The sequence below is a fragment of the Flavivirga jejuensis genome (assembly GCF_030540765.1).
In the GTDB taxonomy this organism is placed as follows: Bacteria; Bacteroidota; Bacteroidia; order Flavobacteriales; family Flavobacteriaceae; genus Flavivirga; species Flavivirga jejuensis.
Genome location: NZ_JAUOEL010000006.1, coordinates 173,015 through 230,685, shown reverse-complemented (window position 1 = coordinate 230,685; position 57,671 = coordinate 173,015). Strand labels below are relative to the sequence as shown.

39 protein-coding genes (2 of these 39 running past the window's edge) are annotated in these 57,671 nt (G+C 32.4%); 21 read left to right on the top strand and 18 right to left on the bottom strand.

The window, feature by feature from the left end; translation table 11 throughout:
• From Q4Q40_RS17155 to Q4Q40_RS17135, 5 genes are all read left to right on the top strand, one after another.
• Nucleotides 1-1,513: the 3' portion of a TonB-dependent receptor gene (locus tag Q4Q40_RS17155; RefSeq protein ID WP_303303165.1), read on the top strand. 707 nt of this gene lie to the left of the window's left edge; the window shows 1,513 of its 2,220 coding nt (coding positions 708-2,220); its start codon lies beyond the left edge, outside the window; its stop codon occupies nt 1,511-1,513.
• Between the two features lie 169 nt (nt 1,514-1,682).
• A complete protein-coding gene (gene lepB, locus Q4Q40_RS17150) occupies nt 1,683-2,810 on the top strand; it encodes a signal peptidase I (protein WP_367892787.1) in 1,128 nt (375 codons plus the stop codon).
• 110 nt (nt 2,811-2,920) lie between these two features.
• Nucleotides 2,921-6,061, top strand: coding sequence for an efflux RND transporter permease subunit (locus tag Q4Q40_RS17145; RefSeq protein WP_303303164.1), 3,141 nt, complete (start codon nt 2,921-2,923; stop codon nt 6,059-6,061).
• Nucleotides 6,062-6,072: 11 nt separating this feature from the next.
• Nucleotides 6,073-7,983 (top strand): hypothetical protein, encoded by a 1,911-nt coding sequence (locus Q4Q40_RS17140; RefSeq protein ID WP_303303163.1) that lies wholly within the window; start codon nt 6,073-6,075, stop codon nt 7,981-7,983.
• Nucleotides 7,984-8,049: 66 nt separating this feature from the next.
• Nucleotides 8,050-9,960 (top strand): hypothetical protein, encoded by a 1,911-nt coding sequence (locus Q4Q40_RS17135; protein ID WP_303303162.1) that lies wholly within the window; start codon nt 8,050-8,052, stop codon nt 9,958-9,960.
• 133 nt (nt 9,961-10,093) lie between these two features.
• On the opposite strand, the gene Q4Q40_RS17130 is transcribed toward Q4Q40_RS17135, so the two are convergent.
• Together Q4Q40_RS17130 and Q4Q40_RS17125 are read right to left on the bottom strand one after the other, a co-directional pair.
• A complete protein-coding gene (locus Q4Q40_RS17130) occupies nt 10,094-10,975 on the bottom strand; it encodes a polysaccharide lyase family 7 protein (protein WP_303303161.1) in 882 nt (293 codons plus the stop codon).
• A gap of 70 nt (nt 10,976-11,045) precedes the next feature.
• Nucleotides 11,046-13,214 (bottom strand): endonuclease MutS2, encoded by a 2,169-nt coding sequence (locus Q4Q40_RS17125; RefSeq protein WP_303303160.1) that lies wholly within the window; start codon nt 13,212-13,214, stop codon nt 11,046-11,048.
• Nucleotides 13,215-13,417: 203 nt separating this feature from the next.
• Here Q4Q40_RS17125 and Q4Q40_RS17120 point away from each other — a divergent pair, with 203 nt between their 5' ends.
• Nucleotides 13,418-14,509, top strand: a complete 1,092-nt coding sequence (locus Q4Q40_RS17120) for a DUF2911 domain-containing protein (RefSeq protein WP_303303159.1) — start codon at nt 13,418-13,420, stop codon at nt 14,507-14,509.
• A gap of 74 nt (nt 14,510-14,583) precedes the next feature.
• Here Q4Q40_RS17120 and Q4Q40_RS17115 read toward each other — a convergent pair whose 3' ends face one another.
• Together Q4Q40_RS17115 and recG are read right to left on the bottom strand one after the other, a co-directional pair.
• Entirely contained in the window at nt 14,584-15,165 is a 582-nt protein-coding gene (locus tag Q4Q40_RS17115; RefSeq protein ID WP_303303158.1) for a MiaE family protein, read from the bottom strand.
• A gap of 49 nt (nt 15,166-15,214) precedes the next feature.
• A complete protein-coding gene (gene recG, locus Q4Q40_RS17110) occupies nt 15,215-17,317 on the bottom strand; it encodes an ATP-dependent DNA helicase RecG (protein WP_303303157.1) in 2,103 nt (700 codons plus the stop codon).
• Nucleotides 17,318-18,192: 875 nt separating this feature from the next.
• On the opposite strand from recG, the gene Q4Q40_RS17105 reads away from it, so the two are divergent.
• Nucleotides 18,193-20,148: a M1 family metallopeptidase gene (locus tag Q4Q40_RS17105; protein ID WP_303303156.1), complete on the top strand. Its 1,956-nt coding sequence runs from the start codon at nt 18,193-18,195 to the stop codon at nt 20,146-20,148.
• 3 nt (nt 20,149-20,151) lie between these two features.
• On the opposite strand, the gene Q4Q40_RS17100 is transcribed toward Q4Q40_RS17105, so the two are convergent.
• Nucleotides 20,152-21,147 carry a PorP/SprF family type IX secretion system membrane protein gene (locus Q4Q40_RS17100; protein ID WP_303303155.1) on the bottom strand — a complete coding sequence of 332 codons (996 nt, stop codon included), beginning with the start codon at nt 21,145-21,147 and terminating at the stop codon, nt 20,152-20,154.
• A gap of 6 nt (nt 21,148-21,153) precedes the next feature.
• Nucleotides 21,154-27,009, bottom strand: a complete 5,856-nt coding sequence (locus tag Q4Q40_RS17095; protein ID WP_303303154.1) for a PKD domain-containing protein — start codon at nt 27,007-27,009, stop codon at nt 21,154-21,156.
• A gap of 254 nt (nt 27,010-27,263) precedes the next feature.
• Here Q4Q40_RS17095 and Q4Q40_RS17090 point away from each other — a divergent pair, with 254 nt between their 5' ends.
• Nucleotides 27,264-28,178 (top strand): patatin-like phospholipase family protein, encoded by a 915-nt coding sequence (locus tag Q4Q40_RS17090; RefSeq protein WP_303303153.1) that lies wholly within the window; start codon nt 27,264-27,266, stop codon nt 28,176-28,178.
• Between the two features lie 98 nt (nt 28,179-28,276).
• Here Q4Q40_RS17090 and Q4Q40_RS17085 read toward each other — a convergent pair whose 3' ends face one another.
• Genes Q4Q40_RS17085 through Q4Q40_RS17075 form a run of 3 tightly spaced genes read right to left on the bottom strand, consistent with a single transcriptional unit; the run spans nt 28,277 to nt 31,652 of the window.
• Nucleotides 28,277-28,798 carry a DUF7935 family protein gene (locus tag Q4Q40_RS17085; RefSeq protein ID WP_303303152.1) on the bottom strand — a complete coding sequence of 174 codons (522 nt, stop codon included), beginning with the start codon at nt 28,796-28,798 and terminating at the stop codon, nt 28,277-28,279.
• A 6-nt stretch (nt 28,799-28,804) separates the two neighbouring features.
• Complete coding sequence (locus Q4Q40_RS17080; RefSeq protein ID WP_303303151.1) at nt 28,805-30,379, bottom strand: FMN-binding glutamate synthase family protein; 1,575 nt, start codon at nt 30,377-30,379, stop codon at nt 28,805-28,807.
• Between the two features lies 1 nt (nt 30,380).
• Nucleotides 30,381-31,652, bottom strand: coding sequence for an amidohydrolase (locus tag Q4Q40_RS17075; RefSeq protein WP_303303149.1), 1,272 nt, complete (start codon nt 31,650-31,652; stop codon nt 30,381-30,383).
• A 133-nt stretch (nt 31,653-31,785) separates the two neighbouring features.
• Here Q4Q40_RS17075 and Q4Q40_RS17070 point away from each other — a divergent pair, with 133 nt between their 5' ends.
• Nucleotides 31,786-34,119 carry an ATP-dependent helicase gene (locus Q4Q40_RS17070; RefSeq protein ID WP_303303148.1) on the top strand — a complete coding sequence of 778 codons (2,334 nt, stop codon included), beginning with the start codon at nt 31,786-31,788 and terminating at the stop codon, nt 34,117-34,119.
• Between the two features lie 389 nt (nt 34,120-34,508).
• Nucleotides 34,509-35,165 carry a hypothetical protein gene (locus tag Q4Q40_RS17065; RefSeq protein WP_303303147.1) on the top strand — a complete coding sequence of 219 codons (657 nt, stop codon included), beginning with the start codon at nt 34,509-34,511 and terminating at the stop codon, nt 35,163-35,165.
• Here the strand turns inward: Q4Q40_RS17065 and Q4Q40_RS17060 are convergent.
• Entirely contained in the window at nt 35,162-36,025 is an 864-nt protein-coding gene (locus tag Q4Q40_RS17060; RefSeq protein WP_303303146.1) for an alpha/beta hydrolase, read from the bottom strand. The genes Q4Q40_RS17065 and Q4Q40_RS17060 overlap by 4 nt on opposite strands.
• A 47-nt stretch (nt 36,026-36,072) precedes the next feature.
• Between Q4Q40_RS17060 and Q4Q40_RS17055 the strand changes: the two genes are divergently transcribed.
• A complete protein-coding gene (locus tag Q4Q40_RS17055; RefSeq protein ID WP_303303145.1) occupies nt 36,073-36,693 on the top strand; it encodes an L-threonylcarbamoyladenylate synthase in 621 nt (206 codons plus the stop codon).
• Between the two features lie 102 nt (nt 36,694-36,795).
• Here the strand turns inward: Q4Q40_RS17055 and Q4Q40_RS17050 are convergent, their stop codons facing one another.
• The 4 genes from Q4Q40_RS17050 to Q4Q40_RS17035 all read right to left on the bottom strand — a co-directional run bounded on the left by Q4Q40_RS17050 (nt 36,796) and on the right by Q4Q40_RS17035 (nt 40,354).
• A complete protein-coding gene (locus Q4Q40_RS17050) occupies nt 36,796-37,779 on the bottom strand; it encodes a phosphotransferase (RefSeq protein ID WP_303303144.1) in 984 nt (327 codons plus the stop codon).
• 104 nt (nt 37,780-37,883) lie between these two features.
• On the bottom strand, nt 37,884-38,726 hold the full coding sequence (locus tag Q4Q40_RS17045) for an OmpA/MotB family protein (RefSeq protein WP_303303143.1): 843 nt from the start codon (nt 38,724-38,726) through the stop codon (nt 37,884-37,886).
• Nucleotides 38,727-38,828: 102 nt separating this feature from the next.
• Nucleotides 38,829-39,818 carry a glycosyltransferase family 2 protein gene (locus tag Q4Q40_RS17040; protein WP_303303142.1) on the bottom strand — a complete coding sequence of 330 codons (990 nt, stop codon included), beginning with the start codon at nt 39,816-39,818 and terminating at the stop codon, nt 38,829-38,831.
• Between the two features lie 80 nt (nt 39,819-39,898).
• Nucleotides 39,899-40,354, bottom strand: a complete 456-nt coding sequence (locus Q4Q40_RS17035; RefSeq protein ID WP_303303141.1) for a type I restriction enzyme HsdR N-terminal domain-containing protein — start codon at nt 40,352-40,354, stop codon at nt 39,899-39,901.
• A gap of 128 nt (nt 40,355-40,482) precedes the next feature.
• Between Q4Q40_RS17035 and holA the strand changes: the two genes are divergently transcribed.
• Together holA and Q4Q40_RS17025 are read left to right on the top strand one after the other, a co-directional pair.
• Entirely contained in the window at nt 40,483-41,490 is a 1,008-nt protein-coding gene (gene holA / locus Q4Q40_RS17030; protein WP_303303139.1) for a DNA polymerase III subunit delta, read from the top strand.
• 7 nt (nt 41,491-41,497) lie between these two features.
• Nucleotides 41,498-42,163: a uracil-DNA glycosylase gene (locus tag Q4Q40_RS17025; protein WP_303303138.1), complete on the top strand. Its 666-nt coding sequence runs from the start codon at nt 41,498-41,500 to the stop codon at nt 42,161-42,163.
• A 306-nt stretch (nt 42,164-42,469) separates the two neighbouring features.
• On the opposite strand, the gene Q4Q40_RS17020 is transcribed toward Q4Q40_RS17025, so the two are convergent.
• Entirely contained in the window at nt 42,470-43,585 is a 1,116-nt protein-coding gene (locus Q4Q40_RS17020) for a C1 family peptidase (protein ID WP_303303137.1), read from the bottom strand.
• 54 nt (nt 43,586-43,639) lie between these two features.
• Here Q4Q40_RS17020 and Q4Q40_RS17015 point away from each other — a divergent pair, with 54 nt between their 5' ends.
• The 7 genes from Q4Q40_RS17015 to sppA are packed head-to-tail and all read left to right on the top strand — an operon-like array spanning nt 43,640 to nt 51,031.
• Entirely contained in the window at nt 43,640-44,479 is an 840-nt protein-coding gene (locus Q4Q40_RS17015; RefSeq protein WP_303303136.1) for a 1,4-dihydroxy-2-naphthoyl-CoA synthase, read from the top strand.
• A 1-nt stretch (nt 44,480) separates the two neighbouring features.
• Nucleotides 44,481-45,383, top strand: a complete 903-nt coding sequence (gene menA, locus Q4Q40_RS17010) for a 1,4-dihydroxy-2-naphthoate octaprenyltransferase (RefSeq protein ID WP_303303135.1) — start codon at nt 44,481-44,483, stop codon at nt 45,381-45,383.
• Nucleotides 45,384-45,426: 43 nt separating this feature from the next.
• Nucleotides 45,427-46,104: a metal-dependent hydrolase gene (locus Q4Q40_RS17005; protein ID WP_303303134.1), complete on the top strand. Its 678-nt coding sequence runs from the start codon at nt 45,427-45,429 to the stop codon at nt 46,102-46,104.
• Complete coding sequence (locus Q4Q40_RS17000; RefSeq protein WP_303303133.1) at nt 46,105-47,142, top strand: o-succinylbenzoate synthase; 1,038 nt, start codon at nt 46,105-46,107, stop codon at nt 47,140-47,142.
• 3 nt (nt 47,143-47,145) lie between these two features.
• Entirely contained in the window at nt 47,146-48,102 is a 957-nt protein-coding gene (locus tag Q4Q40_RS16995; RefSeq protein ID WP_303303132.1) for a CPBP family intramembrane glutamic endopeptidase, read from the top strand.
• 12 nt (nt 48,103-48,114) lie between these two features.
• Nucleotides 48,115-49,212 (top strand): AMP-binding protein, encoded by a 1,098-nt coding sequence (locus Q4Q40_RS16990; RefSeq protein ID WP_303303131.1) that lies wholly within the window; start codon nt 48,115-48,117, stop codon nt 49,210-49,212.
• Between the two features lie 46 nt (nt 49,213-49,258).
• Nucleotides 49,259-51,031: a signal peptide peptidase SppA gene (gene sppA, locus Q4Q40_RS16985; RefSeq protein WP_303303130.1), complete on the top strand. Its 1,773-nt coding sequence runs from the start codon at nt 49,259-49,261 to the stop codon at nt 51,029-51,031.
• A 204-nt stretch (nt 51,032-51,235) separates the two neighbouring features.
• Here the strand turns inward: sppA and Q4Q40_RS16980 are convergent, their stop codons facing one another.
• The 3 genes from Q4Q40_RS16980 to Q4Q40_RS16970 form a co-directional block, all read right to left on the bottom strand.
• Nucleotides 51,236-52,633 (bottom strand): BspA family leucine-rich repeat surface protein, encoded by a 1,398-nt coding sequence (locus Q4Q40_RS16980; RefSeq protein ID WP_303303129.1) that lies wholly within the window; start codon nt 52,631-52,633, stop codon nt 51,236-51,238.
• A 260-nt stretch (nt 52,634-52,893) separates the two neighbouring features.
• Complete coding sequence (locus Q4Q40_RS16975) at nt 52,894-54,084, bottom strand: BspA family leucine-rich repeat surface protein (protein ID WP_303303128.1); 1,191 nt, start codon at nt 54,082-54,084, stop codon at nt 52,894-52,896.
• 310 nt (nt 54,085-54,394) lie between these two features.
• Nucleotides 54,395-56,251 carry a BspA family leucine-rich repeat surface protein gene (locus tag Q4Q40_RS16970; RefSeq protein WP_303303127.1) on the bottom strand — a complete coding sequence of 619 codons (1,857 nt, stop codon included), beginning with the start codon at nt 56,249-56,251 and terminating at the stop codon, nt 54,395-54,397.
• A 287-nt stretch (nt 56,252-56,538) separates the two neighbouring features.
• Here Q4Q40_RS16970 and Q4Q40_RS16965 point away from each other — a divergent pair, with 287 nt between their 5' ends.
• Nucleotides 56,539-57,671 carry the 5' portion of a hybrid sensor histidine kinase/response regulator transcription factor gene (locus Q4Q40_RS16965; protein WP_303303126.1) on the top strand. 946 nt of this gene lie beyond the right edge of the window, so only the first 1,133 of its 2,079 coding nucleotides appear in the window; the start codon lies at nt 56,539-56,541; its stop codon lies beyond the right edge, outside the window.

The window sequence follows — 57,671 nt, the reverse complement described above, 5'->3', positions numbered from 1 at the left end:
TAAGTTTGGTACGAGTCGTCTTTTGGGCATGTTTAAATTATTAGACAACGACAAGAACGATAGTTATATAGCCATGGAGCAACTTGCTAATGATGGTTTTTTTGAAAGTTCTCAAAACTTTAATAGAACTAATATATTTGGAAAATATACAGGAAATGTTTCGAACGAAGATAAAGTTGGTCTAACAGTATCACATTTCTCAAGTAAGTGGGATGCATCGGGACAAATTCCACAAAGAGCTGTAGGTAATGGTCTGATTACGCGGTTTGGGGCTATCGATGATACAGAAGGAGGGTATACAAATAGAACCAATGTTTTAGTTAATTATGACAAATATATAGATGAGCAATCCGTTATAAAAAACAGTTTGTATTACAGTAGGTATAATTTTGAATTATATTCAAACTTCACTTTTTTCCTTGAAGACCCAGTAAACGGTGATCAAATCAAGCAAAAAGAAAATAGAAATATTTTTGGATTAAATAGTGAATATAGCAAATTATTTTCTATTAATAATGTAGATGGTAATTGGCAAGCAGGGATAACCTTAAGAAACGATCAAAGTTTTAATAATGAACTTTCTCATACTGTAAATAGAAGCGAAACATTAGAAGAAATACAGTTAGGTAATATTCATGAAACTAATTTAGGGGTTTACTTCAAAGCCATTTTTAATTTGGGTAAATGGGCTGTTAACCCTGGTTTACGGTTTGATTCTTTTAATTTTCAATATAATGATGCTTTATTACCAAATTATAAAACTCAAACATCTTCTAAAAGAATTATTAGCCCTAAATTAAATGTGCTGTATAATTATTCTGATAACCTACAGATTTATTTAAAAAGCGGCAAAGGATTTCATTCTAACGATACACGCGTTGTTGTTACTCAAGCAGGAAGAAAAACGCTTCCTGCTGCTTATGGTTTTGATTCAGGTTTTATATGGAAACCTACCCAGCAATTGTTAATAAATACAGCATACTGGTATTTGTTTTTAGAACAAGAGTTTGTCTATGTAGGGGATGCAGGAATAGTAGAACCTAGTGGAAAAACAAGAAGACAAGGTCTTGATTTTAGTCTAAGGTATCAACCAATAGATTGGTTGTACTGGAATTTAGATACTAATTATACATATGCTAGAGCAACAGAAGAAGAAGTAGGAGAAGATTATATTCCTTTAGCTCCAGATTTTATTTTGGCAAGCGGACTTAATATTAAACATGAATTTGGGATTTATGGAGGAGCTAATTTAAGGTTTATTAAAGATAGACCTGCCAATGAAGACAACTCTATTATTGCTGAAGGATATTCAGTTATTGATTTTAATATGGGCTATAACTGGAAAAAACTGAGCTTTCAACTACAGGTTCAAAACCTTTTGAATACGAAATGGAATGAAACTCAATTTGCCACAGAATCAAGATTACAAAATGAAACAATTCCAGTAGAAGAAATACATTTCACACCAGGAACTCCATTTTTCATCAAAGGAATAATCGAATATAAATTTTAATATATTTATAAAAAGGGAATAATAAATAGAATTCGTTGCTAATAAAATATCTATAAATAACCAGAGCTACATAGAGATTTATTATGAATAACTAAAAAAGATAGATGTTAAAAAAAGCGATGATTGGCTAGGAATGGTCCAGATTAAAATAGATATAATCACTTAATTCATGAAAGTACAATCATTATTTTTTATCATTTTGAGCTTTATTTTATTTCTATTTGGGCTTTGGTGGTTATCTTTAATAATGCTATTACTCTTTGGTTTATTTCATCTAATAAGGTTTATTAAACATCCTGTTTTTTATAAATACACAAAAAATATTTATTTTTTATTTTTAATATTTTCAGCATCTGTAAGTATCAAAATACTTCTATTCGATATTTATAAAATACCCAGCTCTTCAATGAATAATACTTTATATTATGGTGATGTTATAATCGTAAATAAATTAAAGTATGGACCAAAACTACCGCGTTCTCCTTTTGAAATTCCTTGGGTTAATATTGCTTTCTATTTAAATGACAAGACAAGAGCCTCCATGAACTCAAATTGGTGGAAATATAAGCGACTATCTGGTACTACAATTATAAAAAATGGCGATATCATGGTGTTTGATATAAATAAAAACACCTATGTAAAGCGTTGTATGGCTATTGCAGGAGACACAATAATTATAAAACAAGGAGATGTCTATATAAATAATAAATTATTGTATCCATCTAACCTAATACTTAATAAGTACGAATTCAAAGTTAATGACAGAAAAACATTCAATAATAAATTAGATTCCCTAGGTTTAAATATTGAATATAACAGAACAAAACAAGATCATTTTATAGCTACATTATCAATCCAAGATAAAAACAAACTCGTAGGATTAAATTTAATAAAAGGCATAAAAATAGTAACACCTCCTCTTAATGCTTATCCGAAATCTAAACATAACAAATGGAGTTGGGACGAATATGGACCTTATATAATTCCTAAAAAAGAGATGAGAATTAACTTAAATCCCAAAAACTATCTTCTTTATAAAAAATTGATTTATGCTTATGAAGGAGTCAAAATAAAAAACATTAGAGGAGTATACTTAATAAATGGGGAAAAAGAAAATCATTATATTTTTAAGAAAAATTATTACTTCATGTTGGGTGATAATAGAAAAAACTCTAAGGATTCTAGATACTTGGGACCAGTACCCGAAGAGCAAATAGTCGGTAAAGTACAATGTGTCCTGTTTTCTAATTATCAAGACAAATTTAGATGGGATAGACTATTTAAAACTGTAAATTAATAATATTACAAAAAATAAAACAAGAATTGAAATATGAAAAGAACCATAACCATAAAGTTAATACTAACTGAAATGATTATTGGCAAATTACGTCTTACAAAAACAAACAGATGAAACGTAAACCATCCTCTTTTTCTATTATTTTAATTTTTGTTTGTCTTTCCATAATCGGCGTCAGTTTAATCCCCTTATTAAGTATACAGTTAACCCCTTCAAAAAAAGCACCGTCTTTAAATGTAAATTTTAGCTGGCAGGACGCTTCTGCCAAAGTTATAGAACAAGAAGTAACTTCTAAACTAGAAGGTGTTTTTAATACGATCAAAGACATTAAAGAAATAAGCTCAGAATCTAATAAAGGACGTGGTTCCATTTCTATCGATTTTAAGAAAAATGCGGATATAGATATGGTTCGTTTTGAAATAGCAAACTTAATAAGACAAAGCTATTCGGAACTTCCTGAAGGTGTTAGTTACCCACAATTATCTTTAAGTAGTGCAAACGAAAATAATACGCCTATTATTTCTTATAGTGTTAATGCCAATGAGAGTCCTTATCTTATTAAAAAACATACCGAAAATCATGTGGTTCCTAAATTGTCAAATATTAAAGGGATTAATCAAATTAATGTATATGGTGCGGCTCCTTTTGAATGGGTATTAGAATATGATAACAAAAAACTCATACAACTAGGCATCACTGTAAATGATATTGAAATAGCAATAAATGACTTTTTAAAAAGTCAAGCATTAGGGAATGGTATTTTAACATCAAAATACAGTGAAACCATTCAAGAAATAGCTATAGTTTTAAAACATAAATTGGAAGATGATGTTATTATTTGGGGGCAAATCCCCATAAAAAAAATAAAAAACAGAATTATTTATTTAGAGAATTTAGCCGTAGCGAGGTATAAAGAAGGTGCCATAGATAACTATTATAGAGTTAATGGATTAAACACGGTTAATCTGGTTGTTTATGGAGAGAAAGGTGTTAATACTATAGCCTTAGCAAAAGAGGTTCGGAATCTTGTAGATATCATAAAAAAGGATCTTCCGATGGGTTACTCTATAAAACTAACACAAGACACCACCGAATATATTGTTGAAGAACTACAAAAAATTGAATTAAGGACTTTTTTTTCTTTTTTAATTTTGTTGGTCTTAATTGTTCTAATAAATAGAAGCTTCAAATATTTAGGGGTTTTATTCCTAAGTATTATAACAAATCTTCTAGTAGCTGTTATTTTTTATTATCTGTTTAAGGTAGAACTTCAACTGTATTCATTTGCAGGTATCACCATTTCGTTTGGTATCATCATAGACAATAGTATCATTATGATTGATCACTTACGAAACAAAGGAGATAAAAAAGCATTTTTAGCAATTCTAGCGGCCACTTTAACAACCATTGGTGCTTTAATGGTGATTTTTTTATTAGAAGAAAGTCAACGTAATAATTTATGGGATTTTGCTTTGGTTATTGCCATCAATATTGGTGTGTCTTTATTAACATCTCTGTATTATGTTCCTGCTTTATTAGAGAAAATGAATTTAGAACAAAAACGTATTAAATTCTCCAGAAAACGAAAACGCCGCATTTATAAATTTACCAGAAAATACACGAACATACTAAGATGGATGCGAAAACCACCATTTAAATGGGTATTTATAGTATTTTTCATTTTAGGTTTTGGCTTGCCTTTACATTTGCTTCCCAAAGACATGGAAGGAGATGATAATTTGACAAGTATCTATAATAAGACTTTGGGTAATGAATGGTTTAATACAGAAATGCGTCCTACCTTAGAAAAAATTTTAGGAGGTTCTTTAAGGTTATTTACAGAAGATGTCTTTGAAAATTCATATTATAGCGAACCAGAACGAACAACGCTTAGAGTAACGGGTAGCATGCCAGATGGCTGCACCATTGAACAACTTAATGATGTTGTTATTAAAATGGAAAACTATATAGGGCACTTTGAAGAAGTAGCACTTTATGAGACCCGTATTAATAGTTATAAAAATTCTAGTATTTCTATTTATTTTAAAGATGAATTCGAATTTGGAGCCTTCCCATATACATTAAAAAGTCTATTAGAATCTAAAGCTATTAGTTTGGGTGGTTTAGATTGGTCTGTTAGTGGTGTAGGAAGAGGTTTTTCGAATGCTCTTCACACAGGGTATAAAAATAATAGTATAGTATTGGAAGGTTATAATTATGATAAATTATACAGCTTTGCAGAAATTTTAAAAAAACAACTAGTTGAAAACTCTTCTGGTAGAGTTAAAGACGCTGAGATTACTGGTAACCGCTGGAGAAGTAGTGCACTTAATGAATATTATTTAGATTTTGACTTAGAAAAACTAGCTATAGCAGGTGTTTCTAAAACACATGTTTACAGCTATTTAAATAACCAAGTACACTCAGGGACATTAACGTCTATTATTCAAAATAATGAATTACAACAAGTAAAATTGGTATCTGATGATTATAAGAAGTTTAATGTGTGGGATTTAAAACATACACCCATTTCTATTGAAAGTAAGCAATATAAATTAGACCAATTAGCAACTATTGAAAAAAGAAAAACGGGGAATGTCATTCAGAAAACAAATCAACAATATAGATTAACAGTAGCGTATGATTTTTTAGGAACACAACCTTTAGCAAAAAAGGTAAGAGATCGTAATATTGAAACGCTAAATAGTAAATTACCTATAGGCTATAAAGTTCTTGAAAAATCCTATAATACTTGGGATAAAAATGATAAGCAACAGTACTATTATTTATTCGTAGTTATTTTTATTATTTTCTTTATATGTAGTGTTCTATTAGAATCTTTAAAACAACCTTTTGCCATTATAAGTATGATTCCTATTTCTTTTGTTGGCGTATTCTTAACCTTTTGTTTATTTGATTTTAATTTTGATCAAGGCGGTTATGCGGCTTTTATTTTACTATGCGGGATTAGTGTGAATTCGGCATTATATATTATTAACGACTACAACAATTTAAAAAGACAATCCCCAAAAAAGAATGCACAATTCCTTTATTTTAAAGCATATAATTACAAAATAATCCCAGTAATTCTAACTATAGTATCAACCATTGTTGGTTTAATACCTTTTGTTTGGAGTGGACAAAATGAAGCTTTTTGGTTTTCTTTTGCAGCTGGGTCTATTGGAGGGTTACTATTTTCTTTAATAGGAATAGTGATCTATTTACCACTTTTTATATTGAAAAAAACTTAATAAACTAAAACATGATGAAATACATAAATAATTGCTTTTTTATTTTCTGTTTGACTTCTATAGTTTCTTGTTCGGATATTCCTAAGAGTTTAGAATTGGCATTAAAAGAAGCAGGTGATAATAGACATGAATTAGAAAAAGTGTTGAATTTTTATAAAGAAAACCCTAGAGATAGTCTTAAATACAAAGCAGCACTATTTCTCATAGAAAATATGCCCAATCATTTTTCTTATAAACCTATAAAAGGGTTTGAGGGTGCGTTTGATAGTATAAATAACCATCCAAATAGTAGGTTTAGGAAAGATGTTTTTGAAAAACTTTTAGATTCTATGACACATACAACTCCTAAAAGAACTGAATTAGTTTCTGATATTAAGGTTTTAACTTCTAACTTCATAATCAATAATGTTGAATTGTCATTTGAGGCATGGAATAAAATCCCAAAAAATAAAAGAGCATCCTTTGATGATTTTTGTAATTATATTTTACCGTACAAAAATAATGATGAACCTATAGAAGAAAATAGTCGTGAAAAATTATTTAGAAAGTATGCATGGGTTTATAGTTATCTAGACAAAGGAACTTCATTAATATCTGTTGTAGATTCTATCACATCTGAATTTGGACATGAAAATATGACTCAAATAAGAAAATATTACCCAATTCCATTAAGCATTAGTCAAATTGAAAAGTCTAGAATAGGATTATGTGATGATGGTGTAAATTATTTTGTTCATGTTTTTAGAGCTTTAGGTATAATTTGTACCAAGGATATGATATCTCATTGGGGGAATCATCATTCTTCTGGGCACTCTTGGATTTATGTCAGGTATGGTGACGATGAATATGCAACTCAGGTATTCGCAAAAAGAAATGTCAAAATAGAATATATAGGAGAAAGCATTCCAAAAGTTAATAGATTAACATTTGCATCTCAAAAGAAATTTAATGTTTTATCATTTTTACTTGATGTTACTGGAACATATGTGCCGACAATAGATATAGATGTTGAAAATAAATTAAATGCTCCTTTTTCAAACCCTGTAATATGTGTTTTTGACATCAGTCGCGAATGGATACCGATAGGTTTTGGTGAAATAAATAAAAAGAAATTAATACACTATGACGATTTGGGGGTAAATGTCTTGTACATAGCAGCTACACTACAAAACAATGAAATTATTCCTTTTAATTATCCTTTCTACATTAATAAAAATAAACAAATTCACTATTTCGAACCAACTATATTTAAACAGGACTCTATAATACTTACAAGAAAATATGGTCTAACTACTCCAAGGCATAGAAATAAGTTAAAATGGATCACTTCTTTAAATGGAGGTTTTTTTGAGGGGGCTAACACGTCTGATTTCAATAATTCAAATATCATATACGAATTATCCCATTTTAATAGTACACATCTACAAACAATTGAATTAAACGAATTACAAAAATTTAAATATGTAAGATTCAATTCAAATGGAAAAGAATCCTATTTTGCTAAGTTAGCTTTCTTTGATGAGAAAAGGGAACTATTAATTGGTAAAGTCATTAAACAAAACAACTTTGAATACTCATGGGGTGATGGTGCATTTGATAATGACCCCTTATCTTTTTCAGGAGGTGAAAATTTCACATTGGGTCTTAAATTTAATGAGCCAAAACCTATTAAGTTTATTGATTTTCAAGTTAGAAATGATGGTAATCATATAAATATGGGTGACGAATACGAACTCTTTTATTGGAATAAAAATTGGAAAAGTTTAGGGACTCAAGTTGCAAAAGATACTGTATTATATTATAATGCTCCTGAGAATTCTTTGTTATGGTTACGAAATCTTACAAAAGGAAAAGAAGAGCACGTATTTTATATCGATAAAAACAAAAAACAACGATGGTTAGGGTTTGATAATTATTTATAAGATAAAGTTGGTAAATAAGCTAGACTTAATTAGTATGTATTGGATAAAAGATAACACAAATTTAAAATGATGAAATATTTATACAATTACTTTTTTACTTTCTGCACGTTTTTAATAATTTCATGCTCAGATATTCCTAAAGGTTTAGAATTGGCATTAATAGAAGCAGGTGATAATAGACCTGAATTGGAAAAAGTATTGAACCTTTATAAGGTAAACCCCGATGATAGCCTTAAATACAAAGCAGCTGTGTTTCTTATTAAAAACATGCACAAACATGCCTCTTATAAAACAATAAAAGGGTTTGAAGGCGCTTTTGATAGTATTTACAACTACCCTAAAAGTGATGTGCGTCGTGAAATTTTTGGAAAAATTTTAGATTCTGTGTCAAAAACGATTTCTAAAAAAACTGAATTAATTTCTGATATTAAGGTTTTAACTTCCAATTTTATAATTAAAAATATTGAATTATCATTTGAAGCGTGGAAGAGAATTCCGAAAAATAAGAGAGCATCCTTTGATGATTTTTGTAATTATATTTTACCATACAAAAGTACTAATGAACCCATAGAAGAAAACAGTCGTGAAAAATTATTTAAAAAGTATAAGTGGGTATACAATTATTTAGATAAAGGAGCATCATTAAGATTTGTAGTAGATTCTATAACTTCAGAATTTGGACATATAAATATGACCAAAATTGGAAAATATTACCCTGTTCCATTAAGTACTAGTCAAATTGAAAAGTCGAAATTAGGATTGTGCGATGATGCTGTAAATTATTTAGTCAATGTTTTTAGAGCTATTGGAATTATTTGTGCAAAAGATATGGTGCTACACTGGGGTAATCATCCTTCCTTTGGACATTCTTGGATTTACACAAGATATGATAAAGAGGAATATTCAACTCAAGTAAATGGGAAAACAGATTTAAAAATTTCTTTTAAAGAAGAAAGTATTCCTAAAGTGAATAGGGGAGTATATTGTCATCAAAAAATAGAAAATACGCTATCTCAATTTCAACAAGATGTTACAGCAGAATATGTACCTACTTTAAATATTAAAATTAAAAATGTATTTGATGTACCAAATTCTCTCCCTTTACTATGCGTTTTTGATATTAATAATGTCTGGAAACCAATTGCTTTAGGGAAATATAACGGTAAAGAAAATGTATATAATAATGTTGGAGTCAATGTATTATATATGGCAACTAATCAAGAAAATGACAATAATATTCCAGTGAATTATCCATTCTATATTGATAATACAAAAAAAGTTCATTTTTTTAAACCTAATCTATCCACTTTAGATTCAGTTAGTCTAACCAGAAAAATAGGATTAAGTACCCCAAGAAATAAATCAAAAATAAATTGGATCAAAAGTATAAATGGAGGCGTATTTCAAGGAAGCAACAAAAAGGATTTTAATAGTGCAAAAACCTTATATGAAATAACTAATTTTAATAGTACTCATATAAATACAATAAAATTACGTTCAAAAGAAAAATTCAAATACGTCCGTTTTTATTCAAATAAAAAAGAATCATTTTTAGCAAAGTTGGCTTTTTATGGTGTTAATGGAAAACTATTAACAGGAACGGTTTACAAAAAGAATAACCTAGAATTAATATGGGAAAACGGTGCTTTTGATGATGATCCTTTATCCCTTTCTGGAGGTACAGATTTTTCATTAGGGTGGAAGTTTAAAACTCCCGAACATATAGATTCAATTGAATTTCAAGTAAGAAATGATGATAACCATATCAATATTGGTGAAGAATATGAACTGTTTTATTGGGACAAAAATTGGAGAAGTTTAGGCTCACGAGTTGCTAAGGATACGGTGCTTTATTACAATATTCCAGAAAATTCTTTGTTATGGTTAAGAAACCTTACTAAAGGAAAAGAAGAACATGTATTCACTATAGATAAAAACAAAAAACAGCGTTGGCTTGGTTTTGATAATGATTTATAATCGGAATCATGTTATATCTAGTTTACGCGCATGCGGTTTTTACTTTTTGCTTCGGCCAATAATTCTAATTGGTCTAAACTTTTATTCGTTGTAAATAGTTTTTTTCTAATAAAAGTTACTTTTTTTAGTTTACCTAAAAATGATCAGTTTTAACAGCATGTAAGGTCACTTGAGCCGTTTTTTCATAATCTGCATTCCAGCCAAAGTAATTCCCTGTCTTAAAATAGTTTTGATGTGCGTATCCGTTTCCAACATAATCAAATACCAAAGTGTAGTCAATATTTAAGTTTTTGGCTTCACACTCTAATGCATAATAAAATTTACCGTTTTCAATTTTGATTTTAAATGTAAACACTTCGTTATCTACGCGAGCTACATCTATTTTATCATCAAAAGCACTTGTCCAAGGTTCTCCAGGGTCTGGTTTCGTATAGTAATCAACTTGAATCATACCGCTATTCCAACGTATTTTAACTGTTGCAGGAGCCCCACTAAGACCTGTTGTTTCTTTTCCATGTATTTGGGCTATTATAGTACGACCATTACCTTCTACAAAATCTACATGGAGTGTTGTTTCCAAAATATGAGTACCGCTATTCATATACCAATTGTCTTGAGTACTTTGGTTGCCTTTCCAAAATTCTCTAAGTTCGGTTCTGCAATATTTATCATTTAAAGCCGATAGTCCGGAGGTTGTGAAGCCTGTAAATTTGGTAAACATAGTATAACTACCGTCGTTATTTTTATAGAAATATTTAGATTGTTCAGTCGTTAGAGCCTCTTTTTCTATAGCTTCGTAAAAAATGGATGTCGCTTTACCATCACCATTATTAATAGGAACAGAGAGGTACCAGTTTTTCCAGGTTATTTTACTTTCTATCTCTTCCTCTTCTTCTTCAATAATATTTTCATTAAGGTCATCAATGCTTTTATCTTTTGATGAACTACAAGAAAAGATTAATGAGCTGCTTAATAAAAACAAGAATAATAAGTGTTCTATTTTAAAATTTCTCATAACTGGTTAACCAATTTTTTTATGTAAAAATAAGTAAATTTTTAAGAAGAATATTTTTGTCTTAAAATTCTTATTTTTTTACAGCTTCTACCAGCTCTAATTGATCGATATTTACATTAGTCGTAAAAATGCCATAATTCACAATAGCCTTATTTTTTTCAATTTTATCAATACTACCAATAGCACGACCATCTTCCATACGTACGCGGTCTCCAATTTTTAAAATAACCTTTGGTTTCGGGGTTTCAATAGCTTTTTTCTTTGCTTCTTTTTTCTTTTTACGTATTACGGTTACAACTTTTTCAACTTCTTTTTTTACTTGGGCTTCTTTAACTTTTATGACTTTTTTCTGTTTTTTAGTCACTTTTTTCCGTTTGGAATTCTCAATTTGGACTACTTTAAAAAGCTCATCCATAAGGGCACGTTTCTGCTTGTTATCGAAGTATTTTTCGGCAATATCGTTTACTTTTTGTCCGAGATAAATTAAACGCTGATTGCTGTCATATAATTCTTGATAGCTTTCTAATTTCTTTTGAATTTTAGAATTGATCTCTTCTAGCTTATCAGCTTCTTCTATTTTTTTCTTTTCATTGATCTTTAACGATTCCTCTGTTTTCTCCAAACGAGAACGTTCTTTTTGAAGTTTGGCTATAGTCGCATCAAAACGTACTTTACTACGTTCAATCTTCTTTTTAGAACGATTTATTAAACTATAAGGAATGCCATTTTTCTGAGCCACTTCAAAGGTAAATGAGCTTCCCGCTTGTCCGATAATTAATTTAAAAAGAGGTTCGAGAGTGCGTTCATCAAAAAGCATATTCGCATTAAGCATATGAGGTAACTCGTTTGCTAAGATTTTTAAATTAGAATAATGTGTTGTTATGATACCAAAAGCTTCTCTATGGTAAAACTCCTCTAAAAATGTTTCAGCCAAAGCACCACCAAGTTCAGGATCACTTCCTGTACCAAACTCATCTATTAAAAAGAGGGTATTCTTATTGCATTTCTTTAAAAAGTAATTCATTTGTTTTAAGCGATAACTATAGGTACTTAAATGGTTTTCTATAGATTGATTATCTCCAATATCGCTTAAAATTCTATCGAATAAGCAAACCTTACTACGCTCATGTACTGGAATTAATAGACCACTTTGTAGCATGACTTGTAGTAAACCAACTGTTTTTAGAGTAATACTTTTTCCACCAGCGTTAGGCCCTGAGATTACAATAATTCTACTATCTTGTTTTAGTCTTACGGATTGTGGAAAAGTGGTTTCTTTTTGTTCTAAATTATTTAAATATAATAAAGGATGGTAAGCGTCTCGTAAGTACATGCTTTTATCTTCCGATATCTCAGGAAGAATTGCATTCATAGATCGCGCATATTTCGCTTTTGCTGAAATAACATCAATGTCTATTAAGAATGTTTGATAGTTTTCTAATAATGATAAAAACGGACGTATATAATTAGTAACGTCTTTTAAAATACGAATCACTTCTTCTTGCTCTTCATATTCTAAATTATTAAGCTCTCGTGAGTGTTGTAAGGTCGTTTCTGGTTCTATATAAACAATGCTGCCCGTTTTGCTTCCTCCCATAATAGCACCTTTTACTTTACGACGATACATTGCTTTTACGGCGAGCACACGTTTGTTATCTACTACAGATTCCCGAATATCATCTAAATATTCAAGATTGTGATACATGTTTAGAGCTGATGAGAAACTAGCATTAATTTTACCTTTTATCTTATTAATAGATTGGCGTAACTCATAAAGTAGGCTAGAGGCATTATCTTTTATATCTCCAAAACGATCTACAATAGCATCTACTTTTTCAATAATTACTTTGGTGACCTCTATATGTGAGGCATATTCGTTAAGCTTCGGATAATACTCTTCAAACTTTTTTAAATAAGTAACAATCTCATTTGTAGTTAATGAAATTGAAACTATTTTTTTTAATGCATGTACTTCTAAATAAGTATTTTCAATGCGTAAGAGCTTAATTTCCTTTTCTATAGTATCAAAACCATGATTAGGAATACGATTGTCGTTATAAAAAGACGACAGGTATTCATTGGTTAATTGTAGCGCATTAAGAAGTGTCTCCTTAGTTTTGTAAGGAGCTGTTAATAAGGCCTTTTTGTTTCCTAGTGGTGTTACACAGTGTTCACTTACTTGTTGTAGAACTGTTGAAAACTCTAGGTCTTTTAATGTTTTGTTATGAATGTTTATCATTCTTTTTTCATCGAGGTATAAGTGAACAAAGTTAAAAATTCTATTTGATTAAGGTACTGTTTTATAAGAAGTAAATAACAGATCTAAAACTCTTAAATTATGTTAATTAACAGTCAAACGCGATTCTTTAACAAAACGCTAACACCTGTAAATGAGATTTGTACATACCTTGAAAAACATAATCAATCAAAAAATAAAACAAAATGACAACTAACTACCTCACTAGATTATTTATGTGTTTTTTGCTTTTTTTAAGTTTTAGCACATTTGCTCAGTTAAATACACCACGCGCTAGTCAACAAGCGACTATGTCTCAGCGTGTAGGTATTTCGGATGTTTCAATAACATATTCCAGACCAAGTGTGAATGGTCGAGAAATATGGGGAAAATTGGTTCCTTACGGAATGAATAATTTAGGTTTTGGAACAGCAACGGCTGCGCCTTGGCGGGCAGGAGCCAATGAGAATACTATTATAACTTTTACCCACGATGCTAAACTGGAAGGAAAAGCTATTAAAGCTGGAACCTATGGTTTTCATGTCGTATTGAAAGATGCAGACAACGCAACCATAATTTTGTCTCATGATGTGAATGCTTGGGGAAGTTACTTTTATGATGCCTCTAATGATGCGTTACGCGTAGATGTTAAGACTAAGTCTGCGGCACATAAAGAGTTATTAACTTACGAGGTTAATAGCATAGCACCAACATTTGCAATAGTTTCTCTTGTGTGGGAGAAAAAAGAAATTCCTTTTAAAGTAGCATTCGATGTTACAAATATTGTTTTAAATGAGTTTAGAGATAAATCCACTGGTAATTTAGGTTTTAATAGACAAAACTGGGAGAATATAGCTCGTTTCTCGTTAAATAATGGAGGTGATTTAAATGAGGCTTTAGGCTGGATAAATGGTGCGATTTCAGGTAATTTTTACAGCCAAAAAACGTTTAATAACTTAGCTATTAAAGGACAAATATTAAATAAACTTGGAAATACTCAAGAATATGCTGCACTAATGGATGAAGCTTCAACAATGGCAAACAAAAACCAATTGAATACTATCGGTTATCAAATGATGGCAGCAAAAGACTACGAGCGTGCTTTAAAATATTTTAAGTTAAACGTAGCAAATAACCCGAAAGATGCAAACTCATATGATAGTTTAGGGGAGTGCTATAAAACGATGGGAGATAAGAAAAATGCCATTAAGTATTTAAAGAAATCATTATCACTTAATCCATCTGCAAATGTAAAAGCAAATTCAGAAAAACTTTTAGGAGAACTAGGAGCCTTATAAGAAATCATCAATCAATCAATCAATCAATCAACAAACAGTAATTAATTGGCTCAACCTTTTTAGGTTGAGCTTTTTTATCCATGTATAGTTTCGGCTTTTCCGTAGTTTTTTATTACTATACTTTCAAATTCTACGAGCTCTTTCCAACGTTTATCTACATCAATATCTTTTCCATATTTACGTGCAAACCCTATAAAGGTTGTGTAATGTCCAGCTTCGCTAATCATAAGATCATGATAGAATTTAGAAAGTTCGGGATCTTTTATCTCTTTAGATAATAGTTTAAAACGCTCGCAACTTCTGGCTTCGATCATGGCAGAAAATAAAAGCCTGTCTACCATGCACTGCAGTCTGTTTCCACCTTTATTCATAAATTTATAAAGCTCGTTTACATAACTGTCTTTGCGCTCTCTACCCAGTTTGTAGCCACGTTTTTTTATAATATCATGAACCATTTGGAAATGTTCCAGCTCTTCTTGAGCTAAAAGTAACAGATCGGTAACCAGATCGGTATATTCAGAATTTAAAGTAATTATAGTGATAGCGTTAGAAGCGGCTTTTTGTTCACACCATGCATGATCGGTTAGAATTTCTTCAATATTTGATTCTACAATATTTACCCAACGCGGATCCGTTTCTAGTTTTAAACCAAGCATAGTCGTTTTTTTTTGTAAAAGTAACATTATAAGTAGTTACTCACCAAGATCAAGAGATGTAATTCCAGATATTTTTGTATTTACCTAATGCTTTATAGGCTTCTAAGATTACTTTGTTGTTCGTAGAGGATAGTGTCGCATCGTTTTTAAGTATGTTTTTTGCATGATGTCTTGCCAGTTGCAAAATGTCATGATCCTTTATGATATCTGCTATTTTAAGGTTTAATACGCCACTTTGTTGTGTTCCCATAATATCTCCTGGACCGCGTAAACGAAGATCTACTTCGGCGATCTCAAAACCATCGCTGGTTCTTACCATAGTTTCTAAACGTGTCTTGCTATCACTACTAAGTTTATGACTCGTCATTAAAATACAATAACTCTGCTCTGCGCCACGTCCCACACGACCGCGAAGCTGGTGCAATTGCGATAAACCAAAACGTTCTGCGCTTTCAATAATCATCACAGAGGCATTAGGCACATTAACACCTACTTCAATAACAGTCGTTGCTACCATAATTTGAGTTTCTCCTTTTATAAAGCGTTGCATTTCGTACTCCTTATCGGCAGGTTTCATTTTTCCATGCACTATGGATATTTGATAATCGGGTAATGGAAAATCTCTGGAAATACTTTCGTAACCATCCATGAGATCTTTATAATCCATTTTTTCGTTTTCTTGAATTAGTGGATATACAATATAAACCTGTCTTCCTTTTGTTATTTCATCTCGAATAAATTTGAAGACATTCAACCGATTTTTATCATAGCGATGCACCGTTTTTATAGACTGTCTACCAGGTGGTAATTCGTCAATTGTTGAGATATCTAAATCGCCATAAACAGACATGGCTAAAGTTCTAGGAATTGGTGTTGCTGTCATCACTAAAATATGAGGAGGTGACATATTTTTCTTCCACAATTTACTTCGTTGTGCAACCCCAAATCGATGTTGTTCATCTATGATTGCGAGTCCTAAATTTTTGAATTTAACCTTATCTTCAAGTAGCGCATGTGTGCCAACAAGGATCTGTAATTCGCCATTTTCTAAACTCTCATGAATTTTTTTTCTTTCTGAAGTTTTAGTTGAACCTGTGAGTTTTTTTATATTGATATTCAGTTCTTTACATAGTTCGATTAATCCGTTATAGTGTTGGACTGACAAAATTTCAGTCGGAGCCATTAAACAAGCTTGAAAACCATTGTCAAGTGCTATTAACATTGACATAAGTGCTACTATGGTCTTGCCAGATCCAACATCACCTTGTAAGAGTCTATTCATTTGGGCATTGCTGCCTAAATCGGCACGAATTTCTTTTAAAACACGTTTCTGTGCACCAGTTAAATCGAAAGGTAAATGCTCTTTAAAAAAGGTATTGAAATAGGTGTCAACTTTTTCAAAAGGAAATCCTTTTATTTTTGATTTATGAATTAAATTTTTGATGATAAGTTGTAACTGAATATAAAATAATTCTTCAAATTTTAATCGAAATTGAGCTTTGGAAAGTAGCTCCTGACTCATCGGAAAATGCACATTAAAAAGCGCTTCATTTTTCGGGATTAATTTGAGTTCTGTAAGTAAGTTTTCTGGTAACGTTTCGGTAAATTTTTTACCAGTTTCTAAAAAGAGCTGTTGCATGATTTTATTAATCACACGATTTGAAATACCACTATTTGATAGTTTTTCTGTTGAAGGGTATACAGGTTGCATTGCAGAACTTAAATTTGCCTTGTGCTCCTCCAAGCCTTCAATCTCTGGGTGTGGCATACTAAACTTGCCACTAAACCAATTGGTTTTTCCAAAAATAACATACGCTTTGTTTCGTTTTAAGTTTTCTCGAATCCATTTTTGTCCCCTAAACCAAACCAATTCCATAGTGCCAGTGTCATCCTGAAAAGTCCCAACTAAGCGCTTACCGCGTTTTTGAGCCACTTCTTTAAAGGCGATAATTTTACCAATTATTTGAACATCTGCGTTATTTCGTTGCAGTTGATTGATTTTATAATACTGCGTTTTGTCTATATATCTATTTGGAAATAAATTAATTAAATCCTGATATGTATGAATACCTAACTCCTTACGTAGCAAATCGGCTCTGTTAGGACCAACGCCTTTTAAGTAATCTATAGGAGTTTGAAGCTTTGTAGACATAAAAGCGAATTTAAGTTTTTTCGGTTAAAACATAAAACGAAAAGACTTTTGTTCTTTTATGAATAACCCTATGGTTTTTCAGGATAGTCAGTTTTAAGAATTTTTTATTTCTTTTGAACGCACGATTGCAGTTAATTAGTGCTGCTACAATACAAGAAGGATGGAACAATATAATCATAAAACCGCAACAAATAATAATAATATTTGTTGCGGTTTAAATTATAACTATATGAGCTTGCTCTATAGACTCAGTTATAATTTTTTATTGGCTATTAATTAATTTTATGAATTAATATATGGCTTAGATCAACATTTTGGAATAAATATCACATCAGATTTGAATTATATAATATAGTTCAAGAGATACGATTGTTATTGTATTGTCAATCTGCTGTTTAATATTATTTTTCTTACATAAATTACAATATTATTTTCGTTATAACTTATATACTCGCTTAAATGGTAGGAAAATAAGACAAAATGATTGGTTTTTAGTGTCTTAGGCTGTTTTGTTACCTTTTATTGGTCTCAAATGGAGTTAAAACTATGTACTTTAGTGCATGTCGCTTTCAGCTTCTAAAAACTTTTGACACGAATTCAGTTTTACCATATTTCACGAAGCAGACTTTCAGTCTGCCAAAACGAACCTATGGACTTCCAGTCCATGGTTTAGTTTGTTTAATTGAAAAGAACACCACTAGGCGATGCCTCAATTAATTGCTTTGTTATCCCTGCGAGGGTAGAGGTCTACTAGTCAGTTGAATAAGCCTAATTCAGACATTTGTTTCCAATAATAGGATTTCCTATTTCTATATTTTCCATTTTTAAATAGTTAGTATATTAAAATTTGGATCAAAGTTTGCTATATTCGATATATGAAATTAAGACTCATTATTTTCTTTTTATTGGTTGTTTCTATTGCTACTTCTCAGCAAACTGAATATGTTGATTTTAAAACAGCAAAAGTGGCTATTGCTTTTGGTGACTTACTAAAGAAAGAAGTTATTGGAACTGTTTTGTATGAGTTTGAGATTTTAAAAGATACAGACTCCATTTATATTGATGCTAAAGGCTTTGATAAAATAGAACATATATTAGATGGACAGTTTATTGATAGTTTATATAATGGAAAACAACTTATTATAAAGTACCCTTTTAAAGCAAATAGCAGTCATAAATTAAATATTACATGGAAAACGACTTCTAAAAAGGCTATATATTTTATTGACTGGGATAATAAAAAGGGGAATAAACAGATTTGGACACAAGGTCAAGGGAAATACACCAGTAATTGGTTGCCGAGTATTGATGATATGAATGATAAAATTCAGTTTGATCTAACTGTAGTCTTTGATAAAGGTTACGAGGTTATTTCTAACGGAAAGTTAATTAAAACTGAAGATTATTTAGATAAAAAAAAGTGGTACTACGATATGCAACACCCTATGTCTAGTTACTTAGTCGCTTTAGCCATTGGTAAATACACTAAAAAGATTGAAGTTTCTAAAAGTGGTATTCCTCTAGAAATGTATTACTATCCTGAAGATTCATTAAAATTTGAACCTACATATCGTTATACCAAACAGATGTTCGATTTTTTAGAAGAAGAAATTGGTGTACCATATCCTTGGCAAAATTACAAACAGGTACCAGTGAAAGATTTTTTATATGCTGGTATGGAAAATACAAGTACCACTATTTTCTCTGATGCTTTTGTAATTGATTCAATAGCCTTTGTAGATAAAAATTATGTAAATGTTAATGCGCACGAGTTAGCACATCAATGGTTTGGAGATTTGGTGACCGAAACTTCTGGAACACATCATTGGTTGCAAGAAGGTTTTGCTACTTATTATGCTTTGTTAGCAGAACGAGAGGTGTTTGGGGATAATTATTACTACTGGAGGCTTTACGAATATGCTCAAGAATTATTAAATCAACATAAAGCAAGACAAAGTACCTCCCTTTTAGATCCAAAATCAAGCAGCACGACATTTTATAAAAAGGGTGCTTGGGTATTGCATATGTTACGTGAGAAGGTAGGCGATGTCGCTTTTAAGACTGCTATGAAAAACTATCTAAATAAAAATCAATTTAAAAATGTAGAAACAGATGATTTTATAAATGAAGTGGAGCAGGTGAGTGGGCAGGATTTAGATGCGTTTGTATCGCTTTGGTTAAAAGCTAAGCGGTTTGATTATGATGCTGCTTTAGAAAGTCTTAAAAAGTCAGTTTTTATACAAGAATATTTAATGGTTGATTGTGAGGCGTACACATCCAAATGCAAAGAATATATGTTACATGGAATTTCGGATGAAGCTAAAATAAAAGTGGTCTCACAACTATCAAATCGATTACAAAAAGAAAATTTTAAGAATTCCTTAAAAGTGCGGCAAGCGATTGCAAAAACACTTTCTAAAGTTCCTGAAACACTCAAAAAAGATTATGAAACACTTCTTGATGATGCATCTTATATAACTATAGAAACTGCTTTATTTGGACTATGGAATAGTTTTCCTGAAGAGCAAAATAAATATTTAGAAAAAACCAGGAATATTCAAGGGTTTAATGATAAAAACGTTAGAGCTCTTTGGTTAACACTAGCTTTAGCTTCAAACGATTTTGAACCCGAAAATAGTAAGGCCTTTTTTGAAGAATTATTAGATTATACAAGTTCAAAATACGGTTTTGAAATTCGCATGAATGCATTTCGTTATTTAATGTGGATACGTTCCTGTGGCGAGAAGTGTCAAGAAAATTTGCAACAAGCCACAAAACACCATAATTGGCAATTTTCAAAGTTTGCAAAAGAGATGTTAAAAGTTAAGTAGCTTTTATTTACGTCTTTCTAAATTTGCTGGATTTCTACAAATTAAGCAACCCGTTAAATAGGTGATTGAAAGTTCGTAAACGCCATCGGTTCTACCAATTTTAGACGTATTTAAATCATAGGAAAAACCAAAACGTAACTGTTCAAATTCTAATCCTACAAAGGCGTTAATCGAAGTTAATAAATGACTATTTAAACTGTTTTTTGCTGGATTGGTAACAGCCATAGCGCCTAACATGAGTTTTTCAAGTTTTACTGTGGTTCCTATATCTAATCTGTTATACTGCCCTTGCTGCATATAATTAACAGAAATAAGCATGTCGTTATAATCAAAGTAAGGGAACTTATAATTGGCATGTATGGAATAAAAGATGTCTAAAGGCACGTTGCCATTTTCTACAAAAGAAATATTGGGTTTATTTAAATGTTTAATAGAGGCGCCTAGCCATAAATCGGTATCATTACGTGTATTTTTTTTATCAAAAACAAAACCAGCGTTAAAATCAAAAAAGGTTACATTCCTGTTTGCATTTAAAGCAAAAGCATCTGAAGAAAAGGGGGTTATAGTTTCCGAATTAATATTAATTTGGTCTGCTAAGACTAGGTTTCCAAAATTAAAAGACTTCGTGCCAAAACCAAGCTCAACGGCAGGTCTAAAATACCAATCGTTTGCTAATCTTACATGATATGCAAAACTGACATTACCTTGTAAATAATTATAGTTGGTATTATTTTCATGCTGATTTAAAATGCTAAAACCAATACCACCTACATCTTCGATCGAAGAATTAACGAAAGCATATTCAGTATCAACTCTTAGGTTTAAGCTAGGCCATTGTGTTCTGTGAATTAATCCAAAATATGTAGCGTCCTCAAAGCCTGAAAAGCCAGGGTTCATTGTTTCGGGAACCAAAAAATATTGAGAGAAAATAGGATCTTGAGCATTAACTTTTGAATAATAAGAACAGATTATGATAATGATGATAAATTTTACTTTCATTCGTGTTTATTTTATTAGTACTATAACACCTTCTGATGTTATGGTCTCACCATAAAAGGTCTCACCTGAAAACGTATAATAATAATTACCATTTTCAGCATCTGCATCTTTTATTTTTCCGTTCCAACCATCAATATCATCACCTGTTTCGGAATAAACGATGCTTCCCCAAGTGTCATAAATATCTAAGACCATATTATTTAAAGCTATAAAAGCTGGCGAAAAATGATCGTTCATAGCGTCACTATTTGGTGTGAACGCATTTGGCATTATAAGACTATAGCCTTTTTCTACCTTTAGAGTGATCATTTTATTGTAAACGCACCCAAAAGGATATGTTACGGTCTGGGTAACTGTATAATCACCTTCTGTTGTATAGGTATGTATTGGGTTGTCTTCATCTGAAAAATTCCCATCTCCAAAATCCCAAAGTATAGACCTATAATCACCAACAGCTGTATTTGTAAATTGAATAGGATCTTTTTTTGAATATATACCATAAGAAGTAAAGCCTATTGAGTTTAACTCAAAATCAGCATCTCCTAAAATAGGGATATCTACTTGGTGTGAAAAACTGGTTGTGCAACCGAAGCTATCAATAACATCTATAGTTATTAAACCATCTTGATCTGTGTTCATGATCTCATTATTAACACCACTTATGGTACCGCTAGACCAACTTATTTGATAGGGTGGAATACCCCCAGTAACCCTGGCTACAAAGGTCTGTTCTACATTTCGGGTGATACAATCGAAATCTGTGATGGTGTCTACATCTATAGTAAGCGGATCAAATCGGTTAATAGTCCAGGTTTCGGATATCTCACAATTATTGGCATCAGTTATAACCACCAAATAGTCTCCAGGAGGGATATTGTTTAAGTCTTCTGTTGTAGCACCGTTAGACCATGAATAATTTAATGGAAGTGTACCGCCAGTTACAATTAAGTTAATGGCGCCACTATTGGCATCGTCACAATCTAATGCATCAGTTGTATTTGCAGAAAGATTTAATGGATCAGGTTGTATAATGGTAAAGGTTTCTGTAATAGTACAAGGCGTACCATCTGTAATGGTTACAGAATAAGTGCCTGGACTCAGGTTGTTTCGTTCAACACCCGCAGCAGGGTCGTCACTCCAGGCAAGTGTTATGGGATCAATACCACCAACTAAATTTAATGAAATACTAGCGTCATTTTCTCCAAAACAAGATACTTGCTTAACATCTGGAGTAATTGAAAACTCTGGAGCTTCATCAATAACGATTGTTGCTTGTTTTTCACAGTTGGTATCATCTGTGATAGTAATAATGTATGTGCCTGCTGATAAATTATTTTGAACAGACCCCGAACCAAGATTGCTCCATTGTATCGTATAGGGCGAATTTCCACCCGAAATATTATCGATTGTTATAGAAGCATTATTATCACCATAACATTCAATTTCTGTATCGGTGTAATCTATTATTATTTCATCAGTTTGATTCAAAATAACTTCTAAGGTATCTGTGCAATTGGATTTATCAGTCACTGTTAAATTATAGGTTCCTGCTATTAAGCCTGTAGGGTTTTGTATCGTACTTGTATATCCGTTTGGACCTGTCCATGCATAAGTATAGTCAAAAACACCTGTAGATACTTCAATTTGTCTTCCTCCTACGGTGCTAATACTAATTTCGCCAGTAGCATCACCAAAGCAAATAATATCAACTTGATTCATTAAGCTAACTTGTAATTCTGGGGGTTCAATAATTTGAAAATTATTGACAATAGAGGGGCAATTGTTTGCATCTGTAACAGATATTTGATAATCTCCTGGACCAAGGTTTGATAGATCTTCAGTAGTATCAAAAGGATTCCCATTGCGTGTCCAATTGTATTGATAAGGTGTTGTGCCTCCAGAAATTTCAATACCGATAGTGCCATCATTAGCAGCAAAACAAGAAATAGTTTCAGGATCAAAGTCAATAGTGCTAAAGATTAATTCGTCAGGTTCTAGAATGGTCAGTGTATCTGTGAACGGACAACCGCCGTTATCATTAATAACCACCGTGTAATCACCAGGTTCTAAATTAAAAATATCTTCATTAGAATTGGTATATCCGTTAGGGCCTGTCCATGATATTTGATAAGGACTTCCCACTGTAAATGGGACACCGCCGCTTATTGAGATGTCTATAGAACCAGAGTTAGCTAAATAACAAGGACTGTCTATTATGGTATCTGCTATGCTAATGGATGGATTAACAGTTATGACTATAGTAAAATTTGCGCCAGTACAAATCCCAGAAACGGGAGTCACTGTATAGGTTACAGTGGCAATATTTGTCGTGTTGTTTATTAACGTTTGACTAATATTACTTTGGGGTGTTGTTTCGTTGGAAGCACCAGTTATAGCTCCTGCAGGGCTTATTACAGGGTTTGTCCAAGTGTATAGCGTACCTGTTGGAACCGTGTCTCCACTTGAGGCATCTGGCGTAATATTGAATGTGATACCGCTACAAATAGTATCTGTTTTAGCGGTAATGGCTGGTGTTTGATTCACTGTTTGTTCTGAAATTTGAGACGTGATCTCGGTACAACCTCCAGAAGAAAATGTGATAATGGCATAATAATAAATCGTTCCAATCGAGCTTGAAGGCGGTATATATGTTGGATTTGTTTCACCAGTTAAAGCTGTGCCTGTAGTAGTTGTATTTACAGAATTTGAATACCATTGATAGGTTGGTGTACCAACACCATTTGCGTATCCTACAGATAGCGTGTTAAAGGTTTCTCCAAAACAAATAGTTTCAGTAATGGGTTGTGATGTAAATGTAGGCGCTTGGTTTATGGTAAGAACAGATGTATCGCTAATCACACTACAACCTGGATCTGGTTGTGTAATAACAGAATAATAATAAAGCGTACCAACTGTAGTTGTTGGAGGTGTAAAGCTGCTATTGGTAGCGCCTGTTATTGGAGTACCTCCAGAATTACTGTTTGTAGTATTGCTGTACCATTGGTAATTATATATAGTCCCTAAACCACCAGTAGCTACCACCTCAAGGTTCTGCGGTGTCGTTCCTTGACATAATGTTTGTGAAACTATGGGTTGTGAGGTTATGGTAGGATCGTTTACGACTATAACTTCAGATACATTACTAGTAACAGGGCTGCAACCGCTTCCACTTAGGTTTATAGTTACATAATAGTAATAATTTCCTGAGACTGTAAAAGTTGGAGGGATATAACTAGAATTTGTTGCTCCGGTAATACTGGTTCCTCCTGTATTAGAATTTATTGTGTTTGTATACCATTGATACGTAATAGTTCCTGTGCCTCCAGAATGCGTAACAGATAAAGCGGTATCAATAGCACCACCATTACAAATATTTTGGGAGGCAATAGGTTGTGTATCAATTTGGATACCGTTTACAACTTCTACACGAGCTGTATTAGATGTTATTTTGTTACAACCACCAGTACCAGATGTAAAAGATACCACACAGTAGTAAAAATTGATACCTACAGGAGTGTTGGGCGGTGTGTACGTTGCTGTTGTTTCATTTGTTATAATAGTACCCGTTGTTGTGTTGTTAACTGTATTGCTATACCATTGATAGGTTGGTGTTCCTGGACCATTTACAATAACTGATAAAGGATTTATGGAACCATTTAAACAAATTGTTTCTGCTTGTGGTTGTGTTGTAAATAAGGGCGCTGGATCTACCGTTATAATTAGATTTACTGGAGTTCCTGCACAACTTCCAACAGATGGTGTTATCGTAAAAGTAACATCTTCTGATGTGCTATTAGAATTGGAAATAGTCTGAATGGGAATTGTATTTGTGCTACCAGAAGCAATAAAGCCTGTAACACCAGAAGGAGCAGAAGCAGTCCAGGTATATGTTGTGTTGGTAATGTTTGATGCTAAAATAACTTCGGCAGTATCTGTTCCAGAACAAATGCTCTGCGTTAAATTAGTATTGGTTATTGTTGGAATGAGGTTGATAACAAAATTTTCGGTATCTGTTGTAGTGGTGGTGCAACTGTTTGAAACACTAAAGGAAACTTGATGACTTCCTGGAGTCGTATAATTTATCGTTCCTGGATTTAAAGCAGTTGAGCTAGCAGGCGTTCCTCCAGGAAAACTCCAACTATAAGTTAAGGTTTCTGATGCTGGTGCACAACTCACTACATTCGCTACTGGGTTTATGCTTGCTGAACCACAAAAATCTGGAATAGCAACAATGTTTACTGTTGGAGGTTGTTTTACAATAATATCCTGAAATGTAGAGAAGCCACCGCAAGAATTGGATGCTGTTAATTTTAAAGTGTATGTTCCAGGAGTTTGGAAGTTAAAAGATGGGGTTGGTGAGTTTTCATCAGTACCATTTGTAAAATTCCATATTGCTGGAGTTGAACCACAATAACTAGTCGTATATGTAACTTCCCATAAGTATATTGGCGGTTGGCAACTATCTGTTTCATCAGTTGAATTTGTAATATTGATATTTAATGGACTACAACCGTCATTAGTATTTGTTGTGAAGATTGGAGTGAGTGGTGGCTCAATACATATATTTTGAACGTAAGATGCTTTTTCACAAATACCATTATCGGCAGTCAGAGTTACTGTATAGGTTCCCGAATTTAAAAATGTGTGATTTACATTTTGATAACCATTCACTACAGTAGGGGTGGAACCATCACCAAAATCCCATGTAAAAGTTACATCAGATGAGCAATTAAATCCAAAACCAGGGGTTGTTGTATTAATAAACTCAGCAGAGGTGTTTACGCATTCAGAATCAGGAGCTGTAAAACTTGTATCTGGACTTATTAAGACTAAAATATTTGGAAGGGTTGCTGGATTAGGGGTAGGCGCACAAGCATTCCTAATCCAAAGCCTTGCAGTGTATTCATTTGGGCAATTTGATGTTGTATATGAATGGGGAGCTATAGGAAAAGGTAACGAAGCAGATGGATTTGAAGCATTATAAAAAGAAGATGTTACTAAGTCTGACTGAGTATAGGAAATAGTTGCACCATCACCAAAGTCTATCTCGTAAGTTGTATCAGTCGTGTTTAATCCCCAATTAGTTATTTCGAATTGTAAACTTGCCGTAGGAGCACACAGGTTTTGTGTATTTCCTGGACCAGATATACCACCAGAAGGATTTGTTGCATTCTTAACATAATTTGTAACCGTATTGGAACAACCATTACTGCCGTTAGCGGTAATTTTCATTTCGTAGGTTCCAAATCCTGAATAATTATGTGAAAGAGGAAATGTAACGTTGGTTTGAGTATTAGAGTCTCCCCAATCGATATCATAAGAATTAATACATGAATTAGAAGTAGAATTGTTGCCAACTTCAACTAAATAGTCAGAGCTTGAATTTGTATTGCCACAGTTGTTAAATGCACCTGCTACTCCTGGATTGGTATCAAAGAATGAAATACTTGGTTTTTCTAGCACTGTTATTGTTTGTGTATCTGTGGTTGATAAACCATTAACATCTGTAACAGTAAGTGATACACTAAAGTTTCTAGTATTACAACCTGTAGCTTCAAAAGTATGATTTGGGTTTTGTTGTGTGGACGTCTCTCCGTCTCCAAAATTCCAGGTATAATCAAATCCACCATCACCCGTAACGATAGAGGTAAAAGAGATACTTTGCCCAGAGCATAAATTGTTAGAAAAATTAAAATCTACAGTGGGAGGTGCGATTAAATTTGGAATATTACTGGAGAAAAATGTGCTGTTTTTAATATTTATATTGTTTTTTAGTCCTTTTTTAATTTCGAATTTGTTTAAAGAAAAAATTGAAATAATGATACAAAAAAACGAAAGAGTGAGAAAATAGCTCTTTTTCATGTAAGTAAAATTGGTTAGTTTCGCTAAAGTATAGATTACTAACTGTTTAGTGATCGTTTATTCTATAAAAAGCATAATTTATGGATGAAAACATTGAATGGTTATGTAACGTGGGTAAATTATTGTGAAGAAAAGTGTCAAGAAAATTTACAGTAAGTACAGGGCATCACATTAGCAATTATTTTAATATTTAATAATATATTAAACGATTGATTATAGCTTCTTGTCTATATTTACGATTAGAAAAATAAATTATGAAAGCATTAGTAATTTCAGGAGGAGGTAGTAAAGGTGCGTATGCAGGTGGTGTAGCGCAGTATTTAATACAAGAAGAAGGGAGGGATTACGATATGTATTTAGGAACTTCTACAGGAAGTTTGTTAGTGCCACATTTGGCAGCTGGTGAAATAGATAAGATCAAAAAGGTCTTTACGAATGTGAACCAGAGTAATATTTTTAGCGTAAATCCTTTTGTGATGCGTAAAAAAGGAAAACGAGAATTTGTATCAATCGATTTTATAAATACGGCTTGGCAATTCATTAAAATGAAACGAACCTTTGGTGAGAGTAAAGCATTAAAGGGGTATCTTAAAAAGCATTTTACTAAAGATGAATATAACTTAATTAAAGACACTAAGGATGATGTTGTGGTAACGGTTTCGAACCTGTCTAAAAATAGAGTCGAGTATAAGTCTATAAAAGATTTTAGTTATGATGAGTTTTGCGATTGGATATGGATTTCTTGTAATTATATTCCGTTTATGTCTTTAGTTAAAAGAAATGGTTTTGAGTATGCCGATGGCGGTTTAGGATGCGTTGTACCTATTAGAGAAGCTATATTAAGAGGAGCCACCGAAGTTGATGCGGTCGTTTTAGAGTCAGAAAATATGGAGTATAATAAAGTATTGGGTAAAAATCCATTTTCACTAATGATTAATTTGTTTAGTCACCTGTTAGATCAAGTGGAACGTAGTGATATTACTATTGGGAAATTAGCAGCAAAAAATAAAAATGTAAAGCTTAATTTATATTATACGCCTTCTAAGCTTATTGAAAATTCATTGATTTTTAATAAAAAACTAATGACGTCATGGTGGCAACAGGGGTATGATTATGCTAAAGAGAAATGTAACGAAGCCCGTTCAAACGAGTTGCGTATTGATGGTTGAAAAAACGTGTCTGATGTTTTTGAAACTGTTATTCTTTCCTTTTAAGTTACCACTTAAAATAAACTTTAGCGGTAACTTTAAAAAGGATTTTCTTTTTTTTACCACAAACCAGACACTTCTTCTTTAATAAAAGAAAGTGCTGCATCACTAGGTGAACGTCGTTCCATCATTTCGGTTAAAATAACTTCTCTCAGCTTATTTGCTGTATCTGTTTTTTCAAGCAAATTAGCTTTTCTAATAAGTTGAATCGTAGCATTTTTGGCTGTAGTAATTATGCTCCAGCACTTATCGCTAATATATATTTGCTGTGATAAATTATGTTCGAATTCTTGTTCAATGCTATGTATAAGTAAAGACTCGTAATCTTCTTTATTTGAGGACAATGGAGTCGTTCTAATTAATAATTTAGATGGTGTGATGCGTTCTAAAAATAAAGCCATTCTTTCATAGGCTTGTAAGCGTAAAGGCATGGCGGTTACTTGTAAATCTTTTTTTAATAAAAATCGCCTACGACCATCTTCATTTTTGGTATGTTCTTTAAAAAAATAATAGGCAATAAGACCTGTTATTAATGATGGGATAGTGAATAAAAATAAATCTAAAATTCTTTGTGAATCCATAGTAAATTAGTCGGTTTGGGTTTTGTTATAATTTCCACCCAAATATAGACAATCTTTTAAATTTTGCATACTAATAAATGGTACAGGTGTTTTTTTATACATAAAGGTTCTGTCTAATTCCTTTGAAAGGTTATAATCATCAACATTAATTTCGATATCATTCATTTTAAACTGACAGGGGTGTTCATACCCTGCGGCATGTGTAATCTCTACTAATTCTTTTTTAAAAGTCTTAAAGTATTGTGCTAACCGTTCCGATTTTAAAGTTGGATCGATACCATTTTGTAACCATTTACTTTGTGTTGCTACACCACTTGGACATCTATTTGTATGACATACTTGTGCTTGAATACAACCAATACTCATCATCGCTTCACGTGCTACATTAATACAATCTATTCCCATGGCAAATGCCATAGCGGCTTTGGCAGGAAATCCTAGTTTTCCGCTACCAATAAAAACGATACGTTCAGATAGCCCTTTGTATTTAAAAAGTTTATATAGATTCCCAAATCCATAAACCCAGGGGAGCGATACATGATCTGCAAAACTTGGAGGTGCTGCACCAGTACCACCTTCGCCACCATCAACAGTAATAAAATCGGGCCCTTTTCCTGTTTTTAACATAATATCTGCAAGTTCTTCCCATTGTTCTAGTTTACCAATAGCAGCTTTAATACCTACAGGCAATCCTGTAGCTTCAGCAATTCTTTCTATAAAATCTACCATTTCTGGGACATTAGAGAATGCTTTGTGATTAGGAGGTGATAGGACATCTTTCCCAGCTTCAACGCCACGAATGGTTGCGATTTCCTTAGTGATTTTAGCACCTGGTAATACACCACCCTTGCCTGGTTTTGCGCCTTGGGATAGCTTTACTTCAATAGCTCTAATAAAAGGGTTTTCCTTAACTAGTTGCTTCATTTTTTCCATAGAGAACCCGCCATCTTCTGCGCGAACACCGAAATAACCCGTACCAAAATGAAAGACCACATCGCCTCCGTGACTGTGATAAGGAGATAAGCCGCCTTCACCCGTATTATGATATGCATCAGCTATTTTTATACCTTTATTTAACGATTCTACCGCTTTTGCAGAAAGTGAACCAAAACTCATCGCAGATACATTAATAACAGATGCTGGACGAAAAGGTTTTTTGCGCTTATTAAACGCACCAATAACTTTAGCACAGGGCAAGAAGGTTTTGTCTATAGTATTCGGATGGTCCTTACCAATTTGAAATGGCATCATAGCATTATTAATAAACATGTGTTGATGCTCATAAATATCTCTATCGGTTCCAAAACCTTCGTAATTATTTTCTTTTTTTGCCGACGCATAAATCCAACCACGTTCTATACGGTTAAAGGGTAGTTCTTCTCTATTATTAGCTACAAAGTATTGACGCATTTCTGGTCCAATGCTTTCTAACCAATAGCGTAAATGTCCAATTACAGGGAAGTTATGGCTAATAGTATGACTTTTTTGAAAAAAGACATCACGTATAGCTACTAGGGTTAAACCGATTAAAACCCAGCCCCACCAGGGGATATTTGATAAAAAATCCATGACGTTATTCATACTAATTATTTAAAAAATCAAAAGTTATTTGAGTTAATGTTTTTACACCTAGAAGCATGCCGCTATCATCTATTTTAAAGTCAGGAGTATGATGCGGAAAAGCTTTGGTGTTTCCAGGTGTCATACCTCCTAAAAAAAAGAAGAAACCAGGTATTAACTCTTGGTAATATGAAAAATCTTCACCTCCTGTAGTTGCTTTTCTTAGTCGTACATTTTTAACACCAGCAACTTTTTGTAAACTAGGTAACATTTTGTCTACCAGATCAAAATCATTATAAGTAATCGCTGTATTGTTTTGAAATTCTATAGTAGCCGTCCCTCCATATGCCTTTGCAATAGCACTGGTCATTTCGGTCATTCTACGTTCTATATGAGACTTCATTGCAGGATCTAAAGTTCTTACTGTACCAATAAGTTCTGCTGTTTCGGGAATAATATTAAAACGTGTACCAGCCGTAATTTTTCCAACAGTAATAACGGCTGCTTCATCTACTAATTTGGACTCTCTACTAATTATGGTTTGTAAGCCATCAATAATTTTAGCAGAGATTAAAATAGGATCTACGCCTTGCCAAGGTCTGCCTCCATGCGTTTGTTTCCCCTTAACATTAATAACAAAACGCTCTACAGAAGCCATGATGCCTCCTTTTTTATAGTAGATTGTTCCAACTTCGTAATTAGAACGAATATGTAATCCAAATATAGCATCTACCTTAGGGTTTTCTAAAACACCTTCTTTGATCATAAGTTTTGCGCCACCTTCTTCTCCTGGCGGTGGACCTTCTTCGGCAGGTTGAAAAATAAACTTAACCGTACCTTTGATGTTCTTTTTGTTTTTGGACAGGATTTCGGCAACGCCCATTAATATGGCTGTATGCGTATCATGTCCACATGCATGCATAACACCTGTTTCTGTATTTAAAAATGTGGTGGTTACTTCAGACTTAAAAGGTAAATCATTGCGCTCGGTAACAGGTAAGGCATCCATATCTGCACGTAGCGCAATTACTTTTCCAGGTTGTTTTCCTTTTAAAATACCAACAACCCCTGTATGGGCAATACCAGTTTGAACTTCAATACCTAATGATTTTAAATGTTTAGCAATTTTTTTTGCTGTTTTAAACTCTCTGTTTGACAACTCTGGGTTTTGATGAAAATGATGCCTCCATTCAATAACTTTACTTTCAATGTCTATGTATTGTTGCTCTAAACCATTTTGCCCATGGGTAATGGATATTCCAAAGAAAATAAATATTAAAAAAAAGTATCTCATAATGTTATTAAAATTTTGAAGCTTAAAGATATTCAAAAAGAAGATGCAAGCTATAATTGTTTATAATTATTAATAATTCCCTTTAATTAAAAGCATAACAATGGTTATTTTCACGTCATAAAATTTTTATGGTTTGGAAAAGTATTTAAGTCAGTTAAATGAAGCGCAATTAGAACCCACAATTCAGATTGATGGCCCTATGATTGTTATTGCAGGTGCGGGTTCTGGAAAAACACGGGTGCTTACGTATCGTATTGCTTATATGATGAGTAAAGGGATTGACTCTTTTAATATTTTGTCATTAACCTTTACAAATAAGGCCGCTCGCGAAATGAAAGAGCGTATTGCTACTATTGTTGGAACTACTGAAGCCAAGAATTTATGGATGGGTACTTTTCACTCGGTATTTGCCAAAATTTTGAGAATAGAAGCCGATAAGATAGGGTATCCTAGCAATTTTACTATATATGATACTCAAGATTCTGATCGATTGATCGCATCTATTATTAAGGAATTGAATCTTGATAAAGATATTTATAAGTATAAGCAAGTACGTTCTAGAATTTCGTCGTATAAAAATAGTTTAATTACGGTGCGTGCTTATTTTCAAAATCCAGAACTTAAAGAAGCAGATGCTATGGCAAGGCGTCCTAGAATGGGCGATATCTATAAAGAATATGTAGAGCGTTGTTTTAAAGCTGGAGCTATGGATTTTGATGATTTGTTATTAAAAACCAATGAATTACTAACACGATTTCCAGAGGTTTTAGCAAAATATCAAAACCGTTTTAGATATATTTTGGTTGATGAGTATCAAGATACGAATCATTCACAATACTTAATAGTAAGGGCATTGTCTGATAAATTTCAAAATATTTGTGTGGTAGGTGACGATGCACAAAGTATTTATGCGTTCCGTGGAGCTAATATTAATAATATTTTGAATTTTCAGAAGGATTATGATGATGTGAAATTATTTAGATTAGAGCAAAATTACCGTTCTACAAAGAATATTGTTAACGCAGCGAATTCTATTATTGATAAAAATGAAACAAAACTTGATAAGGTTGTTTGGACCGCAAATGATGAAGGGCCTAAAGTAAAAGTAAACCGCTCGTTGACGGATAGTGACGAGGGACGTTATGTTGCGAGTACTATTTTAGATAATAAGATGCAAAATCAGTTAAATAATAGTGATTTTGCAATTTTATACAGAACCAATGCGCAATCACGTTCTATTGAAGATGCCTTACGGAAACGCGGTATTCCATATAGAATTTATGGTGGTTTATCGTTTTATCAACGTAAAGAGATCAAAGACACACTATCTTATTTGAGATTGATTATTAATCCTGCTGATGAGGAGGCCTTAAAACGTGTGATCAATTTTCCACCTCGTGGTATTGGTCAGACCACTATTGACAAATTAATCGTTTCTGCAAATGGTTATAATCGAACCATTTTTGAGGTTATGAAAAATATCGATAAGACCGATGTTAAAATTAATTCAGGAACAAAAACCAAACTTCAGAATTTTGTAACCTTGATAGAAAGTTTTCAAGTGATAAATCAAACCGCAGATGTGTTTGAATTAGCAGAGCATGTTACAAAAACAAGTGGTCTTATAAAAGAATTTAATAAGGACGGAACGCCAGAGGGGGTTACCCGAATGGAGAATGTTGAAGAGCTCTTAAATGGTATGAAAGATTTTGTGGAAGGACAGAAAGAGATTGCCGATACAACAGGGTCTTTGGCTGAATTCCTCGAAGATGTTGCTTTATCTACCGATTTAGATGCAGACAAGGGCGATGCGGACCATGTGGCATTAATGACGATCCATTTAGCTAAAGGTTTAGAGTTTCCGTATGTATACATCGTTGGTTTGGAAGAAGATTTGTTTCCTAGTGCCATGAGTATGAATACACGTAGCGAACTAGAGGAGGAGCGACGCTTATTTTATGTGGCATTAACACGTGCCGAAAAACAAGCATATTTAACGTACGCACTATCAAGATATCGTTGGGGTAAATTAGTTGATTCTGAACCGAGTCGTTTTATAGAAGAAATTGACGAGCAATATTTAGAAATTTTAACGCCTATTGAAGAACGTCGCTTTAACCCTATGTTAGATGCCGATATTTTTGGTGATGCTCCCCCTAATAAGATTAGATATAAGCCAGCCAAACAAGTTGTGTTAAAAAAAGGAAGCACAGCAAAGAAAGCTCCTGAAAAATTCCAAGTAACGGCACCTAAAAACCTAAAAAAAGTAGCAGATACAGGAGGGAATACTAATTTATTTGATAGTAAATTAGTTGTTGGGAATGTTGTTAAGCATATTCGTTTTGGAACAGGAGAAGTTATGAAAATTGAAGGTACTGGAGCAGATGTTAAAGCTGAGATTAACTTTCAGCATGGTGGGGTGAAAAAACTACTATTACGTTTTGCTAAGTTGGAGGTTGTAGGTTAATCTAACGTTAACTATTATATGATATAATAATGCTTCTTTGTATTTAATCTAAAGCACTCCTATTCCTCGATGCTCTGCGTCTGGGTTTCTGATGTCACTTCTCCTTTGGAAAGGTCAGAACTGCCTTTTTTGGCAGTTCTGGGAGAGGAAAAATACAGAATTTTGGTTTTTGACCTTTTTAGGTCAAAACCTTGTGGGCAACTTGATTGGGTATGAAACCAGTAAAATACCTCTATGGCTCTACCTCCTTTATTTAGCATTTTTAAATACTTAATATTAATAGGTTATGATTATTTATGGTAAAATTTGAAGTTAAACCGAAAGTTTTTATTCAATTAAGCATCTAAACATAAAAATCAAATAGATAATCTAATAAAAACATTTATATCATGAGAACACTTCTATTATTAATCTGCACGTTAAGTTTTAGCATAACGTATTCTCAACCACCTGGCGGTGGTGGTGGACAACGAGGCTCGAGAGGCGGTCAAATGCAAGAAAGACCTCAAAGAGAAGTAGAAGAATTTGATGCTTCAAAAATGGCAGGTATTTTTGCCTATGATGACGCTACTGTTATTAAAAAATTAAAACTTAAAAAGAAAAATGAAGAATTAATTCTTAATGTTAGAAAAGCAATAGCAAATTATAATAGAAAAGTTCAAGAAATTGGATTATTAAATAAAGATAATTTCGATACTTTAAATGTACATATGAATGCTATTATGAAAGCTTCAATGGCTAGTCGTGGTCAAGATAGAGGTAATCAACGTATAGGGGATAGCAATGATGGAGAAAGTGACATAATGAGTAAAGCTAGAGCATTAGCAAAAGAAAAAATCAAACCAGCCAGAGAAGCTGTAAAAAAGGAAGCTCAAAAGTTGAATAAAACTTTAGAAGCGATATTAAATGAAAAGCAATATGTAAGATGGGCGAAATATGAGGAAGCCGTTAAAGAAGCTTTGAAGCCCAAACAAGCATCAAACCAGACTAATCAAATGAGATCTGGCGGACAAGGAGGTCCTCCTAATGGCGGTGGAAGGCGCTAATTTAAGTATATCTCAATAAAAGCTTTAAGTTTTGTCCAGGTATCTATTAGCTCAAGTCCTACCCACCCATGACCAGCATCTGGATATAGTGTAAACTCATGGGGTACTTCTAAACTTACTAGCTTATCACGCATATCTGTTCCTTGAGTCGTTGGTACTAAAGGATCTTGTCCGCCATAGAATAAAATGGTGGGAGGCGACAAATTGGTTACACGATGCAAGGGGCTGACTTCTTCTAAGTACGATGTTTCTGGGTTTATACTATATAAATCCAGTAATTCTTGTAAATCTGGATTTGTATTATTTAAATATGCTGGATCTGTAAAATTAGTTGGCCCAACTATACTACAAACCATATTTGTATTATCATCATCAAAAGCATAGCTCCATAATAATGATAAATGAGCACCAGCACTCGTACCAATAAAACCAATATTTTCAGAAATGGTATATTTTACTTTATTACTTTTTAAGTAGTTAATAATAGAAGTAATATCTTCAATTTGCATGGGATATGGCTTATTATTAGTATCGGCTAATCTATAATTAATATTTGCTATGGCTAAGTTTGGGAAGTCTTGTTGTAACAAATCCTTGATAAGATTCATGTCTTCTTTATCACCAGAAGACCATCCGCCGCCGTGTACTAATATCATTATTTTAGTGTCTAAGTTTCGGTTTGCAGGCAGGTATAAATCGAATTTTTGATTGCTATCGTTTCCGTATGAAATGTTTAAAGCTTCATAGTATTTTTTTGAATCTAAATTATTAACATCTTCTTCTTCAGTACTTCCATTAGAGCAATTAAAGAGCGTTATTGTAAAAATTAAACTTAAGAAACTCAATTTTAGATTTTTCATAACGAAAATAATATTTACTTTGTAAACGATATTACAAGATAATTATTATGGCTGATTTTTTTAGAATATATGAAGAAAACCCCAATCCTAAGGAGATTGAAAAGGTTGTAGCTATTCTTAAACGTGGTGGAATTATTATATATCCAACAGATACAGTTTATGGTTTAGGCTGTGATATTACTAATATTAAGGCTTTAGAACGTATCGCCAAAATAAAAGGAATAAAACTCGAAAAGGCTAACTTTTCATTTATATGTCATGATTTAAGTAATTTAAGTGATTATGTTAAACAAATAGATACCTCAATTTTTAAGATTTTAAAAAGAGCGCTTCCTGGCCCTTATACCTTTATTCTTCCAGGATCAAAATCCTTACCTAATCCGTTTAAAAAAAGAAAAACAGTTGGTATTCGTGTACCAGAGAATAATATTGCTTTAGAAATAGTTAAACTTCTTGGTAATCCCATTATATCGACTTCTATACATGATGATGATGAGGTTATTGAATATACTACAGACCCAGAGCTTATTTTAGAAAAATGGGAGAATTTAGTTGATTTAGTCATTGATGGGGGTTATGGAGATAATGAAGCATCTACTGTTATTGATTTGTCTGAAGACGAACCTATTATCCTTAGAGAAGGTAAGGGGAGCTTGGAAATCTTTTAACTGAGGTTGAGGTGTAAATAATGGTTTATTAGCCCATGTTTATTGCGTATGGCGAAACTCAATTTTTAGCAGAATCTAAGTTAATACCTTTTAGTTTACTGTTTAAACAGGCTTGTTTTCTTCTTCATTGTTATATTCAATCCAAGACTTCAATTTCCCAACAACCATTTTTAGATAATTTTCAGATAGAAATATATTCGACCAATCAAACCTTTGTGCTTGCACCCCGAGATAGAAAACAAAAACGGCTAATCCTGCTTTTGGGATTAATTTCAAGTCTTTGTTTGATAGTTGCTTGACGCTTTGGTAACCATCTAAAAAACTTTGTGCTTTTAATTCATAGTCTCTTTTGTCGGTTTCTATATGGAATAATTGTTTGCAGAAGTATCCAATATCTAATATCTGCCATCCGTTTCCACAAAAGTCAAAATCGAATATTGTTATTTTCTTTTTATTTGCTACAGCCATATTATCATACCAAATGTCCATATGTACGATGCCGTTATGAGTATTTTCGAAGTCGGGTTCTTGAAAAGATTTACCCACTTCTTTAATAAATTTCATTTCAGGCAATGTTTCGGAAAAGAATTGTTTTAAATGCTCGTACGGTAATTCTAAAAGCGAATGTTTGTTATAAGATACCCTATCAATAGATTTGTTTAAAGTCAGTTTGTGGATTTTTGCCATAAGTGAGCCGATAGAGAAACAAGTTTCTTTATCCATAAATCTAATTTTTGACCCTTTGGCAAACGAAAAAAGCACGACATGTCTAATACCTTCTGGAGCATTTATTTCTTGTATAAAATTGCCGTTTTTATCTTGAATTGGGAAAGACACACTTAAGTTATTCTCTTTTAGCAAATTCAAAAGTGCTATCTCTTCAAGAATTTCGGATTTTGATCTCCAATTATGACTGTAAACTCTTAAGGCATATTTTGTTTTATTGTCGGAAAGAAAATATGTATGATTCATTCCCGTCCTAAATAATTCACAATTAAAATTGGCATTCAATTGGTATTTGTCTTTTATAAATTCTCCTAATTCTTTTGCAGATAGGGTGGAAGTTGTAACAGGGAAAACAGTCATTTTTTTAATTTTGGTTAAGAGAGTTTGGAACAGCCTTTTTGATAAGATCATAAAAAAAGCCCAACTTTATAGTTGGGCTTTCTTAAATATATTTTAAAACTGAATTAGTTTCCTCCAGCTTCTAAGTTTTTCATTTCTTTTTCAATCATGTCGTAGAACTGATCGATTTTAGGAAGTACAACAATACGTGTACGTCTGTTTTTTGATTTGTTTTCTGCAGTATCATTATCAACTAACGGTACATAAGAACTACGACCAGCAGCTATTAAACGACCAGGGTTTACATCTAAAGTTTCTAATACTCTAATGATAGATGTAGAACGTTTTACACTTAAATCCCAGTTATCAATTAAAGGAGATTTGCTGTAAGGAACGTTATCTGTATGACCTTCTACCATACATTCGAAATCTGGTTTGCTATTTACTACTTTAGCTACTTTTGCAAGTACATCTTTAGCTTTACTAGTTACATTATAGCTACCGCTTTTAAATAATAATTTATCAGCAATAGAAATAAATACAACACCTTTTTCTACATTAACTTCAATATCTGGATCGTTAATACCAACTTCACGTTTAAAGCTTGTAACTAAAGCTAAAGTAACACTGTCTTTTTTAGTGATAGCATCTTGTAAACGAGTAATTTTTAGATCTTTTTCTTTAATGCTTTCTAAAGTCTTCTCTATGTTACTAGCTCCTTTAGCAGATAAAACCTGTAAATTGTCATTGTTTTTGCGTAAATCTGCTATTTGTTCTTCTAAAGCAGTGACCCTTGCGGTTGCAGATGCTTTGTCTGTTACACAAGAATTTAATTTTACAGTTGTAGAGTTAAGTAAATCCTCTGTTTCCTTTTGTTTTGTTTCTAATTCTGTAAATTGTTTTTTAGAAACGCAAGAGCTTAATAAAAGCGTTGTAGATAATAAACTAACTAATAGTACTTTTTTCATAATGTAATATGTGGGTTAAATTTCCTTATAATTTTAATTAGACAAAAATATGTAAAAAACACTTAATTTTTATAATGTTAACAAAACTTTTATTAACTATAATTATAAGCTTCTGTAAATGTTCTTTTTATTTACGAAATAATCCAGTACTATAGACGTTTTCTGGTAGTATTTTATTTTATTTTTTGTGGATTTTCGTTGTTTTAACAAGTTAATCAAGCTATTATAAAAACTAAAATGTGCTTTAATAATAGCCATAGTATGCTTTGGTTTAAAATCTATTAGAAACTTTATTCCTGCAATACCGTCTAAAATTAATCGAACTGTTATTAAAAAGAATAATATGCCTTTTGCATTTTTAGTTAATGTAAACAAGCTATTTCTAAAATTTAGATATGTTTTTTTAGGATTAACATTATTTAGTGTGGCACCTCCTACATGATAAACCTCAGATGTTCCAACATACTTTATATGATACCCAAAATTCTTTGCACGCCAACACAAATCTATTTCTTCCATATGTGCAAAAAAAGACTCATCTAGTCCATTAAGTTGTTGAAATACTTCTTTTCTAATAAAAAAACATGCCCCCGAAGCCCAAAATATTTCGGTAGTGTCGTTATATTGATTTTTGTCTTTTTCTATGGTATCAAAAATACGACCTCTGCAATAAGGGTAGCCGTATTTATCTATAAAGCCACCAGCAGCACCAGCATATTCAAAATAATCTTTCTTTTTATAATCTAATAATTTAGGTTGAATTATGGCGGTATTCTCTTCTTTTTTAAAGACTTCGATAATAGGGGCTAACCAGTTTTTGGTAACTTCTACATCGCTATTTAGTAAACAAAAAACATCGGCTTCTATATGTTTTAGAGCATCATTATATCCTTTCGCATACCCACCGTTTTCTTTATTTTGGATTATTTTTATAGATGGGTAAGTCGTTTTTACAAAAGAAACAGAATCATCGGTCGAGGCATTATCTGCCACATACACAATCGCTTCTTCCGAATGTTCGATTATTGAAGGTAAAAATTGTTCTAAAAGCTTTTTTCCATTCCAATTTAATATAACAACGGCTATTTTCAAGTTTAAAATTTATAGTTTAAAAGTTTATTTTATTTTGAACACTGAACACTGAACACTGAACACTGAACACTGAACACCAATCACCGCACCTCTTTAATAAAGCTAGGGATTTCTTTTAAAAAATTATAGCGTTCCTTTTCAAAATCCATTTGGCAATAATAGTGATTTAACCCATTAGTAACCATTAAATATGTAGCATTTAATTCTAAATTATAACGTGCTATTTGATCGAATGTGTCTTGATTAATAACAATTTTAGGTGCTTTGCATTCTACAATTAAATGAATACTCCCATTAGGATTATATATTACAATATCATATCGTTTTTTTAAAGAGTTAACAATGAGTTCTTTTTCAACATTAATTAAAGATATAGGATATCCTTTGTTATGTATTAAATATTGAACACAGTGTTGGCGTACCCATTCTTCAGGTTGTAAAATCACAAATTTTTTACGAATACAATCGAAAATAGAAATTTTATTTTCGCTATTTTTGAATCGAAACGAAAACTTTGGAAAATTGAGTGTTTGCATTAATGCGTACTGATTTTTTTCAAAGTTAAGCTACAAAACCAGAAATCACAATATTCAAGTACTAAATCCAGATAAACAGCTGTTTTTATTTGGAATTTAGAGCTTAGAATTTGAAAATTTAAGATAGTTTGGACGAAGTCAAACAATTAGTTACCGATATAAAGAACAAACAATTAAAACCCATTTACTTTTTAATGGGAGAGGAATCTTATTATATTGATAAGATATCCGATTTTATTGAAAGTACTGTTTTAGCAGAAGAAGAGCGTGGTTTTAATCAAATGGTTTTATATGGTCGGGATGTATCGATAGAGGATATTGTTGGTAATGCAAAACGGTATCCTATGATGGCTGAATATCAGGTGGTTATTGTTAAGGAAGCACAAGATTTATCGCGTACTATTGAGAAGCTAGCCTCCTATGCAGAAAATCCACAACCTACCACTGTATTAGTCGTTAATTACAAGTATAAAAAGATCGACAAACGGAAATCACTATATAAAACTCTTAAAAAAACAGGAATTGTTTACGAAAGTAAAAAACTATACGAAAACCAGGTAGCAGACTGGATTCGTCGTGTTTTGGCTTCTAAAAACTATACAATATCTCCCAAAGCAGCACAAATGCTTGTTGAATTTTTGGGAACGGATTTGAGTAAAATAAATAATGAGTTAGAAAAGCTTCAAATTATTTTACCAAAAGGAACTCAAATTTCACCAGATCATATAGAAGAAAATATAGGAATTAGTAAGGACTATAATAATTTTGAATTACGTAAGGCTATTGGTGAAAGAAATACGATGAAAGCCTATCGAATTGTTCATTATTTTGCTGAAAATCCAAAAGACAATCCTATGGTAGTCACGGTATCTCTATTGTTTAATTTCTTTTCACAATTGCTTCATTTTCATGGATTAAGTGATAAATCTCCACGAAATGTAGCATCTGCTTTAAAAGTCAATCCTTATTTTGTAAAAGAATACATTGAAGCTGCAAGACAGTATCCTATGCGAAAAGTAAGTTCGGTAGTTTCTACATTGCGACAGTTTGATGTAAAAAGCAAAGGAGTAGGCGCTAGTTCTGTTCCTCAAGGGGATTTGTTAAAAGAATTATTAGTAAAAATATTATCCAATTAAAATTAAGATGAACGTAGATATTCACGAAAGCTGGAAACCTTATTTAGAAAAAGAGTTTAGTAAGCCTTATTTTAAAAATTTAGTGGATTTTGTTAAAGCAGAATATAAATCTCAAACGTGTTTCCCGCCAGGAAGTCAAATATTTAATGCCTTTAATCATTGTCATTTTAATGATGTGAAGGTTGTAATTATAGGTCAAGATCCTTACCATGGAGTGGGACAAGCAAATGGCCTGTGTTTTTCTGTAAATAAAGGGATTAGTCACCCGCCTTCGCTAATTAATATATTTAAAGAGGTAGAAACAGATTTAGGAATTCCATATCCAGAAAGCGGTAATCTGATGCGTTGGGCAGACCAAGGTGTACTATTGTTGAATGCAACATTAACTGTGAGGGCTCACCAGGCTGGTAGTCATCAAAAAAGAGGATGGGAGACCTTTACAGATGCGACTATAAAAACGATAAGTGACACTAAAGAAAATATAGTGTTTTTACTTTGGGGCGGTTATGCAAAACAAAAAGTGAAATTAATAAATGCAGATAAGCATAAAATATTGACTTCGGGGCATCCTTCTCCTTTAAGCGCTAACAGAGGCTATTGGTTTAATAACAAACATTTTAGTAAAACTAACTCCCTGTTGGAGCAAGTCTCTCAGACTCCCGTTGAATGGTAAGCACCACGGGTTTCTTGTTTGTTTTTTGGGGTCTATTAATTTTATTAGAACTAAATTTTAGCAATAAAAAATTAATAATTACAAGTACTGTGAGGGAAATAATAATTGAGATTAACATAGTTTTGGGTATTGAACGTCGGCAAAGTACGAAAATTATCGGCAAAAAACATATTAAACCGATAAAACTTAAATAGTTAACAAAATTAACAAACTAATTACTACAAAACAATACGTACTTGTACGTATTTGTTTATTTTTATTACTCTGATATTTTTTGTATTAAATATTTATACTTTTCTCAAAATTTTAAGTACTTTTTTTGAGGATTTTAAATACTTTTTTAGGAATAGCCTTTTTGTGTAACATTACAGAAATGGTTTTTAACTTAAAGTATGCTTCACTCATATAAATATATCCTCCATTGTTAACTCTTTTAGGATTTGTTCCCCAAGAATTTTTTACTTTATAATAGGTTGTTCCATTTTGATCTTTTAATACCCCGGTAATGTGCATTAAATGATCGTCTGTGGTATTATAGTTCTCAAATTCTTGTTGCCTCAATTCCTGAGTTACTTGCTTTTCTTCAGATATGTTTATAAACGCATCTTCTAAATTTATACCATCCTTGGGAAGGATTGCTAATCCATGTTTCGACGAAAATGTTTTCTCGCTAACATCGCAATCTAATTCAATAGTAAATCCTTTTTCTAAAGCATTATTTACAATATGTATTAGTTCATCTAATTTTACATTAAAAAAAGCACCATTAGAAAAGTTATCAGGAATGTTCAAGATAAAATTTGTATAAAAAGGTTTATGCGAAAAAGAGGTTATAGTAACGTAATCTTCAGGGATAATCTTTGTTTTCTTCATAAAAGATGCAGGGGTATAAGCAACACCTTTATAATTAAAACTTGTAACATTACTACCGAGATAAGAATCTAAAATAGCATTAACATGCTTTTTCCAGTTAAAAGATTTAGGTGCTTTTATATAGTTATCTAAAGTACTTTTTAAAGTATCTACTAATTTGGAATGGTCATGTTTCGTACGTCCATTCATTAAACCAGTGTATGCAGCATTTGGTACAAAACCATGTTCCGAAATAGAATGAATTACATCGTGTGCTAAGCCTCCTTCACTAAATTGTGTTTTTCCTTGCCTCATAATATAGTTCCATGATTTGTTAATATAGGCATGGCGCACGTTATACATTTCAGATAAATCAATTTGATCACCCGTTATACGAATTATTTCACTTTCAAGAAAAGACGAAGTAGAAAAACTCCAACAAGTCCCTGTATGGTCCTGGCTAATCACATTTGTAGTTTCAAGATCTATAATGGTCTTAAAATCATAATGTTGAGAATGAGTTAAACATGTGAATAAAATAAAAACAGCAGCGAAATATTTATTTTTCATGGTGAAGTAAGCGATTTAATGAAATAAAATTTATTTTTGACTAAAATAACAAAAATGAACCAAGAGAATTGGGTTACAGTTAAAGAATATCAAGATATCACTTATAAAAAGTGTCATGGCGTGGCACGTATTGCTTTTAACAGGCCAGACGTACGTAATGCTTTTAGACCAAAAACTACTAGTGAATTATATGATGCTTTTTATGATGCTAATGAAGATGTTAACATAGGTGTTGTATTATTATCTGCTGAAGGGCCTTCAACCAAAGATGGTGTTTATTCCTTTTGCAGTGGAGGCGATCAAAAAGCAAGAGGACATCAAGGTTATGTAGGAGAAGATGGGTATCATCGTTTAAATATTTTAGAAGTTCAGCGTTTAATTCGGTTCATGCCAAAAGCAGTTATTGCGGTTGTACCAGGATGGGCAGTAGGAGGCGGACATAGTTTACATGTTGTTTGCGATTTAACATTAGCAAGTAAGGAACATGCTATTTTTAAGCAAACAGATGCCGATGTTACTAGTTTTGATGGAGGATATGGTTCTGCTTATTTAGCAAAAATGGTCGGACAGAAAAAAGCGCGTGAAATATTTTTCTTAGGAAGAAATTATTCTGCACAAGAAGCTTTAGACATGGGCATGGTAAACGCCGTAGTACCTCATGATGAATTAGAAGTAACTGCCTATGAGTGGGCACAAGAAATATTGGCAAAATCACCAACATCCATAAAGATGCTTAAATTCGCTATGAATTTAACAGACGATGGTATGGTTGGTCAGCAAGTATTTGCAGGAGAAGCGACTCGTTTAGCTTACATGACAGAAGAAGCTATTGAAGGAAGAAATGCTTTTCTTGAAAAACGTAAGCCTAATTTTGTTAAAAAATGGATTCCATAATATGAAGAAAGTATCCCTTTGGATTTCTACAATGCGTTTAAGGACGTTACCCTTATCTATCTCTGGTATTATTTTAGCATCATGTTTAGCAGAATATAATGGTTTTTTTGAGTGGAAAATTGGCATTCTTGCGATTTTAACCACTTTAAGTTTTCAAATATTATCTAATCTAGCTAATGATTATGGTGATGGTATTAAAGGCACCGATAATAATGATAGAATAGGCCCCGAGCGTGCCATACAATCTGGAAAAATATCGCCAGAAGAGATGTTTAATGCCATTAAAATTAATGTTCTAATTTCTATAGTATTAGCGTTTTTTTTGATTTTTTCCGCATTTGGGGTTAAGCATTTTTTGCTAACTCTTTTGTTTTTTGCTCTTGGTATAGCATCAGTTGTTGGTGCCATAAAATATACCGTAGGAAGTAATGCTTATGGTTACAGAGGTTTGGGAGACATTTTTGTGTTTATTTTCTTTGGTTTAGTTAGTGTTATTGGTTGTTATGTGTTATATGCTAAAACAATAGATCATGTTGTTTTCCTCCCTGCCTGCACCATAGGATTGTTAAGTGCGGGTGTTCTTAATCTTAATAACATGCGCGATATAATCTCTGATGAAAAATCAAATAAAATAACACTAGCGGTTAAGATTGGAATTAAAAATGTTAAATTATACCATTATACATTAATAGGATTAGCCATTACATTGTCTTCCTTATTCGGAATATTATACTATACATCGCCATATAATTTGATTTTTATCGTGGCTTACATACCTTTATTCATTCATATTAAAAAGGTAAGTAAAAATACAGACCCTAAATTACTAGACCCAGAATTAAAAAAGTTAGCCCTAACAACTGTTTTATTAGCAATCCTTATGGGAGTAGGGCATTTGTTATAGTTTTTTTGTACTTTACTTTTGCTAAATTTAATATCTAGAAATAATGAAAATCACATTTTATGGTCACGCTAGTTTAGGGATACAAGTAAATGATGTTGATATACTTGTAGATCCTTTCATTTCAGGAAACCCCAAAGCATCACATATTAATATAGAAGCACTAAAAGCCGATTATATTTTGGTAACACATGCGCATCAAGATCATATTTTAGATGTTGAAGCTATCGCCAAACGAACAGGAGCTGTAGTGGTTTCTAATTTTGAGGTCGCTTCACATTTTGAAAAATTAGGAATAGAATGCCATCCTATGAATCATGGTGGTACGTGGCGTTTTGATTTTGGCTCTGTTAAGTACGTCAATGCAATCCATACATCATCCTTTCCCGATGGAAGCTATGGGGGCCAGCCAGGCGGTTTTGTTATAGAAGGTGAACATAAAAATATTTATATAGCAGGCGATACAGCACTTACTTTTGATATGAAACTTATTCCGCTTCAAACAAAGTTGGATTTAGCCATTTTACCTATTGGTGATAATTTTACAATGGGAATTGATGATGCTATTTTTGCGAGTGATTTTGTTGCATGCGATAAAGTATTAGGCTATCATTTTGATACGTTTGGTTACATTGAGATCGACCATGAGCTGGCAAAGCGAAAGTTTTTCGAAAAAGAAAAAGATTTAATGCTTCTTGAAATTGGCGATTTTATCGAATTATAGATGATACAGGCATCTTATAAAAAACACATCCTAAATTTTAAGCAAGCCAGTGGCACGTCGCGAGGTATTTTAAAAACTAAAGAAACATGGATCCTTCTTTTAAATTCTGAAAGCAAGCAAGGTATAGGTGAATGTGGTTTGTTTAGAGGGCTTTCGGTTGACGACAGACCAGACTATGAAGAAAAACTGCAATGGCTTTGTAAAAACATCAATAAGCGTTTAGAGGATTTATTATCTGAATTAATTGAATTTCCGAGCATTCAATTTGGTTTAGAAATGGCTTTTAAATCTTTAGAAAGTCAAGATCGTTTTGAATTATTTCCATCAAAATTCACTCAGAGTAAGGAAGCCATCTCGATAAACGGTTTAATCTGGATGGGAACAGAAGTGTTCATGAAACAGCAAATAAAGGAAAAGCTAGAAGCTGGTTTCTCATGTATTAAAATGAAAATTGGAGCAATTGATTTTCAAACCGAAATAAATCTTATAAAATCTATTAGAAAAGAATTTAGCTCTAAAGATATCGAATTACGGGTAGATGCCAATGGTGCATTTACACCTTCCGAAGCTTTAGAAAAATTAAAGATATTATCAGATTTCGATTTGCATTCCATAGAACAGCCCATAAAACAAGGTCAAATACAAGAGATGAAGCAATTATGCAAAGAGACCCCATTACCAATTGCTTTAGATGAAGAATTAATAGGGGTATTTTCTGTAACAAATAAGCAAGAACTGCTACAAACCATAAACCCTCAGTATATTATTTTAAAACCAAGTTTAGTTGGAGGGTTTAAAGGAAGTAATGAATGGATTCGTATTGCAGAACATCACCAAATAGGATGGTGGATTACCAGTGCATTAGAAAGTAATATTGGACTAAACGCGATCGCTCAATATACTTATTGCAAACAGAGTCATTTACCACAAGGCTTGGGAACTGGCGGATTATTTACTAATAATTTTGATTCACCATTACAAGTTAAAAATGGTACATTGCAATATAATAATAGTATTAATTGGAACATAAATTTATAAGGAATGTATATAACTCAAGCTTATAAGGGCTTACACGATTGGTGGCGCTATATAATAGGGGTATTAATAGCAATTACTGGTGTTTTTGTATTTTCTGCACCGCATTTAATAGCCATATTTATAGAAACATTTAATGGCAATATAGATCAATCACAAATGGGGGATACAAACTATATTATGACATTATTTGAATCAAATTTAAATTTGGTTTTTGTGTTATTACCTTTTGCTGGCGGCTTGTTATTTTTACTATTAGCCGTTAAATATCTTCACAAACAATCCTTTGTAGATTTAACAACAACAAGAAAAAAAATAGATTGGAAAAGGTTTTGGTTTATTTTCTTTCTCTGGGGAATTGTTTCAAGTAGCTTTGTATTAATAGATTATTATATCACATCAGAGGATTATGTGTTTAATTTTAAATTAAAACCATTTTTAATACTTAGTGCTATTGCGGTTTTATTAGTACCATTACAAACAAGCTTTGAAGAGTATTTGTTTAGAGGATATTTAATGCAGGGGATAGGCATCATTGCAAAGAATAAATGGGTGCCATTAATTATTACGTCTACAGTTTTTGGTTTACTTCATATAGCAAACCCCGAAGTTGAAAAACTCGGGTATGTTATTATGATTTATTATATAGGTACAGGGTTGATGTTAGGAATTATGACACTTATGGATGAAGGTATGGAGCTATCACTAGGGTTTCATGCTGCTAACAACCTATTTACAGCACTTCTTGTAACAGCAGATTGGACTGCTTTTCAAACACATTCTATTTTTAAGGATTTGTCGGACCCCGAAAAAATGGGGGTTATGGAAATATTTGTTCCCGTATTTGTTGTATTCCCTATATTACTTTTTATTCTTTCCAAAAAGTATCATTGGACCAATTGGAAAGATAAACTTTTTGGGAATGTTATAGAACCACCAAAAAAAAAGATTATAAAATCATAGAAGATCTAGGACGTGACACCAAAATACAATAAAGTTCATAATAGATTTAAGCTAAATGGGATTCATTATACGTATGAAGACCTTATGGAAGTGGCTTATAGTTTTGTTAAAGAAGGGTTGCCTTATGAGACGTTTATCGGTGAATTTTTATTGGATTGGTTAGATCATAATGATTTTATAGTGGTTAATACATCTGGATCAACAGGCATCCCGAAACCCATTTCTATTAGAAAGCAAGCCATGGTGAATTCGGCTATAGCAACGGGTGATTTTTTCAATTTAAAATCTGGTGATAAAGCATTACATTGTTTACCTTCAAATTTTATAGCAGGTAGAATGATGCTTGTTAGAGCTGTAGTTATTGGATTAGAATTAGATTTGGTTGCACCTGTTTCTCAACCAAATTTTAATACAAAGAGGCATTATGATTTTTGTGCGATGATTCCGTTACAACTCCAAAACTCATTAGATAACTGCCAACATATTAAAACTATTATTGTTGGAGGTGCATCGGTTTCAAATTCATTGAAAAACAGGCTTCAAAACTTAAATTCGAATGTTTACGAAACCTATGGTATGACTGAGACAGTAACGCATATCGCAGTAAAAAAAATCAATAATTTTAATAAAGAAAAGGACCGAAATACAGAGCTTGACGACGCATCTTACTTCCAAACACTCCCAAATATTAGCATTTCGCAAGACGAAAGAGGTTGTTTAATAATTGATGCTCCAAGACTTTCAAAAAATAAAATTGTAACGAACGATTTTGTTAAATGTCTTTCTAACAGCGAGTTTGAATGGTTAGGGCGTTACGATAATGTTATAAACTCTGGTGGTCTTAAATTATTTCCTGAAGCGATAGAGTCTAAACTTCACGATAAAATAAAAAAACGTTTTTTTGTAGCCTCAAGCCCTCATAAAACTTTAGGAGAACAGCTTATTTTAGTTTTGGAAAGCGATTCTAATAAGCTTAACACATCCGTTTTTTTAGACCTGGATAAATTTGAAAAACCAAAAAAAATTTATGCGGTAGAACGATTTGTAGAAACCCCCTCAGGCAAGGTTCAGCGTAAAAAAACATTAGAGTTATTAAATTTATTGGCTTAAGTCGTAACTTTGTCACCTTTTTCAATACAAATAGAAAATATAAATTATGAATTTTATTAGACGTGTTTTATCTACAGTAACAGGTATTATTGTATTTTTTGTTATCTGTTTTATAGGGCTATTTATCATTGGGTTATTAGTTGGATCGTCATCAGAAGAGACCGTTCATGTAAAACCTAATTCAATTTTAGAGTTAACCTTAGACTTTCCTATACAAGATTATGCAGATAAAACAGAATTCAATGCATATCCGTTTTTAAACGAAGATGAAAAAAACGGCTTATTTAATATTATTGATGCTATAAATTATGCTGCAAGTGATGATAATATTAAAGGAATCTCTATAGATAGTAATTTTATTATTGCAGGTATTTCACAAATAAAGGCTTTGCGAAATGCTTTATTAAAATTTAAAGAATCTGGAAAATTCATAGTGGCGTACGCCGATGTTTATACACAGAAAGATTATTATTTAAGTTCTGTTGCAGATACTATTTACATGAATCCAGTAGGGATGATGGAGTTTAAAGGACTGTATTCTGAGCGTTTATACTTTAAAGATTTTCAGGAAAAATCTGGTTTTAAAATGGAAGTTGTAAGGTTCGGGAAATATAAAAGTGCCGTAGAACCATTCCTGGCAAATAAAATGAGTGATGAAAATAGAGATCAGATTTCTGTTTATTTAAATGGGCTTTGGAATGAAATGAAACAAGATATTTCAAAAAGTAGAGCGATTACTCCAGAACGGTTACATGTTATAGCAGATAGTTTATTGGCTAGAAATGCCAATTTAGCTAAAGCCTCTCAACTTATAGATAAAATTGCATATCATGATGAATATATTAATGATATAAGAGAAGCTCTAGGCGTTGAGTTTAATGAAGATATTAAGTCCGTTACTATTGGAGCGTATTCGATCTATGCTGCTAATAAATTAAAATCTAATAAGAGTAAAAACAAAATAGCAGTCATTTATGCAGAAGGGGATATTATTTATGGAGAAGGGGATGAGGAATCTGTAGGGCAGGGGGTTATGAATGCCTCTTTAAAAGAAGCCAGAGAAGATGATAAGATTAAGGCCATCGTTTTACGTATAAACTCTCCTGGTGGAAGTGCGTTGGCAAGTGAGTTAATTTGGAGAGAAATTGAGTTAACCAAAAAAGTGAAACCCATTATCGTTTCAATGGGAGATGTTGCAGCATCTGGTGGTTACTATATTGCATGTAATGCCGATAAAATTATAGCAGAACCTACAACCATTACAGGAAGTATTGGTGTGTTTGGCGTGCTACCTAATGGGAAGCAATTAGCAGATAATATAGGGATTAACGCAGAACAAGTCGTCACTAATAAAAATGCGGTGTTGTATAGCTTTTTTGAACCTTTAAATGATGAACAACGTGCTTTTATTAAAGAAGGGATTATAGATATTTATGAATTGTTTACAAATCGGGTAGCAGAAGGTCGTAATATGACCCAAGATGATGTGAAAGCCATTGCCCAAGGACGTGTTTGGACTGGCGTAGATGCTTTAAATAATGGGTTGGTAGATGAATTAGGTGGATTGGATTTAGCACTACAGAGAGCTTCTGAAGCTGCCGACATTGAAGATTATAAAATAGAAGAATTCCCTGTTTATGAAGAAGAGGATTTAGCTAATGCTCTAATGAATCAATTGTTGAAAGGTTCAAACACTAAAGAAGCTATTTTAAAAGAAGAATTAGGAGAGGAGAATTATAGAATTTTAAAAGAGATAAAATCGATGTCTAAGAAAAAAGGCATTCAATTATTATTTCCTTATAGTCTGGAGATTAAATAGAGAACTTATCATTTTAACTTTTCTAATAGCAGATAGGACTGGCTTAAATTCTCCCATATTTCATTATACATAACCCTTAAAAGTAATTACTAATTAAAAAAGGCTGGTTTTTTAAACCAGCCTTTTTTAATAATAAAATTTATACCCTAGCCTTTCACTAAAATCTGCAAGGTATGTAGTTTTATAATTTAGCACTTAGGCTTATTATGGCTGAAAACAACCTGCAGTTGGTAGTTGTGCTGGTGTAAGCGCTGAACCGGTATCAAAATAGGCACAAGCTGTTACGTTATCTGTAGCCCAATTTGAAAGGTCTTGACTGAAAGTTGTTGCGTTATTAAACATACCATACATAGTAGTTACCTTACTAACATCCCAATTACTAAGATCTCCATTAAAATTGGATGCACCAAAAAACATAGCTTCCATATTAGTTACCTTACTAACATCCCAACTATTGATATCTCCATTAAAACTAGATGCATTAGAAAACATATTAGACATATTAGTTACCTCACTAACATCCCAACTACTAAGATCTGCATTAAAAGCTGTTGCATTATAAAACATAATAGCCATATTAGTTACCTTACTAACATCCCAATTACTAATATCTCCATTAAAATTGGGTGAGGAAATAAACATCCCCTCCAATCTCGTTACATTATCTAGGTTAGGAACATCTGTAGCATTATAGGTTAGATTAGTACAATAAGCAAATGCAAGAGTCATACTTTCCCATGCTATATCGCCCCAACCTTCAATCGTTTGGAGTTTTTCTGCGTTTGTGTTACCGTAAGAAAGGATAGCAGGAAAATCACCTGATATTTCTACGGTATAGGTTCCTGCACTCGCATATTGATGGGTAGCATCTCCTGTAAGATTATTTTCTGTACTGCCATCTCCCCAATTTATTTGGTAATCGTATCCAGTAGTGATATTAGGGTTTATGTAAATTGTAATATCCTCATTGTCGCTAGTCGTTTTCCAAGTTGTAATAAAAGGGGAAGGTGCATTCACCGTAACACTAACTGTATATGTTGCAGTACTACCATCTTCGGCAGTTACTGTATAGGTAATGGGCGTTGAAAAATCTTGTACCGCTGTTGGGTTTACAGTAGCAAATTCAGGAATACCAATTGTAGGTGTTAATGCGGTTATATCTGTACCAAAAGGAAATGTAACGACTATTGTATTATCATCATTAATGGTTCCCTCTACATCATTTATAGTAAATGAGGTTATAGTATTACTTGTAGATCCAGTAACCACCAAAGTAAAGGTTCCACTTATGGATGAGTCTGCTGTTGATGTTGCTGTAATGCTTACTTCTCCGAGTTCCAAGCCAGTTACTAATCCTTCTTGGTTTACGGTAGCTATCGTTTCATCACTACTAGCCCAAGTGATGCCTTTGTTTTCTGCATTTTCTGGTTTTACAGTGGCGGTTAATTGTAATGTAGTACTTTTTAAAATACTAGTGGTTTCTGCTTCTATTGTTATTAATGTTACTGATACCTGTTTATCATCATCGCAAGAGCAACTAGCCAATAGTATAAAAGCAAGAAACATTAGTAGGTGTTGGGTTCTTAAAAGATTTGATTTCATGAATTTAATAAAATTAATTTAAAATTAAATACAAAAATAAGGGAACCAAATCTTATAAAAAAGTAGCAGGATAGGTTTATTAAAACTATGGTATGCTGTAATTTTGTATTAAGGGATACTATATGTACTTCTTAAAAGTGACTACTAATTAAAAAAGGCTGGTTTTTTAAACCAGCCTTTTTTAATAATAAAATTTATACCCTAGCCTTTCACTAAAATCTGCAAGGTATGTAGTTTTATAATTTAGCACTTGGTCTTAATTATCGCTGAAAACAACCTGCAGTTGGTAGTTGTGCTGGTGTAAGCGCTGAACCGGCATCAAAATAGTCACAATATCTTACGTTATCTGTAGCCCAGTTTGAAAGGTCTTGATTGAAAGCTGTTGCATCAAAAAACATAAATCGCATATCAGTTACCTTACTAACATCCCAACTACTAATATCTCCATTAAAATTGGATGCGAAAGTAAACACATCAGACATATCGTTTACATTATCTAGATTAGGAATATCTGTAGCGTTATAGGTTAGGTTAGCACAATAAGCAAATGCTTTTTCCATACTTTTCCATGTTATATCGCCCCAACTTTCAATCGTTTGGAGTTTTTCTGAGTTTGTTGCATTAGAATAAGGAGAATAAATAGCAGGAAAATCACCTGATATTTCTACAATATAGGTTCCTGCACTCACATATTGGTGGGTAGCATCTCTTGTAAGATTACTTTCTGTACTGCCATCTCCCCAATTTATTTGGTAATCGTATCCAGTAATAATATTAGGATTCGTGTAAATTGTAATACTTTCATTGTCGCTAGTCGTTTTCCAAGTTGTAATAAAAGGTGCATTCACCGTAACACTAACTGTATATGTTGCAATACTACCATCTTCGGCAGTTACCGTATAGCTAATGGGTGCTGAAAAATCTTGTACGCCTGTTGGGATTACAGTAGCAAATTCAGAAATACCAATTGTAGGTGTTAATGCGGTTATAACTGTACCAAAAGGAAATGTAACGACTATTGTATTATCATCATTAATAGTTCCCTCTACATCATTTATAGTAAATGAGGTAATAGCATTACTTGTTGATCCAGTAACCACTAAAGTAAAGGTTCCACTTATAGATGAGTCTGCTGTTGATGTTGCTGTAATGTTTACTTCCCCGAGTTCCAAGCCAGTTACTAATCCTTCTTGGTTTACGGTAGCTATCGTTTCATCACTACTAGCCCAAGTGATGCCTTTGTTTTCTGCATTTTCTGGTTTTACTGTGGCGGTTAATTGTAATGTAGTACTTTTTGAAATACTAGTGGTTTCGGTTTCTGCTTCTATTGTTATTGAGTTTACTTCAATACTTGATGCTTCAGTTTTATCATCATCGCTAGAGCAACTTGCAACTAGTATAAATGCAAAAAACAATAGTAGGTGTTGGGTTTTTAAAAGATTTGGTTTCATGATTTTAATAAGATTCATTTAAAATTAAATGCAAAATAAGAGAATCAAAAGATCACAAATTGGTCAATCAACCTCACAAACTGGTCAATTATTGGGGGTGAAATCTATTTTGAAGTTTTTTCTTATAAAAAAAGTAGATAATGATTAGGTTTATTAAAACTAAAGGATACTATATGTACTTCTTAAAAGTGACTACTAATTAAAAAAGGCTGGTTTTTTAAACCAGCCTTTTTTAATAATAAAATTTATACCCTAGCCTTTCACTAAAATCTGCAAGGCATTTAGCTTCATAATTTATCACTTAGGCTTATTATGGCTGAAAACAAGTACCCGCAGTTGGTAGTTGTGCTGATGTAAGCCCTGAACCAGCAGCAAAAATGGCACAATCTGTTACGTTATCTGTAGCCCAATTTGAAAGGTCTTGACTGAAAGCTGTTGCGTTATTAAACATACCATATGTAGTAGTTACCTTGCTAACATCCCAATTACTAAGATCTCCATTAAAATTGGATGCGTAATTAAACATAGCACGCATAGTCTCTACATTGCTAACATCCCAATTACTAAGATCTCCATTAAAATTGGATGCGTAAGCAAACATATTAGACATATTAATTACCTTACTAACATCCCAACTACTAATATCTCCATTAAAACTGGATGCATTATTAAACATAAAATTCATATTAGTTACCTTACTAACATCCCAACTACTAATATCCCCATTAAAATTGGATGCATAATAAAACATAGCATGCATAGTCTCTACATTGCTAACATCCCAACTACTAATATCTCCATTAAAATTGGATGCGTAAGCAAACATAGCTTCCATATTAGTTACCTCACTAACATCCCAACTACTAATATCTCCATTAAAATCGGATGCATTTGAAAACATACTAGCCATATCAGTTACCTTAATTACATCCCAACTACTAATATCTCCATTAAAACTGGATGCATTATTAAACATAGCATACATATTAGTTACCTCACTAACACCCCAACTACTAATATCTCCATTAAAATCGGATGCACCAAAAAACATACTAGCCATATTAGTTACCTTACTAACATCCCAACTACTAAGATCTCCATTAAAATCGGATGCACCAAAAAACATAGCTACCATATTAGTTACCTTACTAACATCCCAACTACTAAGATCTCCATTAAAATCGGATGCAACAAAAAACATACTAGCCATATTAGTTACATTATCTAGATTAGGAATATCTGTAGCATTATAGGTTAGATTAGTACAATAAGCAAATGCTTTTTCCATACTTTTCCATGTTATATCGCCCCAATTTTCAATCGTTTGGAGTTTTTCTGCGTTTATTCTGTTATTATAACCAGAATAGATAGCAGGAAAATCACCTGATATTTCTACGATATAGGTTCCTGCACTCGCATATTTGTGGGTAGCATCTCCTGTAAGATTACTTTCTGTACTGCCATCTCCCCAATTTATTTGGTAATCGTATCCAGTAGTGATATTAGGGTTTATGTAAATTGTAATACTCTCATTGTCGCTAGTCGTTTTCCAAGTTGTAATAAAAGGGGAAGGTGCATTCACTGTAACACTAACTGTATATGTTGCAGTACTACCATCTTCGGCAGTTACCGTATAGCTAATGGGTGCTGAAAAATCCTGTGCGCCTGTTGGGCTTACAGTAGCAAATTCAGGAATACCAATTGTAGGTGTTAATGCGGTTATATCTGTACCAAAAGGAAATGTAACGACTATTGTATTATCATCATTAATGGTTCCCTCTACATCATTTATAGTAAATGAGGTTATAGCATTACTTGTAGATCCAGTAACCACTAAAGTAAAGGTTCCACTTATAGATGAGTCTGCTGTTGATGTTGCTGTAATGTTTACTTCCCCGAGTTCCAAGCCAGTTACTAATCCTTCTTGGTTTACGGTAGCTATTGTTTCATCACTACTAGCCCAAGTGATGCCTTTGTTTTCTGCATTTTCTGGTTTTACTGTGGCGGTTAATTGTAATGTAGTACTTTTTAAAATACTAGTGGTTTCTGCTTCTATTGTTATTAATGTTACTGATACCTGTTTATCATCATCTCTAGAGCAACTTGCAACTAGTATAAATGCAAGAAACATTAGTAGGTGTTGGGGTCTTAAAAGATTTGGTTTCATGATTTTAATAAGATTCATTTAAAATTAAATACAAAATAAAGGAATTAAAAGATCACAAATTGGTCAATCGACCTTACAAATTGGTCAATTATTGGGGGGTAAAGCTTATTTTTTAAAGAATCTACATACAAAAAAATAAATATTTTCAAGTGAAATTTTATAACTATTAAATTTGTAGCAACAAAAAGCAAAACTTAAATATAAATACTTAAAACTGGTCAATTTATTAGGAATTAGATATACATATTAAATTCATATCTTTATTTTTGAGCCCCAAACAGTCTCTCATGAAAAAAATAATTAAGAAAATAACTGCGTTATTTTACACCAATACTTCATTAGGAATCGATGAAAATACGAGCGAAAATGATTTTAAGAAGATTAAGTTGCTAAACATATTTTGTAATAGTTGGATTTTATTTGTGCTCTTTTCTTTTATAGAAGATTTTTTTAAAGACCAGCTCATAAATATGAGTTATATAATTATGCTATTTTTTATAGCTAGTGTAAAAATATTACAATATTACAAGAAGCATTTTATTGCCAGTATTGTATGTATTTTTAATCTTACAATAATGATCTTATTATTTTCTAATTATATGTATAAAGCTGAGCTTTTAGAATATTATTTTTTATTACCTCCTGCAGTTTCATTAATTTATATTGATAATAAAAAGATAAATATTTTTGTCTTAATAATATGTTTATCAGGGTTTTACTTTCCTAATTTGCATTTTAAACATTACCCTGTTTCTGTTTTTAATAACATGAACCCCCCTTTCTTGTTTTATGGCGTGTTTATAGTAGTTAGTTATTTTAAAAATCTTAATATTAGAAATGAAAAAATACTAGAAGCTAAAACAAAAGAATTAGAACAGCTCGATAAATTTAAATCTCAATTTTTTACCAATATATCTCATGAAATACGAACTCCTTTAACATTAATTCAGGGACAAGTTTCTGAATTAGAAAAATACACAGAAAAAACACTACCAATAATTGCCATTGAAAAAGGTATTAAAAAACAAATTAATGCGATTACTAATATGGTGGATAATGTATTAGATTTAGCTAAAATGCAATCTTCTCAGTTTAGTTTACAATTTAAGTTGGCTAATGTTTCTGAATTGGTTCGTAAACAATATCTAGATTTTGAACCCTTATTTGATCAAAAAAATATTGCTTTTAACATTTCAGAAAACATGGAAGACTATATAGCAAAAATAGATACCGTTTTTCTAGAAAGAGCCATTACTAATATACTTATAAATGCTTTAAAATATACAGATGTAGGGATGGTTACCATTAATCTTTCTGAAGAAAATCAAGAAGTGCTTATTAAGGTTTCTGATACAGGAATTGGTATTGCTAAAGCCAACATGAAAAATGTGTTTAATCGATTTTATCAAGTTAACAACGA

Bases quoted from the DNA above. Each gene is read 5' to 3' on its own strand.
- Q4Q40_RS17125 (WP_303303160.1), bottom strand. From the start codon at position 13,214: ATGATAAACATTCATAACAAAACATTAAAAGACCTAGAGTTTTCAACA.
- Q4Q40_RS17020 (WP_303303137.1), bottom strand. From the start codon at position 43,585: ATGAAAAATAAATATTTCGCTGCTGTTTTTATTTTATTCACATGTTTA.
- Q4Q40_RS17085 (WP_303303152.1), bottom strand. From the start codon at position 28,798: ATGGATTCACAAAGAATTTTAGATTTATTTTTATTCACTATCCCATCA.
- Q4Q40_RS16970 (WP_303303127.1), bottom strand. From the start codon at position 56,251: ATGAAACCAAATCTTTTAAGACCCCAACACCTACTAATGTTTCTTGCA.
- Q4Q40_RS17120 (WP_303303159.1), top strand. From the start codon at position 13,418: ATGACAACTAACTACCTCACTAGATTATTTATGTGTTTTTTGCTTTTT.
- Q4Q40_RS17050 (WP_303303144.1), bottom strand. From the start codon at position 37,779: ATGACTGTTTTCCCTGTTACAACTTCCACCCTATCTGCAAAAGAATTA.
- Q4Q40_RS17075 (WP_303303149.1), bottom strand. From the start codon at position 31,652: ATGAGATACTTTTTTTTAATATTTATTTTCTTTGGAATATCCATTACC.
- lepB (WP_367892787.1), top strand. From the start codon at position 1,683: ATGAAAGTACAATCATTATTTTTTATCATTTTGAGCTTTATTTTATTT.
- Q4Q40_RS17145 (WP_303303164.1), top strand. From the start codon at position 2,921: ATGAAACGTAAACCATCCTCTTTTTCTATTATTTTAATTTTTGTTTGT.
- Q4Q40_RS17035 (WP_303303141.1), bottom strand. From the start codon at position 40,354: ATGCAAACACTCAATTTTCCAAAGTTTTCGTTTCGATTCAAAAATAGC.
- Q4Q40_RS17115 (WP_303303158.1), bottom strand. From the start codon at position 15,165: ATGCTTGGTTTAAAACTAGAAACGGATCCGCGTTGGGTAAATATTGTA.
- Q4Q40_RS16975 (WP_303303128.1), bottom strand. From the start codon at position 54,084: ATGAAACCAAATCTTTTAAAAACCCAACACCTACTATTGTTTTTTGCA.
- Q4Q40_RS16980 (WP_303303129.1), bottom strand. From the start codon at position 52,633: ATGAAATCAAATCTTTTAAGAACCCAACACCTACTAATGTTTCTTGCT.
- Q4Q40_RS17105 (WP_303303156.1), top strand. From the start codon at position 18,193: ATGAAATTAAGACTCATTATTTTCTTTTTATTGGTTGTTTCTATTGCT.
- Q4Q40_RS17060 (WP_303303146.1), bottom strand. From the start codon at position 36,025: ATGAAAAATCTAAAATTGAGTTTCTTAAGTTTAATTTTTACAATAACG.
- Q4Q40_RS17080 (WP_303303151.1), bottom strand. From the start codon at position 30,379: ATGAATAACGTCATGGATTTTTTATCAAATATCCCCTGGTGGGGCTGG.
- Q4Q40_RS17055 (WP_303303145.1), top strand. From the start codon at position 36,073: ATGGCTGATTTTTTTAGAATATATGAAGAAAACCCCAATCCTAAGGAG.
- Q4Q40_RS17015 (WP_303303136.1), top strand. From the start codon at position 43,640: ATGAACCAAGAGAATTGGGTTACAGTTAAAGAATATCAAGATATCACT.
- Q4Q40_RS17090 (WP_303303153.1), top strand. From the start codon at position 27,264: ATGAAAGCATTAGTAATTTCAGGAGGAGGTAGTAAAGGTGCGTATGCA.
- Q4Q40_RS17045 (WP_303303143.1), bottom strand. From the start codon at position 38,726: ATGAAAAAAGTACTATTAGTTAGTTTATTATCTACAACGCTTTTATTA.
- Q4Q40_RS17130 (WP_303303161.1), bottom strand. From the start codon at position 10,975: ATGAGAAATTTTAAAATAGAACACTTATTATTCTTGTTTTTATTAAGC.
- Q4Q40_RS17005 (WP_303303134.1), top strand. From the start codon at position 45,427: ATGAAAATCACATTTTATGGTCACGCTAGTTTAGGGATACAAGTAAAT.
- Q4Q40_RS16995 (WP_303303132.1), top strand. From the start codon at position 47,146: ATGTATATAACTCAAGCTTATAAGGGCTTACACGATTGGTGGCGCTAT.
- Q4Q40_RS17135 (WP_303303162.1), top strand. From the start codon at position 8,050: ATGATGAAATATTTATACAATTACTTTTTTACTTTCTGCACGTTTTTA.
- Q4Q40_RS17095 (WP_303303154.1), bottom strand. From the start codon at position 27,009: ATGAAAAAGAGCTATTTTCTCACTCTTTCGTTTTTTTGTATCATTATT.
- recG (WP_303303157.1), bottom strand. From the start codon at position 17,317: ATGTCTACAAAGCTTCAAACTCCTATAGATTACTTAAAAGGCGTTGGT.
- Q4Q40_RS17065 (WP_303303147.1), top strand. From the start codon at position 34,509: ATGAGAACACTTCTATTATTAATCTGCACGTTAAGTTTTAGCATAACG.
- Q4Q40_RS17025 (WP_303303138.1), top strand. From the start codon at position 41,498: ATGAACGTAGATATTCACGAAAGCTGGAAACCTTATTTAGAAAAAGAG.
- Q4Q40_RS17140 (WP_303303163.1), top strand. From the start codon at position 6,073: ATGATGAAATACATAAATAATTGCTTTTTTATTTTCTGTTTGACTTCT.
- Q4Q40_RS17000 (WP_303303133.1), top strand. From the start codon at position 46,105: ATGATACAGGCATCTTATAAAAAACACATCCTAAATTTTAAGCAAGCC.
- menA (WP_303303135.1), top strand. From the start codon at position 44,481: ATGAAGAAAGTATCCCTTTGGATTTCTACAATGCGTTTAAGGACGTTA.
- Q4Q40_RS17100 (WP_303303155.1), bottom strand. From the start codon at position 21,147: ATGAAAGTAAAATTTATCATCATTATCATAATCTGTTCTTATTATTCA.
- sppA (WP_303303130.1), top strand. From the start codon at position 49,259: ATGAATTTTATTAGACGTGTTTTATCTACAGTAACAGGTATTATTGTA.